The sequence below is a fragment of the Streptomyces sp. NPDC047061 genome (genome assembly GCF_040643955.1).
Classification (GTDB): domain Bacteria; phylum Actinomycetota; class Actinomycetes; order Streptomycetales; family Streptomycetaceae; genus Streptomyces.
Genome location: NZ_JBEYVI010000058.1, coordinates 1 through 51,022, shown reverse-complemented (window position 1 = coordinate 51,022; position 51,022 = coordinate 1). Strand labels below are relative to the sequence as shown.

Genomic DNA, 51,022 nt, shown 5'->3' with positions numbered 1-51,022 from the left:
GCCGAGCGGGGCCCGGGCACGGTGCCGGACGCGAGCGCCTCGGCGTAGGTGTCCGGCCGGTAGAGCGGAAGCTCCCCCGTCGCGTCCGTCGTGTCGAAGCACTGGGCACCGGCGCGGCGGCCACCCTCGGCTCGGCCGTCGCCCGCGGGCTCGCCTGCACCTCTCCCGGTGGCGCGACCCCCGATGTCGTGGACGGCGTTCGGCTGGCGCAACTCGTGGGCAGCGGCCCCGCGGACAGGAGGCAGGCATCATGATGCACCCCGTTGACCCCGCGGTGGCCCGTGCGCACGCGGACGTCCTGGACCTGTTCCGCCGTGATCCCGCCGGACTGGACGAGGTGTGCCGTGCGGCACGGGACCGGCTCGCGGCGATGCCGGTCCTCGACCCGCACGATCCGCGCACCTGGAACTCGTACGCGTTGATCACCGCGGACGTCCAGACTCTCCTCGTCTACCTGCGCGAGGCCGAAGTCCCGAGCAGCGAGCCGACACACTTCCGGTCTCTGCTCATCCGTGTCCTGTACTACCTCTACGAATCCGAGAAGGCGAAGGCCGGGGTCCTCCTCGCGGAACTCGTCCACCGCGAGTGGGAGGCGCGGCTCGGGGAGGCACACGCCGACACACTCAACGCCACCGTTCGGCTTGCCGCGTGCCTTTATGCGCAGGGTGAGGCGAAACGGGCGCGGCCGCTGTTCGAGCGGGTTCACCGGCAGCAGACAAGCCAGTTCGGCGCCGATGATCCCGCGACCCTTCTCGCGGCCTGCAACCTGGGTGCGTGCCTCACCGAACTCGAGGACTACGGCGCGTCGTTCCTCCTCAACGAGGACACCAGACGGCGCTGTGAGCGACGGCTCGGAAAGGACCAGGACACGACGCTCCTGGCCACCGAGAACCTCGCGGGCAGCCTGTTCGGCCTGGAGCGGCATGACAGGGCACTGGCCCTGTACCGAGACATCCACCAGCGGCGCAGACGAACGTCGGGCGAGAACTCCCTGCTCACCCTGAACGCGCAGGCGAGCATCGCCATCACCCTCCACACGCTCGGGGAGTACGAGGCGGCCCGTGCCGTCAACGCGGACCTATTGCCGCGATACGAGCGCGTGGCGGGAAAGGACCACTCGGGCACCAAAAAAGCGCACAAGCGTCTGGTGAGGAACCTTCGGGCGCTCGGCCGTTATGAGGAGGCTGAGGAAGTCCACGGCGGAATCCCGCGATACGGATCACCGACGCCCGACGGAGGACACAGGGCCCTGGCGCCTCGTCATCGGGAAGTCTGAACGCGTCGTCATGCGTTCCGCCACGCCCGCGGGACGTCTGGCGGAGCGCGGGAGCCGCAGCAGACGGGTGCGGCGCGGAGTGCGGCTGCGGACGGTCCTTTCGACCGCGTCGCAGTCCGCCGCGTACCGGCAGGCGGCGGGCCATCTGGCCGCCGATCCGTTCACTCGGGCGCGGGCCGGTCTCGCGTGGGCCGAGACCGCGGCGGATCAGGCCGATCCCGCACAGGCACGACAGGCAGTCACTGCGACCCTGGAACAGTTGCCGGCCCTCGTCGATCACGGCCTGACCGACGCCGACCGGATCCACCACCTGAGCCACCTGCGGGCGCTGGGGGCGCTGAGAGCCTGGGCATGCCTGCACGATGCCGACATCCCCGGGCCCAGGCGCGCCACCGAGGCCTGGGCCATGCTGGAGGCCGGACGCGGTGTCATGTTCGGCCAGGCGCTGTCCACCTGGGGGAACGACCTCACCGATCTCGTGTTTCGGGTCCGAGCCCCAGCAGCTGGGCGGTCATCCGCAGCTGTGCGTACGGACGTTGCCCGTGCTCGGTGACCTCCTGGACGCCGAGCACGGCCGGCGGGCCGATGCGGGCGCCGGCTTCATCGGCGGCCTCTCGGGCCAGCGTCCGGTCCGGGCTCTCGCCGGGCTCGGGCCAGCCGCCCGGCAGGCTGGGCATCCCGAAGCGGTCCAGGAGGCCCAGTACGCGGCCGTCCGGGTCGGTCAGCCACCCCCACACCTGACGCACCGGGCGCTGCTCGGGTGTCCGGGGGCCCGGGTGCCAGGTGAAGCGGGCGCGGGTGCGTTCGGCCTTGGACGGCCGTACGCCGGGGCGGCGGACACCGGTGGGGCGGACGGTGTCGCCGAGGAGCCCGGCGCGGCAGGCTACCCGGAGCCGGGCCGCTGCCGGGGTCGGGAGCGCGGCCAGGGCCTGGCCGACCGGCACCGCCCGGTACGGTGCCGGAATCTCCCACGAGGCGGGCAGTGGCCCGTGCCACGCGATCACGTGGCGCCCGGCCGCGTGGTCGTCCCCTTCTGCGGTGTCGGTCACGGCCGGGCACGGCGCTGCCCCGTACGGGGTCAGGCCGAGCCGGTCGGCCAGGCGCCGCACCAGGGCGGACGGCGTCTGGCCGGGTCGCAGCGCGGCGGCGGGGAGTGATCCGTCTGCGTCGACGACGATCCGGCCGTCGTCCAGGGCGGTCAGCAGGGCGACTGTGTCCTGTGTACAGGCCGTGGGGTGGGGGCTCATGCGATCGGGGCGGGTTCGGCGCCGAGGGCGCGGACGGGCCTGGTCGTGCAGGGCGGAGAAGGTCTCCAGGCTGGCGTCGTACCCGGCGGTGGCGACCAGCACGGGCCCGGCTCGTCGGCCACCAGCTCGCTGAGGAAGAGCCGCACCCAATAGTTTTCCGCACGGGCCATGTTCTTGTCTCCCGCTCCTTCGCCCGGCCCAAAACCAGCGACGCACCCCCGAGGGTAGCCGCGAGACCACTACGCTCCAACAACCGGACAACAGCTCGGAAACTCTCTACAGTTGATGCACTGTCGCGCACCGGGGGACGAGAGGCTTTCTATGCACACGACAGAATCATCATCTGCTGAGGCAGCACTCGACTTCTGGGTCTCAAGTGAGGAACACGGAGAGGATCCCGGAGATTCGATGGGGCTGTTCAACGGCAACGGGGACACAGTCCTCAGGCGCATACCACTGGGGCCATTGCGCAAGAACCTCGCCGACGCAGTTGATGCGCTCCAGCAGATCTTCGCGGATGTTGCTGCCCGAGGGGGCCAGCTGCCGCTCCGGGAAGCGCACTTGTCGTTCCAGGTAACAGCTAACGGCGGTGTTCAGTTCATCGGCACGACTCAGATGCAGAGCAGCCGCGGCATCGTCCTGGTGTTCAAGGAGTGACGGACGGCACGCCATGGGGAGACACAGAGCACTGCTGATCGGCGCCAGCGACTACGAGATGCGAGGCATACAACCCCTGCCGTTCATCCCCAGGGATCTCGAACGGCTCGGACACGCACTGGAAAGCCACGGATTCGACGAGGTCCAGGTTCTGGCAAGGCGCCCAGATGGTAAGCAGATCTCAGCCAATTACATAAATGCCCGCGTCATAGGATTTCTGCGGCATTCTCGGCGCGGTGACACCGTCGTCATTGCGCTCAGCGGCCACGGCATACATGCGAAAGGCTGGGATTATCTGGTACCGGAGGACATCGACGAGGATGTCCACCCGTTCGAGTCCGGATGCGTTCCGATCGACTGGCGGGAACACCTTGACGAGACCCTCGCTGAGCACGTCATATTTCTCATCGACGCCTGCCGAGAGGGCATTGATCAGGATTCCATGGGTGTAGCTGGCGTCAAAGAATGGGGCCGCCAGAAGGTCGGAGCAGCGCTTCGACGCAAAGTCGCCTACCTCTACGCCTGTTCACCCGCACAGCTTTCACTCTTCGTGCGCCCTGGCGAACGAGTCGAAGACGGAGGCCACCATGGCACTCGGACCGGGGAGTCGTTCAGCATCTTCTCGCGCTCAGTTTCGGATGTAATCGCTGCGCATCCGAAACAGAGGCCGCTTTCCCTGAATGCATTCAATTACGCTGCACAGGACAGGGTGACGGAATTACACAACGCTTACCGAAAGCGAGGTGCCTCTCAACGCCTGCGCTTAGTTACGGACATTCCAGCGGATCAGTTCTTCTTCCTGCCGAGCACCGAGACGAGTCAGCGGCGGAACCAGGGCTTCGATGCGGCCTCGCAGACCCCTATTCCGTCCGACGGTGCAGTGATGGGACTGGGTATGGACTCCGGTCTCGCCACTAAGGCACCTGAACCAACAAACACGGAAGAACCCAATCACTCTCAGGAGCACAAAGAGCCTCTAGAGACAAAATTCGCTTCGCGACCGAGTGGAGCCAAGCAGTCTTCGAAGAAGCCGATTCGATCGAAATTCACCCGGGCTGCGAAGCGCCCTTGGCTCTGGTGGGTTCTCCTGGCGGTCGTAGTCACCAGCAGTATCGGTATGTATTTCGGATACCAGTGGACACAGACGCGGTACTATGTCGGCACTAAAGGCGAACATGTCGCTTTATATCAGGGAGTCAGCCAGGACGTTGCTTGGATCTCCCTCTCGAAGCTGTACACAGATCACCCCGAGGTCGAACTCAAATATCTTCCGTCCCTCGATGTGGATGAGCTTGAGTATACGATCGGAGAGAATAACCTGGAGGACGCCCAGAGGAAGGTCGAAGAGTTGGCCGTGCAGGCATCCGCGTGCAAGAAGGATGCGGAACGGAAAGCGAGCGGCTCCCGAGGACCCACCCTGTCGGAGGACGAACAGAAGGTTGTTACGAGCTGCGACACATAGCAGATACGAGCATCAGAAGGTTTGTCAGAGAGCGTTGCCGCGACGCTCAGCGGCCCAGGCGAAGGGCCCTCGCCATCAAGTTGTTCGGCCGCGTGCCGGGATGTCTGGCGTACGCGGAGAACACAACCTGCCCGTCGACCACGAACCGCAGCACCTTCGCCCGGCGCCGCCGGATCAGGTGCGGCCGGGTGCCATCCAGGACGTAGCGGAGAGGCACCGACGGAATTCGATGAGCAGTTGTGATGTCTGAGGTTGCGGTGGGTATTCCCGCGCTCGCTGTGATCATTTCCCGGTGTCTGGCCAGCTGTGGCCCCCTCGAATTACTGCGCAGCCTCGTCGTCGAGCTCGTCCAGGTCGTCGTAGAAGAGAGGATCACGCTTGCCGATGCCCGCCCGGCCCAGCTCCGCAGCTGACCGGTCGGACGCCTCAGCGGATGTTGCCGCGCCACCGGTAGAAGAACGTCTCGCCGGGTCCCGCACCGAGGTGAACGAGAACGCCGGCGAGCAGGGTGCCGTCGTCGATCGTCTGCCCGGGACTCCAGCACGGTGAAGCCCTGCCACGTGTACTACGGCCCGAGCTTGCACGCGGTGGCGAACTCGCCGAACAACAACCTGCCAAGGCGATCTCACTGCAGGAGAGCTACACCCATCCAGCTTTCGAACAGGCCGCGCTCTGTTTCCCATCCGCGGCCGGGGTGAAGTGGTAGAGGGATGCCGTTGGTCAACGGCGTACTGCCGTGGTTCGTCAGCCTGGGTTTCTCCGTGCATGAGCCGCCTCTGTGCGCTCGCCGCTGCTCTTCTGTCAGTTCTGGTGTGTGGGGCGAGGCTTGCCCTGAGCCCGCGGTTGCGTCCAGGGAAGTGGTGTACGGGTTCGACCTGATCCGGGGGTTTGCTCCGGCATCGGGATGAGGCCCGCATAGATGAACGGCCACCGGCTGATCTTCGAGGTGTCGAAGCCCGAAGGAGATCAGCACGATGACCGCACCCGACAGTCTGCCCCTGCACGTCCTCGCCGAGGACAACCTCGCCGCGGCGAGTCCCGATCTGCTGCGTGCGATGGTCAAGACGTTCGCCGACGCACTCATGTCCGCGGAGGCCGACGCCCTCTGCAACGCCGAATACGGGCAGGTCAGCGACGAGAGAGTCAACCACCGCAACGGATATCGCCCTCGCGAGTGGGACACCCGTGCGGGCACCGTCGAACTCGCTGTTCCCAAGCTGCGCCAGGGCAGTTACTTCCCGCACTGGCTCCTCGAACGCCGCCGGCGGGCCGAGCAGGCCCTGATCTCGGTGGTCGCCACCGCCTACCTCCTCGGCGTCTCCACCCGCAGGGTCGAGAAGCTCGCCGAGTCCCTCGGCGTCACCCAGCTGTCGAAATCCCAGGTCAGCGCGATGGCCAAGCACCTGGACGAACAGGTCGCCGCGTTTCGCAACCGGCCTCTGGACGCGGGCCCGTATGCGTTCGTCTGGGTGGATGCGCTGACCCAGAAGGTCCGCGAGGGCGGCCGCATCATCAACGTCCACGCGCTGATCGCCGTCGGTGTCAACGCGGACGGGCACCGCGAGATCCTCGGCCTGGACGTGGCCACCGCCGAGGACGGCGCCGGCTGGCTCGCCTTCCTGCGCTCCTTGACCGCCCGCGGCCTGTCCGGCGTCCAACTGGTCACCTCCGACGCCCACACCGGCCTGGTGAACGCGATCGGCGCGGTTCTGCCGGGCGCCTCCTGGCAGCGATGCCGCACGCATTGAAGCCGTAAGGAATCAAGGTGCTGCTTTACAGGTGCGGGCTCGTTGTCAGGGTATGGCGGTTCCGGAGGATATCTGTTCCCAACTTCAGTGCAGGTTCTCGGTGTTGTTGCCGCATCTCAACGAGCGGCAGCGGCGTCTGGCCTTGGCCACCGAGGCCCGGCTGATCGGGCATGGCGGCGTACGGGCGGTGGCGAGGATCGCGCAGGTCAGCGAGACGACCGTGCGTCGTGGAGTGTTGGAGCTGGAAGCGGGGGCCGGGCCGCTGCCGGGCGGCCGGGTGCGTGCGCCAGGCGGGGGCCGCAAGCGGACCGAAGCCAACGATCCCGCCCTGCTCAAAGCCTTGTTGGGCCTGGTCGAGCCGGACGAGCGGGGTGATCCGATGTCGCCGCTGCGGTGGACGACGAAGTCGCTGCGGAACCTGGCCGAGGAGCTGACCCGGCAGGGGCACCCGGTGTCCGCGCCGACGGTGGGGCGGCTGCTCAAGCAGGAGGGCTTCAGTCTGCAGGCGAATGTGAAGACCCTTGAGGGCTCCCAACATCCCGACCGGGATGCCCAGTTCCGCTACATCAACGAGCAGGTGAAACTGCACCAGGGCGACGGCGAGCCGGTGATCAGCGTGGACACGAAGAAGCGGGAGCAGATCGGACGGCTGCCGATGGCCGGCCGGGAGTGGCGGCCCAGGGGCGAGCCGGTCGAGGTGGAGGACCACCACTTCTTCTTCAGCGGCCCGGACGTTCAGCAGGCGATCCCGTACGGGATCTACGACATCGCCCGCAACACCGGCTGGGTCAACGTGGGTGTCGATCACGACACTTCAGTCTTCGCGGTCGAGTCCATCCGCCGCTGGTGGCGCTGTCGCGGGAGTCTCGACTACCCGAAGGCGTCACGGCTGCTGATCACCTCGGACGCGGGCGGCTCCAACGGCTACCGCTACCGGGTCTGGAAGAGCGAACTGGCTGCCCTGGCAGCCGAGACCGGACTGACGATCACGGTGTGTCACTTTCCTCCAGGCACAAGTAAATGGAACAAAATCGAGCACCGGCTGTTCTCCCACATCACCCACAGCTGGCGCGGCAGGCCGTTGACCAGCCATGAAGTCGTCATTGAGACGATCGCCGCCACTCGCACCCGAGCCGGTCTGCGCGTCGAGGCCCATCTGGATCCCGGCGACTACCCCACCGGCATCGCGATCAGCAAGGACCGCTTCGCGGCGCTGCCGCTGGTCCGGCACGAAGTCCACGGTCAATGGAACTATGCCCTGCTGCCCGAGTCCTCCACGCCGCAGACTTTGCCCACCAGCGAGGCGCACGGCGTTTCCGGCCGACGCTGCGAACTTCTGAACCGACTGATGGACCCCCGTCTGACCGGGCTGAGTAGCGCGGAACTCGGGGATCTATGCGCCGAGTTGGCCCCGCTGCAGGCCGCCCGGTCCCAGGAACGCTACAGCGAGCAGCGCGGTGGCCGGGCCCGGCGCGCCACCGGCAATCAGCGGGCCAAGCCGCTGTTCGACGATGGCGCCCGTGTGATGCTCACGCTCCTCTACCAGCGGCAAGTGTGCTCGATGAAGCTGCTGGCCGACATGCTGGAGGTCACCCCCGAATGCATCGGCCACCTCGTCGCCGAGACCCGCCGGGTCCTGGAGGACCACGGCCATCAGCCCGGATACGCCCCCAGCCGGTTCACCACGGCGGACGCGCTGATGTCCTTCCTCGACACCGACAAGGCCCCACCCCGCACCCGGATCATGGAGAGCCTGTCCCACCCACGGCTTACCGGCATGTCCCGCACGGACCTGGATGTACTCACTCGCCGCCTCGCCCCACGCCAGCTCGCGCAGGTCGAACGGGCCTCCTACCAGCGCCGGGGCGCCGATCGCCAGCCGGGCAGCCGCAGCGGCGTCTTCCCCCAGAAGCTCGGCGACAGAGAGCGCGTCGTGGTCGCCCTCCTCTACCTGCGGAAACTGTGCACCCTGGACGTCCTCGCCGACGCACTGGGGGACGTGAGCAGGTCCTCGATCGGGAACGTCGTCCGCGAGATCCGGCCCCTGCTTGCGGAAGGCGGACTCCTCCCGCCCCCGGCTACCACCCGCTACCGCACCGCCCCCGATCTCCTCGCTGCCACGGACGAGCAAACCAACACACCGACAAGTTGATTCTTTACGGCTTCAGTGGGTGCGGCAGCGCTGCCAGCTCGCCCCGGGCAGCGTGGCGCCGATCGCGTTGATCAAGCCCATATGCGCGTCGGAGATGACCAGCTGGACGCCGGACAGGCCGCGGGCGACGAGCGAGCGCAGGAAGGCCAGCCAGCCCGCGCCGTCCTCGGCTGTGGCGACGTCCAGACCGAGGATCTCGCGGTGGCCGTCGTCGTTGACGCCGACCGCGATCAGTGAGCCCTTTCCAACCTCACATGCCAGCCGGGCAGTTGGGCTGACAGATAGCTGAAGCCCCTGGTAGATGGGTTTTCGACCAAGAGAACCGTCCCCACCAGAGGCTTCGCATGCTTGTCTACCCGTCCGGCGTCGACGTGTCCAGCTCTGCCCTGCGCTTCCTCGCCGCCCGGCTGAGGGAACACCGCCGTGTTCTGGCGCGGGCCGGGCACGGCCCGCGCACACGGCCCGCGCCGCGCGAGGCAGGCGGCCAGGCCTGCATCGCGGTGTGCGACGTCTCCGAGCCGACCGCGGTGGATGCCGAGGGCGGAATTCATGGACCACACGGACAACTGCAAGTCGGTGCCGGCCGGGGCGCGGGGCGCGCTCGCCGCGGCAGGTTCGCCGACCGCGACGAGCCCGACTCCGACGACGAATCCCATCGTGGCAGTCGGCGGCATGGGCATCCTCGGCGGCGTGGAACGGCGTGCGCGACCAGCGGCGGCCGAGCGGCGCGCACCGGACCGGCATACCACCCGTCCCCAGGCTCGATGACTGAGGACCTTGTACGTCGTTTCGGGCACTTCTTACGCTGCCATGCAATTTAGTCGGGCCGTTTCCCTCCGTGTCCCGGCACCGACGCGCACCGGCTCAAAGGAGAGTCCCCACGATGACCGCAAGACCAGCGACCGCGGCCACCGCCACGACGCACCGCAACCGCACCGTCCGAATCTCGGGCGCTCTCTGTGCCGCGGCCCTGCTCACCCTCACCGCGGCGGGCTGCAGCAAGAAGAGCTCCGACAGCACGAGTGCCGGCGCCGATTCATCGTCCTCGTCCTGCGGTACCGTCCCGGCGGCGAAGTTCAACGACACGGCCGGCCTGGTCAAGGCCCTGGGCTCGGACTACGCCGCGGCGTACAGCGGCTACTCCGGCACCGTGCAGAAGAGCGCGTGGGCGAACTGGGCGGGCAAGAAGTCCGGGACGATCACCGTCGGCATCTCCGAGTCCCAGCTGGTGAACCCCTACCAGACGCTGATCAACAACGCGCTGCAGAAGTACCTCAAGGCGCAGGGCTACAAGGTCGTCGACCTGGTGTCCACCAACGAGGTCACCAACCAGATCTCGCAGTTCAACCAGTTGATCACCGACAAGGTCGACTTGATCATCTACCAGCCGCTGGCCGCGGGCTTCGAGTCGGTCGTCGACAAGGCCGCCAAGGCCGGCATCCCGTCCATCTCGGTGCTGAACAACGTGGCCGACGCCAACACCGTCAACGTCGTGCCGAACGCCTTCGCGGCGGGCGAGGCGCAGGCCGCCGCCCTGGCGAAGTCGATGGGCGGAAAGGGCACGCTCCTCGGCGTGCACGGGATCAAGGGCGTGCCGATCGACACGGACACCTTCAAGGGTGCCAAGGCCGCGCTGGCGAAGTGCTCCGGCATCACGCTGGACGACTCGATCTACACCGACTTCTCGCCCACCACCGCGCAGACCAAGGTCCAGCAGTACCTGGCGGCGAACCCGACCAAGACCATCGGCGGCGTCCTGGAGGGCGGCCCGATGACCACGGGCATCATCTCGGCCTTCCAGAAGTCCAGCGTCACCGTGCCGCCGGTCGCCGACAACGGCCTGACCAAGGGCGGAGTGGCGTACTGGGCGGCCAACGAGAGCAGCTACAAGGGTGTCGGCCTGTTCAACCCGGCCGACGGACTGGCCCAGGCCGTCGTCCAGGTGGCCAAGCACATGCTCGACGGTGACGGGGTCGAGGCCTCGGACATCGTCATCAATCCGCCGCTCGTGACGAGCGACAACCTGTCGAAGTTCTCGAAGTCGAGTTTCAAGACCGGCGACGCCTCCACCATCACGGTGGGCGATGTCGGCCAGACATTCGCGGAGACGAGCTACATCGACGGCTTCTTCGGCTCGTAGGGAGCAAGTACGTTGAGCGAGCAGAGCCAGGTGGCCCTCGAAGTCACCGGTCTCGCCAAGTCGTTCGGGGCGACCAGGGCCTTGCGGTCCTGTTCGCTCCGGCTTCTGGCAGGCGAGGTCCACGCCCTGATGGGCGAGAACGGGTCCGGCAAGAGCACCCTGGTCAAGATACTCACCGGGGTGCACGCCCCGGACTCCGGCGGCTACCAGGTCGGTTGCCGTGCGGTCCGCCTCGGCGGCCCCGCGGCGGCGATCGCGGCCGGGGTGATGGCCGTCTACCAGGAGGTCCTGGTGGTCGGCCCCCGCTCGGTGCTGGAGAACATCTGGCTCGGCGCCGACGGGGTCTTCCGGCGGAAGATCTCCGAGGCGGACAAGCGGGCCAAGGCCGCGGCCGTGCTGGACGAACTGCTCGGTGAGGCACCCGACCTGGACACCCCGGTCGAACAGCTCTCGCTGAGCGACCGGCAGGCCTGCGGCATCGCCCGCGCGCTGGTCCGCGAGCCCAGGGTGCTGATCCTGGACGAGGCCACCAGCGCGCTCGACGTGGCCACCCGGGACCGGCTCTTCGACGCCATCGCCCGGCGCAAGGCGGCCGGTATGGCCGTGCTGTTCGTCTCCCACCGCATGGACGAGGTCGACGCGATCTCCGACCGGGTGTCCGTCCTGCGCTCGGGCGAGTCGGTGGCCACCCTGGAGGCCGACGACGCCACCACGGCCGAGCTGGTGCGCCTCATGACCGGCGCCGAACACCTCACCGACATCCCCGAGGGCGGCGCGCTGGCGCACCGCAGCGGCCCCGCCGCCGACGCGCCGGTACTGCTGCGGGTTCGCGGGCTCAGGCTCCGGCCGGACGCCGACCCGGTCGACTTCGAGCTGCGGGCCGGGGAGATGGTCGGCCTGGCCGGCCTTGAGGGACACGGCCAGGACGCCTTCATCAAGGCGCTGTGGCACGGTCCCGCGGGCGAGGGGTCCGTCGCGCGCCTGGAGGTGGGCGGCGAGACCGAGATCCGCTCGGAGCAGCGGGCGGCGGCGGCCGGCATCGGGTACGTACCGCGCGACCGGCGCGGCGAGGCCCTGTTCGGAACGCTCTCCATCCGGGAGAACTTCTCGGCAGCGACCCAGGACAAGGACACCCGCTTCGGGCTGCTGTCACGGGCGTCCGCGCTGGGCCGCTTCGCGGAGTACCGGTCCGGCCTCAAGGTCCGGATGGGCCGCGAGTCCGACCCCATCACCACCTTGTCCGGCGGCAACCAGCAGAAGATCGTCATCGCCCGCTGGCTCGCCCGCCGCCCGGACGTGCTCCTGCTCAACGACCCCACCCGCGGCGTGGACATCGGCGCCAAGCGCGACATCTACGCCCTCCTCGACGAGCTGACCGCGCGCGGTGTCGCGGTCGTCATGCTCTCGACGGAGGTCGACGAGCACATCGAGCTCATGGACCGCGTCCTCGTCTTCCGCGAGGGCTCGCACTCCACGACCCTCGACCGCCGGTCCCTGACCCGCCAGTCCCTGGTCGCCGCGTTCTTCGGCCGCACGGTCACCTCATCGGTCGCCGGCTCCGCCTCCCCGGATGGTGACTCATGAATGCCCTCGATTTCCTGCGGGGTCTGCTCGGCAGGCGCCCGTACGCGTTCGCCGGGCTGCTCGCACTGCTCCTGCTGGTGGTCAACACCGCCCTCCAGCCGGCGTTCCTGGCCTACGACAACTGGGCGGCGGTGCTCGCGTCCTTCGCACCGCTGGCCGTCGCGGCGATGGCCAGCACCCCGGCGATCCTCTCGGGCGGTGGCGGCATCGACATCTCGATCGGCCCGCTGCTGACCCTGATCGACATCGTCATCGTGGCGAACCTGCTGCCCAACGGCCTGACGTCACCCTTCGTGGTGATCCCGGTCTGCCTGACGATCGGCGCGGCGATCGGCGCGGTCAACGGCATCCTCGTGGCCGTACTGCGCTTCCAGCCGGTCGTGGCCACGCTCTGCGCCAACATCGTCATCGGCGGCCTGGCCACCCAGGTGCAGGGCGATACCGTCCCCTCCGGCAGCACCTCGTGGACCAAGGACCTGGCCGGTTCCTTCGGCCCGGTCCCCGGCGCGCTGCTGACCATCGGCGCCCCGCTGCTGATCTGGTGGGGCCTGTCCCGTACGCCGTTCGTCAAGGCGCTGTACGCGGTCGGCGGCGACGACGCCACCGCCTTCTCCGCCGGAGTGAACGTGCCGAAGGTCCGGATCGCCGCGTACGCCCTCGGCGGGCTCTACGCGGGCATCGCCGGAATCGCCCTGATGTCCCTCATCAGCGAGGGTGCGGCCAGCATGTCCGCGCAGTACACGCTGCTCGCCATCGCCGCGGTGGCCCTGGGCGGCACCTCGCTGGCCGGCGGCCGGGGCTCCCTGCTCGGCTCGCTGCTCGGCGCGGCGAGCATCTACCTGATCAACAACCTGCTCAACGTGGTAAAGGTGTCCACCCTGTGGTCCACCGCGATCTACGGCGCGATGCTGCTCTTCGCCGTGGTCGTCGGCGCCGTGTTGACCAACGCCCGCAGGAGGGCCGTCGCATGACCACAGACACCGCGGTCGCGGACCCGACGACGGGAACGGGCGGGGTTCCCCTGCTCCACACGCTCAACGAGTGGCAGCGCCGGGTCCCCCTGCTCCAACTGCTCGCCCTGGCCTCGCTGTACATCTACGGCCTGAGCACCATCGACGGCTTCGGCTCGCAGCGCGTGCTCTACGCGATCCTCGTCAACGCCTCGCTGCTGGGCCTCGCGGGCGCCGGACAGACCATCGTCGTCCTGGTCGGCGGGATCGACTTCTCCATCGCGGCGTTCATCTCCGCCGGCAATGTCATCATCGCCGAACTCTGCGGCACCGACCACTGGTCCACCGGGGCCGCGATGGCGGTCGCGCTGGCCGTCGGCGTGGTGGGCGGACTCGTCAACGGACTGCTGTCGTACCGCTTCAAGGTCGAGCCGCTCATCGTCACGCTGGGCGTCAGCGCGCTGCTGTCCGGTCTGATCCTGAAGTGGATCAACGGCTCCGCCACCGGCGTCGCCCCGGCCTGGCTGGGAAAGCTGACGGCCGCCAACGGCACCACCTTCGGTGTCGGCGTTCCGCCGGTGATCGTCATCTGGGCGGTGGTGGCGATCGTCATCGGACTGGTGCTCACCCGCACCCGCGCCGGCCGGAACCTGTATCTGACCGGCGTCAACCAGCCCGCCGCACGGCTCGCCCTGGTGCGGGTCAGCCGCACCTGGATCTACGCCTACGTCGCCAGCGCGGTGCTGGCCACCTGCGTGGGCATCCTGCTGGCGGGCTACTCGGGCTCGGGCAACGTCACGATCGGCGACCCCTATCTCTTCCAGTCCCTGGCAGCGGTCATCGTCGGCGGCACCATGTTCGGCGGGCGCGGCGACTACTGGCGTACGGTGCTCGGCGCGCTGGTGCTGTCGGTGGTCGCCCTGCTGCTCAGTGCCAACCAGCTGTCGTCGGCCGCCCAGGACATGATCACCGGTGGGCTGATCCTGGTCGTCGTCGGCCTCTACGGCCGGGAAAGGCGGCTGCGCGACCGCATCTGAAACACCCAGGGCCCGTACGCGCGAGCCGGCCGGCAGTGCGGTGCCGCCGCCGGCTCCGTCGCGTGCCTTCGCCGTGGATGCCGGTGTCACGGGCCTTGGGTACGAGGAACTCCAAGCCGCGTACGAAGAGAGCGCCGCTGTTCGTGGGCACGAACCAGGCGGCCTGGAGCACGCCGTATGGCGGTTCAAGTCGCAGCCTGGCACGTAGATTTTGTGGCACCGATGTCATTCTGTCCGAGGCGGCGGCCAGCAGGACGCCAACGGTGGCGTCATCTGTCCCCGCGCCGTCTCGGCCTGGATCGATAATCGCCTGCAGCCCTCACCGCGGGCATGAGACGGCGCCCGTAGGCCTCAGCTCACGGGGGTGAGACGGGAATCGCCGGGCTTCGGGCCTCAGGCCGTCGCTTGGCCTGGACCGGCTCAGCCGACGATCGAACCTGCCGCCGACGGTCTTGTGCCTGAACGCGCCAGGGCCTGCAGTTCCGCACGCAGTGCAGCGTTCTCAGCTGCCAGTTCGGCTTTGCTGCGTCGATCAGCGGGCGATTCTTGTAGAGAGGGAGTGGGCCTTTGAGAACGCTTCTTCGGCGGGGGATCTGAGAGGGGGCCCAGGGGCTCGAAGGCGACGATCACGGATGGGTCCAGACCGCACTCTGGGCAGCTCTCCTTGTCGCAGACTCCTCTGTCGGGTCGTGGGCTCTTCCGGCTACGGACAGCTTCGACGACGTGTCCGCAGTACAAACGCAGCCGCCACCGCTGGAACTCCCACGGAGATGGTGGAGACCCCAGGAGTTCGAGCAGGTGCTTCCGTCTTTCTTCTGACCAGGGAGGTGCCTTGGCAAGCTGGCGTTCTACCCACTCATGAACCGCTCCGGGTCTGATGGAGGCTCGATTCCCTGAGAGGATCGAGTCATGGCACGTCCGTCCGCCTACCCGCCCGAGCTTCGTGAGCGCGCGGTGCGCATGGTCGCGGAGATCCGTCCCAACTGTCCAACCGAGTGGGCTGCGATGAAGGCGGTCGCGGCGAAGCTGGGCATCGGTGCGGCGGAGACGGTGCGGACCTGGGTCCGCAAGGCTGAAGTCGACGCCGGCCAGCGACCCGGCGTCACGTCCGAAAAGGCCGCGGAGATCAAGCGGCTGCGGGCCGAGAACGCCGAACTATGGCGGGCCACGAGATTGTGAAAGCAGCGTCGGCTTTCTTCGCGGCCGAGCTCGACCGGCCGTCGAAACGCTCGTAGCGTTCATCGACGCACACCGCCAGGTGTGCGGAGTCGAGCCGATCTGCCGTGTCCTGACCAGCCACGGACTGAAGATCGCAACGAGCACCTACTACGCGGCGAAGAACCGAGCCCCCAGCACCCGGACAGTCCGCGACGCCGAGCTGAAGACGCAGATCAGCCGCGTCCACACGGACACGTCCGGGCCGGCCGTGACGCCCTGTGCGCGTAGTAGGTGGAACGGGGCACTCCCAGCACACGGCACAGAAACGCAACGCTGTGACCTGCAGGATTACCCTTCGATGCCTTCTCCGCATCGATGAAACGACACCGTGCCACGGTGTCTACCCCATCTTGTCCTGAGCGAAGAAGGCGGTCGCTTTTCCCAGAACCTCGATCGTGGCCTCCTGCTCGCGAACCTTCCGCCGGAGCCGGACCAACTCCTCACGCTCCGCAGTGGTCAAAGCCCCGGCGGGTCCCTCACCGCGGTCGACCTTCGCCTGCTTCACCCACCCGCGCGGCCCTTCCGGACTCACGCCCAGATCCCTCGCGACCTCGGTGACCGTCTTCTCCGAGGACAACGCCAAGGCGACCGCGTCCCGCTTGAACTCGGCCGTGTACCGCTTACTCATGTTGCTCTTGCTACTCACTACCTGTGACTGCTTCCTCCGGGACCATCCGTCCCAGTATCAAGCTGTCCGGCCGGCAGGGGGAACCTCAGATCGACTGTCGCCTGAAGTTGGAATGGGCTCAGTGTGCAGGCGTGTCCGTGGAGCAGGGGGTGTGCCGGTGATGCGAAGCCCACTGCCGGTGCACTTCGTCGGTGTCCCGCTGTTGGTGCCAGGCCGACAGGGTGCGGCTGGACACCAGCCGGTCGAGGAGCTGTCCGGTCTGCTGGGGTCAGTGTCCGCACAGGCGGGCGACGACGGTCATGTCCGCGACGGGTGCAGTTCCTTTCCAGGGAAGCTCCTGATCAAGCGGTGAGCTGGTAGCGGTGCTGGTCATTGCTGAGGTAGAGGCGTAGGTGCTCACGTTCGAGGTGAAACGCCCAGTACGAATCGAGGTCGCCGTTGTCGACGAGGGCGCGGAGTTTGAGGACGGCTTCGGCACCGTCCAGGCCCCAGTGGGCACCGGTGATCTCGAGTCGGTCGCGATCAGGTGGCGGCACGCTCCTTCGATGGCGTCGGTGGCGATTGGCCAGCCGTTTTCGAGGGCGGTGTCGTAGCGGAGCTGGTCGAGGTGGCCGGTGAGATAGTGGACGCAGGCGTCCACCCCTTCGCGCTCGCCCGGGGCGAGCCGGGTGCGCGGGGTGTTCTTCTTGGCAAGGTGGGCCTTCAGCGTCTCGGGACGCAGTGCTTCGGGCTGTATGACCACGTCCCTGCCGTCGGCCTGGAGGACCAGCAGCATCTCCGCGGTGGACGGCAGCGGGATCTTCTTCTCGCAGAATGAGGATCAGCGGAATTCGGTACGGTCGACGCGAGCCACCCACGTGGGATTCGCCGTCGGCGGATACCGCGTCATCGGCCTGCGCGAACTCGTAGGTGTGGTGGGCCTGTTTGCCAGCTGGGCGGTCACCGGCCTGGGCGTTGCCGCCGCGTGCCTCCTGCTCCTGCTGAGCGGTGCGGCTCTGGCTCACCTGCGGGCCGGTGACCGTCCGCCCGCGCTGCTGCCGGCGATCGTCTGGGTCGTTCCGGTGGCCGCCTACCTGATCGTTCTCTTCCAGAAATGATCGGTACTGGTGGGGGTGTCGGACAGGTCGGCCTGACCCTGGCTCTGGAACTGGAGCACCACGGGGTGGAAACCCTCCTCGTCGAGCGGAACACCTCCACCACGCGCCATCCGAAGATGGGCGTCACCAACGGCCGCAGCATGGAGTTGTACCGTCGCCTCGGCGTCGCGGACGACCTGAGCGATGTCGCCACCCCCACGACCGCCGAACCAGGGTGACATGGGCGACGAACGCGGTGGGGTGGGAGCTGGCCATGTTCGAGTACCCCAGCGTGGACGAGATGAGAGAGTCCGCTCGCGACCGCAACGACGGCACACAGCCGCTCGAACCCCGGATGCGGGTCTCCCAGGTCATCCTCGAACCGGCTCTGCGTGATCTGCTGGAGACCTGGGCCAAGCACGTCACCGTGCAGTACGGCTGGGCACTGGAGAGCTTCGAGGAGGCTGCCGACGGCGTCACCGCCCGTCTGGTCTACGCCGACGGCAGCCGTCGACGGACGGTCCGTGCCCGCTACCTCGCCTGATGCGACGGCGCCGGCAGCCGCACCCATGTCGGCGGTCGTGCGGAGCCGAGCAGACGGCGGTCTTGGTCGACGGACTGGCGCCTGCCCACGACACTGGTGAAGGCCAACGGAAGGTTTCCCACTCCCGGGACCGGGCCGCTCACGTCGCCGTTACCCGGGGTGGGAGTTAGCCCCGGTGCTCGCGAGAGCGCGGTGCTCGGCGCCCAGGCGGGCGAAGTAGCCGATGAGGTCCGGATCGTCCTGCCCACACACCGACCACACGGCGCCGAGGCTTGCGGCGGCGAGGAACGCGACGATCGCGTGCGGGGTGTTGGGCAGGTAGCCGACGACCCGGTCGCCCTGGCCGACGCCGAGGTCGCGCAGGGTGGCGGCGACGGAGGCGACCTGGTCGCGCAGTCGCTGCCCGGTCATCTCGTACCCGCCGCCGGTCTCATCCAGGGCGACGATCGCCGTCTTTTCGGCGGAAAGGTGGCGCAGAGCGTGGTGGGCGTAATTGAGGGTGGCGCCGGTGAACCAGCGGGCGCCAGGCACCCGCTCTTCAGCCAACACCCGCTCGTACGGCTCGGAGGCGTCGATGTCGAAGTACTCCCAGACGGCGGCCCAGAAGCCCTCCAGGTCGGTGACCGACCAGCGGTGCAGGGTGGCGTAGTCACCGCTGTCCATGCCCTGCCGCCGGGCGAACTCCGCGATACGGCTGTCGGCCGTCGTGTGCGGATCGGGTGTGAAGAAGGGGGGCGGGTACGGCGAGTTCATCGGGTGTTGCTCCTCAACAGGCTTGACTCAACGGTCCGTTGGGAAGAAGAAGGGATTCGCGTGGTGTGCAGCAGGGACGCCCACTCGGCCCTGCCGTCGAAGTCGCGGCCACCGGCCGGCACCAGGTCCATCGTGATGCGGTCGGGCCGCAACAGCGCGGCGTCGGCGCGGGCCTCGCGCAGCCAGGCGGCGAGACTTCCGCCGTCGCCGAGACCTGTCACGAGGACGGTGCGGGCCCCCAGGCTGTCGGCGATCGTCCGCAACCAGGGGGAGAGCGGTACGGCGGTCAGGACGGCGAAGGAGTCACCGAGCAGTTCGTCGAGGCGGGCGCGCCGCCCTTCCGCGCTCACCCACGGCTGTGGGCAGAACCGGCCCACGGGATCACGGCCGCCGACCCGGAACCGGCGCCGCACCAGCGGGCCGGCCGTCAGTGCCGGGCTGATGTCGCGGGCCGCCAGGTCGGTCAGGCCAGGGATGCGCACCGCCGCGTTGAGAGCGCCTCGGCGCAGCGCGGCGGCGCCGTCCTGGCCGCCGGTCATGGCCCAGCCCATGGCGACCGCGAGGCGGATCACATGGCGGGCATGGGGTTTGCGTTCGCTCTGGTACGTATCCAGCAGCCGCTCGTCGGCGCCCCGTCCGAGGACCCGGGCGAGCTTCCAGGTGAGGTTGTAGGCGTCCCGCAGGCCCGCGCACAGTCCCTGCCCGATGAACGGGGGAGTGAGGTGGGCGGCGTCGCCGAGGAGGAAGACCCGGCCCCGGCGCCAGCGGTTGGCGATCCGGGCCCGAAAGGTGTACGGCGCCTTTCGCACCACCTCGAAGTCGGTGCCGGGCGCGAGATCCACCCATGGCGCGACCAGATGCCGTAGCCGCTGCTGGTCGAACTCTGCGCCGTCCGGGAGCCGGAACTCCCAGCGGTAGCGGTCCTCACCGACGCGCATGAAGGTGCCCGGCCGGTGCGGATCACAGATCTGCTCGACGCCCTCCCAGCTGCGGACCGGGAGGCTGGTGCGCACGTCGATGACCGTCCAGCTCTCCTCGAAGTGCAGGTCCTCCCAGGCGGCGCCGATGGCGTCGCGGGTGAGGCTGTTGGCGCCGTCGCAGCCGAGGACGGCGGCCGCGCGCACCACGTGCTCCTCACCCCGGTCGTCGCGGTAGCTCACCTCGACCGGCCCGGCACCGTCCGGTGCGATACCGGTGACCTCGGCCCCGCCGCGCAGTTCGCACTCCGGCGTGCGGGCCAGCGCCTCGCGCAGCACCCTCTCCAGCTCGGGCTGGTCGAACATGCTGGTCTGCGGGAAACCGTGCGCTCCCTGCTCGGCACGTGGGAACTCGGCCAGCACCCGGTGCCGGGCGTCCAGCAGCCGGAGTCCCCGCGCGGTGCGGGCGATCGCGGCGAACTCCTCGTGGACTCCCACCGCCTGAAGGATGCGGCGGACCTCGTCGTCGGTCGCGACGGCGCGCGGCAGCGGGTAGAGGCCGTGGTGGCGTTCGAGGACGAGGCTCCTCACCCCGCGCCGGGCGAGCAGGAGGGCGGCGGTCACGCCCACCGGTCCGGCTCCGACGATCACCACGGGTGCGTCTGCCGGGTTGTGCTCGACGGTCATCTGCGGCTCGTTTCGGGTCTTAGTCTGCTGAGGTCACGGGGTTGCGCTGCTCGCCGAGGTCGATCCGCCCGTCCGGGGTGGCGATGGTGGCGGTCACGAGGTCACCCGCGTGCAGGTAGTTCGGGTTCTTCGCCTGGCTCTTGAAGAACGCCTTCCACTTCACGACGGGCGGCAGCAGCGCGCCGATCTTCTCGACCGGCTTCGGCGGGGCCTTGAGAGCCGTGCCGCCGGGGGTGCCGGTCAGCAACAGGTCACCGGGGTCGAGGGTCTGGAAGCGGGCGAGCAGCGTCAGCGCCCGCGCCGGGTTGACGATCATGTCGGCGAGGGTGCGGTCCTGGCGCAGCTCGCCGTTCACGCTCAGTTGCAGCCGCAGGTCCAGGAGACGGGCGAAGTCCTCGGGCTCCAGCAGGGCGAGGTACGGCCCGGTGGGCGTGAAGGTGGGGTACGACTTGCTCTCGTAGAACTGTGTCTTGGTGAGCTGGACGTCCCGCGCGCTGACGTCGTTGGTGATCACGAGGCCGGCGACGTACGACGGCAGGTCCCGCTCCTCGACGACCGTGCCCACGGGCACCGGCGCGCCCATGACCAGACCCAGCTCGACCTCGTAGTCGAGGAACCTGACGTGCGAGGGGCGGACGATGGCCTGGTCGGGGCCGCTGACCGAGCCGGACGCCTTGCGGAAGAAGGCGGGCGGGACGTCGCCGGTGAAGCCCGAGTCGCGGGCGTGGCTGCGGTAGTTGACCATCTGGGCGACCACCCGGCAGGGAGTGGTGACCGGCGAGAGGGCGACAAGGTCGGCGACGGGCGTGCCCGCCTCGCCGGACGTCGCCGCTTCCCGTACGGCGGCCCGGTCTGCCAGCAACTCGGCGGTGGTGACGGCCTTGGTGTCGATACGGACGGCTCGTGTATCGCGGACGGCCCACCAGCCGTCAGCCGTGCGCAGGATGTTGGTGCTCATGTCGATGCTTTCGTCAGAGGATCAGGAGTTGGCGGCTTTGAGAAGGCCGAGCAGGCGGGCGGGGTCCATCTCGTTGTCGCCGCGAAGCGCCTCGATGACATCGCGGACCCGCTGCGGGGAGGGGCTCGCGCCGAGGAAGTCGCGCGTGGCGGGCGGGCCCCACTGGGCCAGGCCGCTGGTCGACATGGGTGCCCAGCCGGGTTCGACGTCGCAGGAGAACAGGTCGCCGTCGGCGAAGTGCTCCATCATGAAGTGGTCGGGGTCACGCCAGTAGTCGAAGAGCTGGCTGCCCTGGATGTGCCGGCCGATGCCCCAACTGCGCTTGTATCCGCGCTCCTTGAGGTACTCGCCGCCGGCCGCGATCGAGTCCAGGTCGGTGACCTGGTAGGCGGAGTGGACATAGCCGTTGCCGGGGCCCAGGTGCATGGCCAGGGTGTGGTGGTCGACGGCCAGGCTGCCCTGGTCGCAGTGGATGAACGCCATCGTCGGACCGCGGCCGCGCTGCCCGTCCAGGAAGAGGAAGTCGGAGACGATCAGGCCGAGGGTGTCCAGGTACCAGTCGAGGGCGCGGGCGAACACCCGGGTTTCGAGGACCACGTGTCCGAGCCGCTGGATCCGGGACGGTTCGCGGGGCGGACGCTGGGTGGTGTTCGTACGACGATGATCGGTGCCGAAGTTGAGGAGCAGCGGTTGCTGCTCGGGCAGTGCAGGCGGTTCCTCGCCGCAGTGCACCACGCGCACCGGGAAGCCCGACGGATCGAGCAGGTGCACGGCCTTTCCGCCGCCCGGGACGTCCGCCTCGCGCACGTCCGTCCCCGTCGCCCGGGCGAGCCGGTCCAGGTCGGACCGCTCGGCCGCCCGGAAGGCCGGGCCGATGAAGCGGCTGGTGCGGCCCTTGCGGATCACCATGCAGGGTGAGCCGGCGAAGGTGCCGCGCAGCCACAGCTCGCCGTCGGTCCGGGCGGCGATGCCGAACCCGAAGTCACGGGCGAAGACCTCGGCCCGGTCCAGGTCCGGCTTCTCGAACTCCAGCCAGGCCAGGTCCGCCACCTTGATCACGGGGTTCCGGGACCGGCCTGGATGCTCGCGGCGAAGGGCGCCCTGCGTGCTGTGGAGGTCTTGGTGGGCCGTCTTGACGTCGCTCGAGGCGACCGCGTTGACGTGGGTTTCGGACATGGTGTCCTCCAAGCAACATTGCCGTAATGAGGAAATCATCAACTTTGAGGTATCGATCGTCAATAGCTGGCTCGGGTGTGATGGCGAATCGGGCGTCGCCGTGCTGGTCGATTCGTCGGAAATGAGGCTCTTCGGGGCTCTGGCCTGGCCCGGTGGCCGCGTTACTCGAAGTTGATCCTGATGTGACGGGCGGCCGGTGAGGTGGCTCACCTGGCGCTCGCGGGAGTCGAAGGTGTCACCAGTGGTGCCGAGGTGATAGCGGAGTGTGTGAGGCCTGGCGTCGGCTTCCCTCGGCGACTGCATCCGACCGGCATCGTGGGGACCGTGGGGGCGAGGGTGACAGCGGGTGCGGCGTCCGCACCGCGTTGATCAGGCCGACTTCCGTGAAGCGCCCGCCGGGCTGGCGGGGGGCGGCTCTCGTTCATGACCTGGTGCTTCAGGAGCGCTTCCGTCGCGAGGCCCAGTCGACGGCCTCGCTCAACCATCCGTCCATCGCCGCTGCGTACGACGCGGGTGAGGACACCTGCATGTCGTACGGCGGCGGATGGGAGTACGTCGGCTATCTGCTGCCGTACCTCGTGATGGAGTACGTGGACGGCACGACTCCGCGCGAGGCTCCGTACGTTGCACTGAGCGTGGCAGCTGTCGGGGTCGTCATCCTGGGCCTCGTCCTGGGGTGGTACATGTTCGGGCGTGGTGCGGCCGACGGCGGCAAGGCCGCCGTACTCGACCTGGTCGGTCAGAACCTGGAGGGGGTCGGGCACATGGCGGGGAACGTCGACCTGGGGATCACGGTCGACAAGCGGGAGTCCTGCGCGGACCAGCCGAAGGGGCGCATCTGCACCCAGAGTCCGACGGACGGTGAACTCGCCAAGGGCGAGGCGGTCGAAGTCATCGTGTCCACCGGTGCGCCGAAGGTGGTGTAAGCGACTCCGTATGAACCGAACAGCGCTTACGGCCCATCATGCGGTTCCTACGATCGCTGGAACCGGCGACGACCGGTCATCGCTGCCACTCTGCTCGCCACGGTTCTGACGCCGATCGAGGCCGACCGCGTGACGGCCACACGCACGGCCAGGCCCTTCCAGGGCGCCACGGGCGCGCCCCTGCCGCCCGAGGTCCGTGTCCGCGGCTTTCCCGTGCTCACCCGGTCGGCAGCAGGCAACCCTGCGGCACGTCGACCTCACCGCGCACGGCATACCCGCGTACGGCGGCCCGGGGCTTCCGGTATCGCATTGAGGACCTCCGGTTGCGACGACGAGCGCAAGGCCGAAGTCGGCCGTGCCGAGGCGAACGCCTTCCTGTCCTGCACGGATGTGTCGAACGCGTTCGGGCTGAAGGTCTCACAAAGCCCCCGGACCGGGCAGATCATCGTGAGTGCCCTCACGCCTCTGGACGGCGAGGCCACCGTGACGGCGACCGTCTCGGCGGTCACCGGCAACCGCGTCGGATTCCAGGGCGTCCAGGTCACGGGCGGCCCGCGGCCCGCCGTCGGGCAGGCGGCGCTCGACCTGATCTTCAAGGAGTCGATCCAGCTGGAGAACATCCCCCACGGTCTGTACCTGCGCTCGGTCGCGGTGACGACGGAGGGACTCAGTACCAGGTTCTCGGGCCAGTCGGTCACCTTCCGCCCCGGCTGCGCGTCGTGGCACGACATGGCGGCGGATGGCGGGCCGCCGCCTCGGCGGATCGGTCGCGGCGCCTCTCGTCGGAGGTGTCGGGGCACACCCGAGTTTTCGAGCGGGCCGGGTGGTGTGCCCGGCGGCCCGTATGCGAATCTTGGCCCGGTGACACGAGGAGAAAGCCATGGCTGAGAGCGCGATGGCGACGCCGTTGCGGCGGCACGCTCAGGCGAACCGTCGACGCATCCTGGAAGCGGCACGCGAAACCCTGAGCATGGACCCCGACACCACCATCGACGACATCGCCCGGGTGGCGGGAGTCGCGCGCCGCACGCTCTACGGCCATTTCGCCAGCCGCGAGATCCTCCTCCACGCGCTGGCCGACGACGCCGTGGACACCCTCCGCCAGGCCTTCGTCCAGGAGGAGAGTCAGGGCGCGCCCCCGGCCCTGGAACTGGCCCGCTTCGTCATGGCCGTCTGGGGCATCGGTGACCGCTATCGCATGCTGATCGCGCTCGCCCGGCGTGACCTTGACGGTGACATCCGCAGAGTGCTGGCGCCGGTGCGTGAACTGGCTGTGGAACTGCTGGCGCGCGGGCAGCGGGAGGGAGCGTTCGCCGACCATCTGCCGGCGGCGGTGCTCGCACAGGTGCAGGAGGCGACCATCGTCTCGATGCTGGAGGCGGTCAACAGCGAGGAGTGGGAAGGATCCGCCACGGCGGCGGCCACCGCGGTCCTGCTGGCCGCGGGCAAGGGCCAGGCCGAAGCGGAAGCCCTGGTACGGCAGTTGCGCGAGGACGGCTGAACCGTCGCCCGGAGTCCCTTCAGCGAGGCTGAGGGAGCTCACTCACAAGACAGTGGTGAGGGTCAGTTCGACGAGGTCGCGGCCGGCTCCTCGGCGCCCGTGACATTCAGCCATCCCAGGCCTTGCTGACCGCGGCGTACTCCCTGCTGTCCTTCGCGTACAGGTCCGCGGCGGCTTCGAGGGCGCGAAGCGTGCTGCGTGGTAGTCGGTGACGGAGGCCATGCACTCCGTCAGCGCCCGGTACCAGAACCGCTGCGCCGCATCGTGACCGATACCGGTCACGGTGGCGTCGTTGCAGGTGGGCTAGCCGTAGTCGACTCCGTTGACGGTCTCCTTCCCCGAGCAACGGCCCGCTCCGACCAGCCCTTGCACCGAACCCCGAGGCGCGACATCCGGCCCCGAGTACACCGGCACGCACCCGATTCGTGCCTATTTGAAGATTCCTGACCGTGGACGCGCAGGCGGCCTCCCATGTTGCGATCCGGCCACCACCCGAGAAACCTGCCCTTCGATGTGCAATTATCCTCCCGTAGTTCATGGCCCCGTGAGGTGGCGCATGTGCCGAGCCCTGCCCTGCTCGATCCGGCGAACCGCACGGGCGGCGACAGCCGAGATCGCCTTGGACTTCCGACTGTTTGTGGAGAAAACACAGTGAACCTTGGCGGACCGGACAACTCGGCTCTCTCCCACCCGGGCCACACACCCGACCAGTACGCCGCCGGACACGGCTACGGCGGCTCCGGCAACCTGTCCTGGGACCCGGCACCGTCAGCACAGCCGAGTCCCATGGCCCTGGTCGGCGGCCGGTACGAGTTGCGTCTCCTCCTCGGCTCCGGCGGCATGGCCGAGGTGCACCTGGCTCATGACACCCGGCTGGACCGCAGTGTCGCCCTGAAGACCCTGCGTGCCGATCTCGCCCACGATCCTGGCTTCCAGGCGAGATTCCGCAAGGAGGCCCAGTCGACGGCGTCGCTCAACGACCCGTCCATCGTCGCGGTGTACGACACCGGCGAGGACGCGTACCTCCCGTACGGCGGCGGGTGGGACGGCGCCGGCCTCGTGCTGCCCTACCTGGTAATGGAGTACGTCGACGGGATGACCCTGCGCGATGTCCTCTACTCCTCCGGGACGGAGTTGACCGTCGAACGCGCCCTGCAGGCGACCGCCGGGGTGCTGCGGGCCCTCGCCCATTCCCACCACCACGGCATCGTCCACCGCGACATCAAACCGGCCAACGTCATGATGACCCAGTCCGGCCAGGTCAAGGTCATGGACTTCGGGATCGCGCGCGACACGAACGACATCGGCCTGACCCAGACGGCCGCCGTCCTGGGCACCGCGCAGTACCTCTCACCGGAGCAGGCGCTGGGCGAGGAGATCGACGCCCGGTCCGACCTGTACTCGGTGGGGTGCCTGCTGTACGAACTGCTCACTCGCAGGCCGCCGTTCTACGGTGACTCGCCGATGTCGGTGATGTACCAGCACCTGCAGGAGCCGCCACAGCCTCCGAGCCTGTACAACCCGGAGGTCGACGCCCGGGTGGACGCGGTCGTCCTGCGCGCGCTGGAGAAGGACCGCACCCACCGGTACCAGTCCGCCACTGAGATGCTCGCCGACATCGAGGCGTGCCTCGGCACGGGAGCGCCGGCAGGGATTGAGCCGCTTCCCGACGAGGAGGGGAACGGCGGCGGACGCAAGGGCACGACCGTGCTGATCGTGGCCGGAGTCGTCGTCGCCATCGCCGCGGTGCTGTGCGGCCGGCTGCTCTTCGGCCGCGGCCATGCCGACGACGGGAAGTCCGACGTACCGAATCTGGTCGGCAAGACCGTCGAGGACGCGCGGAGCAGCGCGGAGAACGTCGGCCTCACGGTCACCGTCACGGCCCGCAAACCATGTGCCGACCAGCCGAAGGGCCGCGTCTGCACGCAGAGTCCGACAGACGGCAGGATTGCCAAGGGCGAGGCTGTGTCGGTCACCGTCTCCAACGGGGCGCCGAAGGTAGAGGTACCGGACGTCACCGACAAGAACGAGGACGACGCGTCCCGCATCCTCGAGGACAAGGGCTTCAAGGTCAAAGCCACGCACGTCGAGTCCACGGAGGATCCCGGGACCGTACTCAAGCAGGATCCGGACGGTGGCGAAGAGGCGGAGAAGGGCACCGAGATCACCCTCACGGTGGCCAAAGCGGCCGCGAAGTCCGAGGTTCCGGACCTCACCGGCAGCACACTCAGCGAGGCTCGGAAGCTGCTGTCCGAGCAGAACCTGAAGCTGGGCGACACGACCGAGGTCGAAAGCAGCGCCGAGCCCGGAACCGTGGTGGGTCAGGGCATCCAGGCCGGCGAGGAGGTCGAGCCCGGCACGGCGATCGACGTCAAGCTCGCCAAGGCGGAGCAGACCGTCCAGATCCCGACGGACATCGTGGGAGAGACGCTCGGCGAGGTCCAGAGCGAGCTGAACGGACTCGGTCTCCAGGTCACCGTCGCTTCCGGATACCCCCAGTCCTCCGACGCCGTGGTCACGTCCAGCACTCCGGAAGCCGGGAGCGATGTCGAGGTCGGCAGTACCGTGGTCGTGGTGACCGAGACCACCGGCGACACATCGTCAGGTGACGGGACGACGAGCGGAACGACGACGAGCCCCTCCCCGACTTCCACAGACAGCTTCTGAGGCCACCCGGACGAGTCGCCGACGTACGCCTGTCACCGACAGCCGGGGAGCACCTGGCCGGCACCCGTCCCCGCAGAGCGGGCGAAGTGCGCCGGTCGGTCCCGGCATCGAGGCGCCCGAGGACCGTTTCCCGTGGGCGCCCCTGCGCTACGGCGCCCACCCTTGCAGGCCGGCGTTCACCACCACGTCCACCGTCTCGTGCCTCCCTCACATGCCGACCGGTGGTCCGTCGCCTCCTTAGGGAACCAGAATGAGACGGATCGGGTCGCCGATCTTGTTCTCCAGGCGGTGGACCGCGTCGGCGGCTTCGGCCAGCGGGATGTGGTCGGTGATCGAGGGGGCCAGGTCGAGACGCCCGTTGGAGGCCAGCCGCACCAGTTCGGAGACGGACTCGGGGAAACCGCCGTAGTGCCCGCGCACCTGCTTGCCCAGGTAGTTGAAGGTCAGACCTTCGCTGATGGTGAGCGGCTGGGGCGTGATGCCCACCAGGACCAGGACGCCGTTCAGACCGAGTACCGAGGCGGCCTGCTCGCGGACCGCAGGCACGCCGGCGCAGTCGAAGGCGAAGTCCAGGCCCCGTCCGCCGGTGGCCGAACGGACCTGGTCGGCGAAGTCGCCGGCGGACGGGTCCAGGGCGAAATCCGCACCGAAGGCCAGGGCGCGCTCCCGGGCACCGGGCAGCGGGTCGACGGCGATGACCGGCGCGGCGCCGGCCAGGCGGGCGACGCGGACGTTGTGCGCGCCGACTCCGCCCGCGCCCCACACACCGACGGACTGGGCGGGGCGTACTCCGGCGGTGGAGACGACGGCGGCGTAGGGGGTGGAGACCGCGTCGGGGATGATCGCGGCCTGGTCGAAGGGGAGGCTGTCGGGAATGGGGATGAGGGTGTCCTCGCGCGCGACGGTGTACTGGGCCCAGCCGCCGTCGTAGTCGATGCCGGCGGTACGGACCTGGGTGCAGGGGCGGCGGCGTGCGCAACCGGCGCACTGGCCGCAGCTCCTGCCGGCCTCCAGGGCCACGCGAGTGCCGACGGTCAGGTCACACTTGAGGTCGGGGCCGAGTGTGTGGATCACACCGGAGACCTCGTGTCCGACGGTGACCGTGTCGGAGGTGGCGAACAGCGGGACGAGGGAGCCGTCGATCAGGTGAACGTCGGAGAGGCAGACGCCGGCGGCCTTGACCTCGACGAGCACCTCGCCCGGGCCGGGCACGGGGACGGGGACCTCCTCCACGCCGAATTTCCCGGTGTCCAGGTGAAAACGTCCGGCAAGCATGGTGTCCATGGTGATCTGCTTTCTGTGAGCGGTGCTCCCGGCGGTTCAGGCCGGTGGGCGCCGTGTGTGGTGTCCTGCGGTCTTGGAGGGACCGGGAGGCCTGCGACGGGCGCGCACGCCTCCCGGGAGCTGCGGGATCAGGCGAAGACGTCCTGCTGGTAGCGGCCGTCGGCCTCCAGCCGGGCGAGCCACTGCTGGGCGGCCTCGTCGTCGGCGCCGGTGTGCTCGCGGTGGAGGGCGGCGAGAGCCTCACGGACCGCGGGTGCCATGCGGCGACCGTCACCGCAGACGTAGACGTACGCGCCGTCCTGCAGGGCCTGCCACACCATGTCCGCGGCGTTGGCGATGGCGTTCTGCACGTAGCGGGCGGGGTGGCCGGGTACCGCGGAGAAGGCGGTGTGCACCTGGGCGATCCCGGCCTGCTCCCAGGCCTGCATCTCCTGCCGGTAGAAGTAGTCGTGCTCCGGGTGGCGGCAGCCGACGAAGACCTGTGACAGGCCCACCCGGGTGCCGTCGGCGTGCTGCCGCGCCCGCTCCTCCAGGAAGCCGCGCAGCGGAGCGATGCCGGTGCCGGGGCCGATGAGGATCAGTGGTGTCGCCGGGTCGGCGGGCGGGGCGAAGGTGGGGGAGGGGACGCGCACGTAGCCGTAGACGACAGCACCGGGTTCGAGGTGGGCGAGGTAGGAGGAGCAGGTGCCGCGGTACCGGCCGTCGCCGGACAGTGCGGGGCCTTCGAGGAGGCCGACGGTCAGGCGTACATGACGCGGGTCGGCCAGCGGGGAGGAGGAGATGGAGTAGAAACGGGGGCGGATCGGGCCCGTCATCTCCAGGAAGACGGCCAACGGCAGCTCGATGGCGGGGAAGCGCTCCAGCAGGGTGAGCACCGAGACGCGTTTGCCGAGGATCTCCGTCCGGTAGCGCTCTTCGGCTTCCCCGGTCTCGGCCGTGTAGGCCTGGAGCTGCGGACGGGTCCACGGGCACTGGGTGTGCTCGGCCAGAGTCTGGATCTGGGCGCGGGTGGCCACGTCCTGCAGTTCCAGGAACTCGGTGAACAGGAGTCCGGCGGTGACGGGCGTGCCGACCGGCAGGTGTGTCCTGCCGCCGTCGGGCTGGTCGAGCCGGAGCACCTGGTCGTGATCGACGCCGAGCCGGGCCAGGGCGCGCTCGACCAGGGCCGGCTCGTTCTTGGCGAAGACGGCCAGGTGGTTGCCGGTGTCGTAGGTGACGTCCTCGGGCAGTTCGATGGTGAGGGACTTCGCGGACGGGCGCGGCGGCTCGACGCTGAAGTCCCACAACCCGGTGGCGTCGCTGACGAGTTCCTCGTTGGCCACCACGGTCAGCGGGTAGGCCTGCTCGGAGACGATCGCGGGGCGCACGTCCGCCTCGGTGAGCAGCTGTACGTGGTAGCGCGGTGCGCCGTCGTCGGAGGTGTCGGCGGCGTACTCCTCGGCCAGGGTGGCCCACAGGGTGTCCGTCCAGCGGGTGGCCATGCCGTCGAAGTCCCCGGCCGCGTCCGCGATGCCGCGCTCGACGACCGGGGTGGCGCCGGCCGCCAGCAGGCCTTCCTCGATCCGCTTGGGGAAGGCCTGGTAGGTGGCCACCCACTGGGTGTTGCCGGCGCCCAGCAGCGCGAACCGCACCCCGGACAGCGAACCGGCGGGCAGGCCGGTGGCGAGCAGGTCGTCGAAACGCTGGGCGTTGTCGGGCGCCTTGCCGTTGTAGCTGGCGGCGACGACGACGAGCAGCCCCTCGGTGGGCAGGCGGTCGCCCAGTTCGTCGAGGCTCAGCAGGGTGGTGCCGAACCCGGAGCGCTCGCCGCGGTCGGCGATGGTGCGCGCCAGGTCCTCGCACGAACCCAGGCTGGATCCGTACGCGACGGTCAGGTTCACCCCGACACCGCTGACCGCGGCCTGCTGCGACGCGTCGTCGCTGTGCGGGTCGACGGCCCCGAACACGGTCCGCTCGTGTTCCTGGCGGGCACGCACGACCAGCTGGAAGTCGCCGGGCTTGCGGGTCAGTGCCTCTCGCACGTCCATGGCGTAGTCGTCGACGTCGGTGAACTTGAACTTCTGGAGCATCATCGCGAGGGCCAGGCGGGCCTCGGTGAGCGCGAACTGCCGTCCGATGCAGGCGCGCACACCGTTGCCGAACGGCTTGTAGGCATGCGGGTGGTGCTTCGCCCGGTTCTCCGGCAGCCACCGGTCGATGTCGAACTCCTGTGGCCGCTCCCATGCCTTGGGGTGGGTGTGCAGCGGGCCTTCGAGGATGATGACCTGCGTCCCCTTCCTCAGCTGGTAGCGGCCGCCGATGACGGTGTCCTCCAGCGGGGCCTTGCCGAACGCCGGGATGGGGGCCCACAGGCGCAGGGTCTCCTCCAGGATCCGCGGGATGACGTCCAGCTGCATGATCGTGTCGTAGTCCGGGACGGTGTCGCCAGGCAGCAGGCGGTCCACCTCGGCGTAGGCCTGGGCCAGCACCTGCGGGTTGCGCATCAGCGAGTAGGTGGCGAACGACAGCAGTCCGCTGGTGGTCTCGTGACCGGCGATCAGGAACGTCAGCACCTGGTCGCGGACGTTGTCGTCGTCCAGCAGTCTGCCGGTCTCCGGGTCGACGGCCTCCAGCATCAGGCCGAGCAGGTCTTCCGCGCCGCCGGCCCTCCCCTGGCGGCGCTCCCTGATCACGCTCTCGACCAGTTCGCGCATCAGCTCGATGTTCTCGCGGTACTTCCTGGCATCGGCCTTGCGGAACTTGGTCATCACCGGGAGTTCCTGGGAACGCCGCAGCGACTCCGTCAGCGCGCCCAGCAGCGCGTTGAGGAAGGGGTGCAGCTCTTCCTCGGCGAAGGAGCCGAACCGGTAGCCGAACCCCGACAGGGCGATGGTGTCCAGTGTCAGCCGGGTGTAGTCGTCGGTGATGTTGACCGGCTGCCCCTGCCTGCGCTCCCACTTGCCCGCCAGGTCCTGGGCGATCTCCAGCATCTGCCCGAAGTAGTTCCTCATGGCCCGCTGGCTGAAGGCCGGCATGAGGATCCGGTGCGCCATGCCCCATTCCTCTTCGTGCTGGTGGGCCGTGAACAGGGCCGCCCCCGCGAAGTCCCGGACGTGGTGCAGCGGCGTCTTGTCTATCTGCTTGAAGAACCGCGTCTCGTCGCAGACCTCGGCGACCAGGTCCGGGTCGTAGACGAGGACCTGCTCCCGGCCTGCGATCTCCATGCGGTAGATGCCCTCGGGGAACTGCTCGGACAACTCGCCGAAGTACGCGATGGGGTTCTTGTCCGGGATCTGCAGCGTGTTCCCCACGAGCGGGGCGCCGCGCGGTGATCGGACGGGGTGCAGGTCGGTCTGGCTCTGCGTGGTCATGGGTGTTTGCTCCCTCGTGCGGAGAAGAGGTGCGGCAGCGCGGGCCGAGCACGGGCCGCCACAGCCAGCCATACGCTGTATGGAAAGTAAGTGGTACCATACGGCGTATGGAAACTTCCAAGCCCTCGCCCCCTCGGACGAGGAAAAGAGACATACCTCTCACCGAGGCCGGTATCTACGCCGCCGCTCTGCGCCTCATCGACACCGACGGGGTGGAGGCCCTGAGCATGCGCAAACTCGCCGCCGAGCTCAGCGCGAACCCCATGTCGCTGTACCACCACGTGCCGAGCAAGGACGCCCTGCTGCGGGGTGTGGCGAGAACGGTCGCCGTACAGTTCCGCACCATGACGCCGGAGGGGGCTCCCTGGCAGGAGCGCATCCGCCTGCTCGCCACGGATTTCCGCGCGCTGGCGCACCGTCATCCCAAGCTCATGGTCCACTCGTTCGCCCAGCCGGACTTCGTCCAGCCCGATGAGCCCTTCTGGGCCGCGCTGACCGCGGCACTGAACGCCGCCGGGGTGCCGCAACCGCAGATCCCGCGGACCGCTGCACTGCTGTGCGCCGCCGTCATCGGAATCCTCACCGCCGAACTCAATGGCGCGCTTCACCGGTGGTCGACCCTCGAACCCGGCGCCCCCGCCTCCGGCGAGGAAGGACCCGCGGACGCGGGTGCCGACGAGGACCTGGCGTTCCGGCTGGCGCTGGACATGCTCGTCGCGGGCCTGGAAAGCCGACTCACGGCCACTCCCGACCGGTCCACACCGCGCACGGACACCTCCGGACGCGGGACCTTGACGGCACCCCCGTGACGCTGCACGCCATGAGTGCGACGACGCCAGGTGCCGCCGGACCTGATCCGAATCCGAGTTCAGGTTCAGGTTCAGCTAAGGTGGGCTGTGCGAGCCCGGCACAGGAACGAGGTCCCCGATGACACAGGCAGGACAGCGGCCGACGCAGCAGGAACGCAGCCGGCGCACACAGCGGAAGATCCTTGTGGCGGCCCGGGAGGCACTTGCGGGAGCCGGGTGGGAAGGGGTGACCGTCGCACGGGTGGCCGCGGCGGCCGGAGTGTCGGTCGGCTCGGTGTACGAGCGGTTCACCGACAAGGACGGCCTGGTGCATGCCGTGCAGCACGACGTGCTGGACGAGGTGGACGCCGACCTCCGCGCCGCCTATGACCGCCTCGCCGAACGCGACGATCTCATCGCGGCGGACCTCATAGCCGAGGTGGTGCGAGCCCAGGCCGAGCAGGTGGCCCGGTACGGGGCGGTGATGGGTCCGCTGACACTGCGCGCCGCGGCCGATCCGTCCCTGCGGGCCCGCGGGAACGCCTCCAGCGAACTGGCGGAGGAACTGTTCACCACCCTGCTGCTGTCCCGCACGGCCGAACTGGGCTGTGCCTCGCCGGACATACAGGTGCCGATGGCCTTCCGGGCGGTCTTCAGCACGGTGATGTGGCAGGTCATGTTCGGCCCGGACGCCGGCCTGCGGCACGAGATTCCGCAGGGGGAGTTGCTGGCCGAGCTGATCGCACTCTGCCGGTCCTACCTGCTGCACCCCGAGCGACCGTTCGCGGGTGAGCCCCCGGCGGGGGAGAGGCGGGACACCGCATGAGCGCCTGTATCCAGTCGCTGCTCGCCGGGGTGGTCGTCGGCGCGGTGTACGGCCTGCTGCGGGTGAGGTCACCCGCGCCACCGCCGTACGCGCTGGTCGGGCTCGCGGGCATGCTCATCGGCTACGCGCTGCTGGGCCAGCTCGGATGAGCCGCGTACTCCGGCGTCACCTCGCATCCGCGGCGACCGGTCTGCTCGCCGGCGCCCTCTACCACCTGCTGGGGACCGCCTCGCCCGCCCCGCCCTGGGCCGCCCTGGCCGGTCTGGCCGGAATCCTGCTGGGCGAACGCGCCTCCCGATCTCTCCTCGACCGACTGCGCCGCTACGACGGCGACAGCAGCCTGAACCGAGCGCGGCCGGCCCCGACCGCGTCCGCCGCCGAGACAGGAACAGATTCATGATCACCTACGAGCCCACCCCGGCCGACCGGGCCCCGATGCCGAGGCACTACGCCGCCGAGTCCCGCTACCTGGGCTACCAGGACCCCGATGCCGCCAAGCCGTACGTCAAGTACTTCCGCTCCGTGACACTGCCCGTCCAAGAGCACATCCACGAGGCCCTGCTGTCCGGCATGGCCCCCGGCGAGTACGCCTACGACCTGCGGGACGCCGCCTGCCGGATGTCCCGCCCCGGCTACCACGCGATGGAGACCGGATGGACCCGTGTCGGCGGCGGCTACATGATCTGCTGCCTGACGGACATGCCGGGCGTCACCGCCGAGATGTGGGACTGGTGGTTCGGCTGGCACTCCACCGACAGCGCCCGCTACAAGCTCTGGTACCCCGACGCCCACCAGTTCGCGGCCATAGGCGTGGACCGCAGCACCGACCGCACCCTCACCGACCGTCAGAGGTACGTCGGCAACGTCTCTTACGTCGACGAATACATCGGCGGCGAACTCAACCGCCTCGCCATCCGCTTCACCGACCCCACCCGCCTCGGCTTCGACGACCCCGCCCCCGGCCACACGGTCATCTGCGCCCGCGTCGGCCTCAGCCAGTACCCGATCGCGATGGGCTGGCTCATCCACCAGATCAGGCCCACCTCGCACGGGTGCGAGATGCGCAGCCGCTTCTTCCTCGGCCACGCCCGGTTCCTCGACCTGCCCGCCCACTCCAGCCCGGGCCGGGGCGCCGCCCTGCTCACCACCAAGCCGGTCCGCGGCCTCGGCGGCGCCGCGCTCCCGCACCTGGCGGGCCGGGCCATGGGCCCCGGCTTCGGCCATGGCCTGCTCTTCCACTGCGCCGCCGAGATGAACCACCTCGCCTCGTTCCTGCCCGCCCTGCACGAGGAGTTCAAGGGCACCCCCTGAATGGGCCCGGTCCTCCCTGGGGCCCGTCCGGCCATTCCCGCCTGCCTCGCGACGCCGTGCACGCACTCTCGCCGCACCGGGCGCAGACCCGAGTACGTCCGGTACCAGGGCCTGCGCCCGGCACTCTCCGGCCTCCGACCGGGACCCCAGAGCACGCACCTGACGCCGCGCGGCCGCCCTCCGGGCGACGACGGGAATCGCCGGACAGGCCCTGGGCGACGCGTGGTCCGCAGCGGCGGGTGGCCGGGGTCAGCGGGGAAGCCGGATCTCCCGCTTGAGGATCTTTCCGGTGGGGCCCTTGGGCAGGGTCGGGAGGAGCCAGACGTCGCGGGGATACTTGTAGGGGGCGACGCGTGTCTTCACGAAGGACCGCAGGTCCTCGGCGGTGACCCCGGCATCCGGGGTGAGGACGACGGCCGCGGCGACCTCCTCGCCGAGGGAATCGTGGGGAACGCCGACGACGGCCGCCTCGACGACCTCCGGGTGTTCGTAGAGCACCTCCTCGATCTCCCTCGGGTAGACGTTGTAGCCGCCCCGGATGATCAGGTCCTTCTTGCGGTCGACGACGAACAGGTAGCCGTCGGCGTCCATGCGGGCGAGGTCGCCGGTGCGGAACCAGCCGTCGGGGATCGCCTCGGCCGTCGCGTCCGGCAGGTTCCAGTAGCCCGCCATGACGTTGTGACCCCGGATGGCGATCTCGCCGACCTCGCCCACCGGGACCTCCCGGCCCGCGCCGTCGACCAGACGCACCTCGACACCCTCGATCGGGGTGCCGATGGAGCCGGCCTTGCGGGGGCGGTCGAGGTGGTTGAAGGTCGCCACCGGTGAGGTCTCCGACAGTCCGTAGCCCTCCGCGACCGCGCAGCCGAACCGCTCCTCGAACGCGTGCAGCACCTCCGTCGGCAGCGCGGCCCCCCCGGAGACGCACACGCGCAGGGCACCGGCCTCGGGGCCGGTGCCGGACGGGGGCTGGTGCAGCAGCGCGTTGTACATCGTGGGCACGCCCTCGAAGACGGTCACCCGCAACTCGTCGAGCAGGGGCAGCACCCCGACCGGGGTGAAGCGCGGCACCAGCACCAGGCAGGCGCCCCGGCGGATCGCCGCGTTCATGCCGCAGGTCTGGCCGAAGGCGTGGAAGAGCGGGAGGCAGCCCATCACCACGTCCTGCGGCCCCAGGTGGACCACCCGATCGGCCACGACCTCGGTGTTGCGGCCGAGGTTGCCATGGGTCAGCACGGCGCCCTTCGGCCGGCCGGTGGTGCCCGAGGTGTAGAGGAGTACGGCGATGTCGTCGACACCGCGCGCCGTCTCCGTACCGGCCGGCTCGTGGTCGTCCGCCCGAGACAGGAACGGGTCGACGGCCGTCACCTCCGTCCCGGTGACAGCGGCTCCCACCGCCGCCTCCCGGGCCGCGCCCTCGTGCACGAACAGGCGGCCGGCGCCCGAGTCGACCAGGTAGTGCTCGATCTCGCGCGCCTTGAGCAGCGGGTTCATCGGTACGACGACTCCACCGGCGCGCAGGACGCCGTAGTAGAGCGCCACGAAGGCGGGCACGTTGGGCAGCATCACGCCCACCCGGTCACCGGCCGCCATCCCTTCCGCGCGCAGCATCCCCGCGACGCGCGACGCGGCCGTGTCCAGCTCCGCGTACGTCAGCACGGCGGTGCCGAACCGGAGGGCGGGGCGATCGGGGTGACGCAGTGCCGTCTCCGCCAGATTTCCCGCGATGTTCGACATGCATCCTCCTGTTAACGGCCCGGTAACCCGGGAATGCCGGGTAACAGACTGACGCCGGCACCGGCCGTCACCAATGGACCGGCGAACAAGAAGACCCGGGAAGTCTCGTTCCCGGGAACAATCCGGCAGGGGACGTGCGGACGCCTCAGGCCGACGGCTTGTCGCCGGGGACAATCGCACCCCGTACCCTGGGATCGTGCAGCGTCGCCCGCCCATACCCGGGATCGCAGTGGTGGCACAGTCCCTGCGCCCACGGGTACCCGAACTCGTCGAGCGCTCCGCCCGCCGTATCCGCGACGAGATCGACATCTACGGTCCCTCCGGCACCGTGCCGGAGACGGAGCTGCGGGCGTCGCTGTGGCGCAACATCGACAGCATGCTCGCCCAGTTCGCCCGCGGCGGCGAACCGGACCTGACCGAACCCGGCGAGACCGGCCGGCTGCGCGCGGTCCAGGGCGGCCCGCTGCCCGACGTCCTGCGCGCCTACCGGCTCGGGTTCGCCGAGGTGTGGGCCGCGCTGGCCGAGGAGGCCTCGCGCCGCGGTGTGGACCCGTCCGAGATGGTGCGGGCGGCGGCCGACGCATGGCAGTTCGCGGACGAGTACAGCGACGCGCTGACCTCCGCCTACCGGCGCGCTGCCGCCGAACTCGTCCGTGTCCAGGAGCGCGAGCGCTCAGCCCTCACGGAGGCCCTGCTCAGCGGCCGGATCACCGACCGAGGGACGTTGTGGGAGGTGGCCCAGACCCTCGGCCTGCCCAGGAAGGGCCCGTTCGTCGCCGTGGCCGCCGAAGCCACCGCGCTGGGCCAGGAGCCGCTCGCCGACGTCGAGGCCCAGCTGACCGCGCACGGCATCCCCTCCGCCTGGGCGCTGCGGCCCGACCTTCACATCGGCATTGCGTCCCTGCTCCGCCCCGGCAGCGACGACCTCGCCGTCACGCTTCTCCGGCGCCTCGCCACCTCCCGGGTGGGAGTGAGCCCGGCCTTCGCCTCCCTGGACGGCACCGGCCAGGCCCTGCGGTACGCCCGGCTCGCCATGAACAGCCGGCCGGCCGGGACGACCGAGGTCGTCCGTTTCCAGGACGACCCGCTCACCGTGGTCATGGCCGCCGCCCCCGAGGCCGCCCTCGGCATCGCCCACCGGGTCATGGGCCCGGTCCTGGCCCTCGGCTCCGACGCGCGTGCCCAGCTGCTCGACACCTTCCGGTGCTGGATCGACGCCGACGGGAACGCCGCGGCGACGGCACGCGCCCTCCACTGCCACCCCAACACCGTCCGGTACCGGCTGCGCAAGCTCCAGGACCTGACCGGCCGTTCGCTCCAGACACCCGGCGACACCGCCGAACTCGTCGCGGCCCTGCGGGCCGTCCGGTTCCTTCCGGCGACGGCGACGGACTCCACCGGACCTTCATGAGCCCGCCCCCTCCCGGTCCGTCACTCCGCAGACGTCGCGGGCACGACGGTGACCCGGCGGCCGGTCCGGCAGCGGCTCCTCACGCCCTCGGGACGACGCCCCTGCCGGCCGCCGGAAGCGGGTGCGCGACCAGGGCTTCGGCCTCCTCGTACGGCATGCCGAACATGCACAGGAGCTTCACCGCGAGCTGGTCGGCGGCCCTGCCCGCGTCCATGTGCGGCTCGGCGTCCAGGAGTTGCATCAGTCCCAGCAGCGCGCCCCCGGCCGCGGCCAGCGCCACGTCGACGTCCCCCGTCCGCAGGCGCCCGGTGACCATGCCCATCCTCAGCACCCGCCTGGCCCGCGGAGCCAGGCCGACCGACGAGAGCAGACGCTGCAGGCCGACCTGGAGCAGGATGCGGGCGACCTGAGGGCGGCTCCTTTGCAGGCGGCCGGTGAGCCGCACCCCCACCGCCAACATCTCCGCCGGGTCCTGCAGCCCGCCCATCACCGACTCCAGCCAGACGCTGTGCTGTTCGAGAGTCAGCGACATCGCCGCTTCGAACAGCTCCTCCTTGCTGGTGAAGTGGCCGTAGAACGTGCCGAATCCCACGTCCGCGGCCTCCGTGACCTCCTTGACGCTCATGTCCGCCCGGTTCCGCTCGGCCAGCAGGCGCTGCGCCGCCTCGATCAGCGCGGTCCGGGTGCGTGTCTTCCGCCGGAGCGCGCGGTGGGGCCTGGCGGGCTGTGGGTCCAGTGCATCGGTCACAGAGGCATGTTACCGATCAATGATGACCAGATCATCAGAACCGATCCGCTTTGACGCCGTCGATCGCGGCCGAGGAAGATCTTGTACGGGTGGCCACCCCCTCCACAATCCCCCCTTCTACCGAGGAGTTGTCGTGGCCCAAGAGCCCCAGGAACGTCGCGCACCCGGTCACCGTCTCGACCGGCGGGGCATGCTGAAGGCCGCCGGTGCGGTCGGTGCCGTCGCCGTCGGTGGCGGCGCCGTCCTCGCGACGCGCGACACGGCCAGCGCCGCAGTCGCCACGTCACTGCCCGCCGGCAACTACCGCATCGACGTGCACTGCCACATCATCCCGGACTTCTATCTCGACACCCTGAAGTCCGCCGGCGTCACCGACATCGGAGGCGTCGCCATACCGGACTGGAGCCCGGACCTGGCGGTGGACTTCATGAACCGCTACGGCATCCAGACCCAGGTCGTCTCCGTCTCCGAGCCGGGCGTCGAGCACATGACGACGTCCGACGCGCGCATGGAGCTGGCGCAGAAGCTCAACGACTACATGAGCAACGACCTCGTGTACTCGAACACCGCCAAGCGGGTCGGACGCTTCGGTGCCTTCGCGATGCTGCCGCTGAGCGACATCAAGACCTCCGACGACGTCCAGAACGCCATCACCGAGGTCAAGCGGGCCATCAACGACCTGAAGCTGGACGGCATCGGCATCTTCAGCAGCTACCACGGCGTCTACCTCGGCGACCCGCTGCTCGACCCACTGATGGAGACCCTCGACGACCTCGGCGCGATGGTCTTCATCCACCCGGTCACCCCGCAGAGCTACCCCGGCCTGGGCCTGCCGCCCTTCCTCTACGAGTTCACCTTCGACACCACGCGCGCGCTGGTGAACATGCTCTACAAGAAGACGTACACGACCTACCCGCACATCCGCTGGATCGGCGCCCACGCCGGCGGCACCCTGCCGTTCCTCTCCTACCGGACCAGCCTGCTCTACTCCAAGACCGTGGGTGTCGCGCAGATCCTGGGCGTGGACGGCCTGGACGACGCCAACGTGCTCTACAAGAAGCTGTTCTTCGACACGGCCCTGTCGCCCGTCCCCGCCTCGATGAAGTCGGTCAAGGAACTCACCAGCGTAAGCCACATCATGTTCGCCACCGACTGGCCGTTCACAGCCGAGCTGTTCCCCGCCGCCGGCGACCCGGCCCCCCAGCTGGACGACTCCTTCACCACCGCCGAGCGGCTGATGGTGGAGCGCAGCAACGCGCTGGAGCAGCTCCCGCGAGTGGCCGCCCGGCTGTAGGGCCGAGCGGCCCAGCCGACTTCATCGGCTGAATGTGATTTATCTGACCATATTCGTCCACTAGCGCAATTGTCCGCTTCGCGTTCTAGAGTGAGCGCTACATCATTTACTGGAGTGAACGCTACAGGTAGCGCCACTCCGCTCCCCGCCGGGCCACCCTTTGCCCGGCGAAGATCCCCAGGAGGGCATCGTGACCACCACAGCGAGCACCAAGTCGGGACTGGGACTGGCCAGCGGCGTCGTGTCCGAGCTGAGCGCCGTGCTGACGGTCCGGGAAGGCTGTGAGCAGCAGGTTCGGGAGGCTCTGGGGCGGTTCCACGCCCGGGTCGCGAACGCGCCGCGGCCCGCCATCCAGCGGATCGGTATCCGCACCATGCGCTACGTGGTCTTCGACGGCGGGCACCGGCTGATGTGGCTGACGTCGTTCGAGACGGACTGGGACCCCTACATCGACGACGCGCTGGAGCTGATCGGCCTGCGCAGCTGGGTGGACTGGCTGGTGCAGACCGAGGAGTTCCACCAGGCGTTCGGCGGCAAGGACGTGGACTCGGTGACGAACGCCGAGGTCAAGGCGTTCCTGCAGTCCGCGCAGGTGACGGCGGCGGCGTTCTTCGACTGCTTCGGGGACGCGACGATGCCGCAGGTCTTCAAGGACCAGGAAGTGTCGGCCGCCTTCGAGAGCGTGCTGGAGGACCCGAAGGCCGAGGAGGCCCTGTCCCACCCGACGCTGGCCCCGCTGCTGGAGCAGGCGTCGGCCTGATCCACCCCGTGAGGCCGGGGGCGTCCGGTCTCCCGGGCGGCCCCGGCCTCCGCTCCCCACCCCCCCACGAAGCCCGAGGCGCGGCCTCGTTCCCAGCCCGGGCGAGAGGAACTCCCTGCCATGTCCGACCACTTCTCCGGCCCCCGTGCCATCGCCGGACCCGCCGGTGACATCTGCGACTTCTACGCGTTCCCGAGCCCGCAGCGGCCCGAGCGGCTGGTGCTGGTGCTGACGGTGCACCCGTTCGCCCAGCAGGACACGCCGTTCTCCCCAAACGTGGAGTGCGGCTTCCGGCTCCGCCCCACCTGGCCCGCCGAGGACGCGACGGTCTTCGAGTTCGGCCCGGAGTCCGAGGACACGTCCTTCACGGTCACCTTCGACGCCCCCGTCCCGGGAGCCGCCCAGACCGGGCGGTGCGTGTCGGGTTTCGGCGAGGACGTCGCCCTCACCGTCGGCGACGAGGACGGCGCCCACGCCAAGTCCTTCAGCGTCTACGCGGGCTTGCGGTCCGACCCGTTCTTCATCGACCTCGCGGCCTTCCAGAAGTCGTGGCAGAGCGGCACGCTCGCGCTCGACGGCAAGGGCACCAACTCGCTCCAGGGCGCGAACGTGCTCACGGTCGTGGTGGAGGTGGACACCGCCGTCCTCGCCGGCCGGGAGCGCGGCTCGCTGTTCGCCGCGGTGGGCGAGACCCGGGTGGCCGGCGGGCTTCCGGTCCGCCTGGAGCGCACCGGCCGTCCGGAGCTCAAGAACGTCATGCTCCAGTGGAAGAACCACGACCCCGTCAACCGGGACATCGAACTGCGCGACCTGTACAACCTCGAAGACGCGTTCCACATGAGCGGCGACTACCGGCCCGCCTACCGGACCCGCCTGAACGCCAACCTCGCGGCCCTGGACCGGATCGACGGCACCGACGGCTGGCGCCTCGCGGACGGCGAGGCCCACCCGCTGACCGAGATCCTGCTGCTCGACCACCTCGTGATCGACGTGGACCGGCCCTACGCCGAGGACAGCTACTTCGAGATCGAGAAGGCCGTGCTCGCCGGACGCCCGCACCGGACCTGCGGCGGGCGCTCCCTCAACGACCCCGTGATGGACACCATCTACTCGACGTTCATCGGCGGCCCGGAGGGCTTCCGCATCAGCGACGGAGTGAGTGCCGCCACCGCCCCCGCGGGCCTGTCGTTCCCCTATCTCGCGCCGGCCAACGCGCCCCAGCCGCCCGCGTGACGCACCCCACCGATCTCTGATCCGAAGGAGAGACCCATGGGCACCGAAACGGAAACCGCCCCGTTGGAACTCGACGACATCCAGGCGGGCGCGCTGCGGGGCCGCCCGAACCCGTACGCCGGTGCCTTCCTCTTTCTGCGCATCGACGACCCCCAGGACGGCCGGACCCTGGTGCGCCGGCTGGCCAAGGTGGTGCACCCGGCGGACGACGTCACCGATCCCCTGACGCAGACGTCGTTCAGCGCCGCGTTCACCCACGCCGGGCTGTGCGCCCTGGGTGTTCCCGAGGAGTCACTGGCCAGCTTCGCCCCCGAGTTCGTGCAGGGCATGGCCGCCCGCGCCGGGCTGCTCGGCGACGTCGGCCCCAACGCGCCCGAGCGGTGGGAGAGTCCGCTCGGCTCGGACGACGTCCACATGGTCCTGGTCATGCTCGCGCCGAACCGGCCGCAGTTCGAGCAGACCCTCGAACTGGCGCGCGTGACCATCGACGACCTCGACGGCATCACCGGGGTCTACCGCCAGGACGTCTTCAGCCCCGCGGACGGCCGCAACTCCTTCGGCTTCAACGACGGCATCTCCCAGCCCTGCGTGGAGGGAGCCGGCATCCCGCCCACCAACCCCGGCGAACGCCCCGTCAAACCGGGCGAGTTCATCCTCGGCTACGAGGACGAGACGGGCTCGGTCGCGCCGGTTCCGCAGCCCGAGGTGCTGGGCCGCAACGGCAGCTACCTGGTGATCCGCAAGCTGTACACCGATGTCGCGGCATGGCGCCGGTACCTGCGCGAGAACGCGTCGGGCACCGACGAGGAGACCCTGCTGGCCGCCAAGATCGTCGGGCGCTGGCCCAGCGGTGCCCCGCTGGCGCTCTCCCCCGACGAGGACGACCCCGAGCTGGGCTCCGACCCGAGCCGCAACAACGTTTTCCTGTACGGCGACGACGACAAGGGCCTCAAGTGCCCCGTCGGGTCACATGCCCGCCGTATGAACCCACGTGACGCCCAGGTCGTGGGCGAGATCCGGCTGCACCGGCTGATCCGGCGGGCGGCGACCTTCGGTCCCGCCCTTCCCGAGGGCGTCCTGGAGGACGACGGTGCGGACCGGGGCCTGATGTTCGCCGCGATCAACGCCCACCTCGGCCGTCAGTTCGAGTTCGTCCAGGCCCAGTGGATCGGTGACGGCAAGTTCGTCGGCGCGCCCGACGAGGTCGACCCGCTCGCCGGGGCGCACGAGGACCACGGCACGTTCACCGTGCCCCGCAGGCCGATCCGCCGCCGGCTGCGGGACCTGCCGACCTTCGTGGTGAACCGCGGCGGCCACTACTTCTTCGTGCCGGGGCTCAGCGCCCTGCGGTGGATCGCGGACCTGGCCGACTGACATCGGCCGACGACCAACCACCGGAGAGAAGATGAGCGAGCACCCCCCGGTCGAGACCCGGCCACGCGAGGCAGCGCTGGAACCCGAGCTTCCGATCATCGACACACATCACCACCTCGGCGAATGGCGGCTGCCCAACGCCGGCCAGATACTCGGTCTGGGCCGCACCCGCTATCTGCTGCCCGAGTTCCTCGACGACGTCGACACCGGCCACAACATCGTCGCCACCGTCATGGTCGACTCCGACGCCATGTACCGCGCGGACGGCCCGCCCGAGATGCGCTACGTCGGCGAGACGGAGTTCGCCCTCGGCCAGGCCGCCATGAGCGCCAGTGGGCTCTACGGCCCCACCCGCGTCGCCCATCGCATCGTCGGGCGCATCGACTTCCGCCGCGGCGACCGCAGCCGTGACGTGCTCGAAGCCCATGCCGCGGCGGGCAACGGCCGGTTCCGCGGCGTCCGCCAGACCGCGGCCTGGGACGCCGATTCCACGGTCGTCGGCTGGATGTTCGACAACAGCGAGGGCCTGTACCGCGACGAGGAGTTCCGCCGCGGCTTCGCCCACCTCAAAGCCCTGGACCTGTCCTTCGAGGCCTTCGTGCTCGCCCCCCAGCTGGGCGACGTCGTCGAGCTGGCCCAGGCCTTCCCCGACACCCGCATCGTTCTCAACCACACCGGCCAGCCGGTCGGTGTCGGCGGCTACCAGGGACGCCGCGACGAGCTCTTCGACCAGTGGCGACGCGGCATCGAAGCGGTCGCGCGCTGCGAGAACACCGTGGTCAAGCTCGGCGGCATCGGCACCTTCATCGCCGGCTTCGCCAGCTACTGGTCCCGGCCGCCGGCGACCTCCGCCCAGCTCGCCGAGGAATACCGCCCCTACATCAGGGCGTGCATCGAGGCGTTCGGACCCGACCGGGCCATGTTCGAGTCGAACTACCCGCTCGACGCCGGCGCCGCGACCTACCCGGCCGTCTGGAACGCCTTCAAGATCATCACCGCCGAGGACAGCCCCGCGGAGCGTGCCGACCTGTTCGCCGGGACCGCGGCCCGCTTCTACCGCATCGACCTGCCCGGCACGCCGGCCGGAACAGGCGCCTGAGACAACCCCGCTCACTGCAGTACGTCGAACCCGCCGGGGGCCGCCGTGAGGGACTGCTCGGTCCAGATGGTCTTCCCCTCCCTCGCGTACCGGCTGCCCCAGCGGGTGGCGAGCTGGGCCACGAGGAACAGGCCACGGCCTCCCTCGTCGGCCCAGCGGGCCCGGCGCAGGCGCGGCTGGGTGTTGCTGGGGTCGCTGACCTCGCAGACCAGGGTGTGCTCCCGGATCAGGCGCAGCCCGACCGGACCACCGGCGTAGCGCATGGCGTTGGTGACCAGTTCGCTGACGATCAGTTCGGTGGTGAAGGACAGCTCCTCCAGTCCCCATGCGGCCAGCTGCTCGGCGACCGCCTTGCGGGCGTCGGCGACCAGGGAGAGGTCCACGGGGAACTCCCAGGCCGTGGTGTTCTCGGGTGCGGTGGCACGGGTGCGGGCCAGCAGCAGGGCCATGTCCTCGCGGGACGGAGCGTCACCGAGGCTTCGGAGCAGATCGGCTCCCACGGCCCGCACGTCCCGACCGGGACCCGCGGATGCCGCGAGGGAGTCGGTCAGCCGCCGCAGACCCGCGTCGAAGTCATGGCCGTCGCGGTGGACGACCCCCTTCGTGTACACGGCCAGGAGACTGCCGGGCTCCAGGTCGATCGTGGTGGCCTCGAACGGCATGCCGCCCACGCCGAGGAGCGGCCCTGGGGACATCCGGACGGAGTCGACGGTGCCGTCGGACCGCACCACGAGCGGCGCGGGATGCCCCGCGGTGGCCAGGACGCACTGGCAGGTGACGGGGTCGTAGACGGCGTACAGGCAGCTGGCGCCGACGGTGTCGCCCTGGTTCGGGGCCTCTTTCTGGAGCCGCTGGACGAGGCCGTCCAGGTGGGTGAGGAGTTCGTCGGGTTCCAGTTCCAGGTCGGCCAGAGTGCCGACGGCGGTGCGCAGCCGGCCCATGGTGGCGGTGGCGGCCAGGCCATGACCTGCGACGTCACCGGCGACCAGGGCGACCCGGAAGGAGGGGAGGGGAATCACGTCGTACCAGTCGCCGCCGATCTCGGCTCCGCCTCCGGCGGGCACATAGAGACCGGCGGTCTCGGCCGCGGGGGTGTCGGTGGTGGCCGGGGGGAGCAGGCGTTCCTGGAGGGCGACGGCCGCGCGGTGCTCGCGCGTGTACCGGCGGGCGTTGTCCACGCCGAGAGCGGCCCGGGACGCGATCTCCGTCACCAGGTCGGCGTCCTCCTGGTCGAAGGGGTCGGGCCGCGAGGTGCGCCAGACGACCAGCGTGCCGAGCACGAGGCCGCGGGCGAACAGCGGGGCCGCGATCGAGGTGTGGCCGTGTTCGGGGATGAACAGCGACGCCAGTTCCTCGTGGCCCTCCATGCTGGCGATCACGGTCTCCCGGTCGCGCGCCAGGATGGTCTCGCCGTGCCCGAGGGCCCGCAGAAAGGCCAGGTTCGGCAGTGACGGCAGCGTCTGGCCCTGGGCCGGGAGTGCGGCGGGCCACCTGCCGTCCACCGCGGCCACCCCGATCCGGCGCAGGTGCCACCGGCCCGGCCCGAACATCTTCGAGGGTTCGTCCCCCTGGAGCGTGGCGTCGGACAGGGCCACCCAGGCCAGATCCCCGAGGGCCGGTACGAGGGTGTCCGCCAGCTCCTGCGCGGTGCGGGCCACGTCCAGCGACGCTCCGATGCGCTCCGCAGCCTCGCTCAGCAGCGCCAGCCGCCGCTGGGCCCGGTCCCCCTCGGTGACGTCGACGTATGTCTGGCACACGCCGAGGAGCCGGTCGGCCGGGTCGGTCAGCCGGAACGTGGACAGCGACCACACGTGCTCCCGGTCCGGGTCGTCCTCCGGACGACCGCGCACCGTGAGGTCGAGCACCGGCTCACCGGTGTCCCGGACCCGTCGCAGCACCTGCTCCATCGTGCGGAGGCCGGCGTCGGCGGGGTCCGCGTCGAGCCGCAGGCCGGCCGGCGGCGGCTCGTCCGTGCGGGCGAAGGTGCGGGCCGCCGCCGCGTTCACCAGGCGGTACCGCAGGTCGCCGTCGACGACGGTGACCGGGATCGGGGCCTGTCCGACCGAGGCGCGCAGGATCGCCCGGTCGGTCTCCTCCCGCTCCGTGCGTCGCGCGTCCGCGGCGGTGACCGACCACCCCGCCCGGCCCTCCCCGTTCACCAGCGGGCGCACCCGCACCGCGACGCTCACCTCGTGCCCGCCGCGGTGCCGCAGGGCGACCACCCCGTCCCAGCCCCGGCCGCCTTCTTCCCGGTCGCGTGCGGCCAGCGCCGCTTCCCGGTCCGCACGTCTGGTCAGCAGCGCCACCACCGGTGTGCCGCAGACGTCCGCCGCCCGGTGTCCGAGCAGGGCCTCGGCCTCTTCGCTCCACAGCAGGACCGTGCCGGCCTGGTCCACGCAGGCGCAGACCGGGTACGGGTTCGGTCCGGGCGGTACGGCTTCCTCACCCCCGCCGAACCCCTGACCGTGCACAGGCCCGTTCATCGGCATCAGCCCATTTCCTGGACTCGCCCCTGCGCCCATCATAAGGAGAGGGGACATTCCGTACGCATCGGATGTTCCGCCGGTAGTCGGACCACGGACCACCTGTCCGAGGGGGGCCCGCGTCCGGAGCCTGCCGATCCCCATAACCGGCCTGGCGCCGGACGCGGTACGCGGACCGTCCCGGCCGCTGAGCGGGAGAGGCCGGTGTGCGAGGCGGTCCGCGCGGGACCGAACGGGGAGCAGCCGTCCACCCTCGACGCGGCTGTCCTCGCCCGACCCGGTCCGGCCGTCTCCCCATCCCGACGACCGGGGTACTCCGTACGGAGTACCGGCATCATAATTGCACATTTGAGAGTAATTAATCGGTGTCGCTGCTCACAGCCTGCGGGGACACGGCCATGGTCTCCCGGCGGCCGTGGCGCCGGATGACCAGCCACATGATCCAGCCGGCGCTGATGACGACGCCGAAGCTGATCACCCGGTAGAGCACGACGATGGCGACGGCGGTGCTCGTGGCGACCCCGCCGGTGACCAGGCCGAGGATCAGAGCGCTGTCGATGAGGCCGAGGCCGCCCGGGACGATGGTGAGCGTGTCGGCGGCCATGCCGGCGCAGAAGGCGAGCAGGAGCTGCGCGCCGCCGATACCGCTGTCGCCGACGGCACGGAAGCAGAGCCACAGACAGCCGGCGTCGAGCAGCCAGTTGAGGACGGCGTAGGTGGCGGCCGCGACCGCGTGGCCCGGTTCGAGACGGGCCGCGCTGAGCTGGTCGACGAAGCCCCGGACCCGGTCCAACCCCTCGGCGTCGGGGCGGTGCCGCAGCCGGTTGACCTTGGCCAGCGCCGCACGGGTGGCCGGTTCGGCCTTCTCGGGGTGGCGGGCGATCCGCTGGACGCCGACGGTCAGCAGCAGGGCCGCCAGGGCGAGGGTGAGCAGCTCGCGCCACTGCGGTGTCCCGCCGGAAGCGAGGGCGGAGGCCGCGGTGACCACCGCCAGGGCGGCGGCGGAGAGCATGCCGGACAGCGCGATGCACCAGGAGGCGACGGCGGGCGTGGCCCCGAAGCGGCGCATCTGCTGGTAGTTGAAGTGGGTGGAGAAGGCGGGGCCGCCGGGCAGGGTGGCGCTGAGGGAGTGGGCGGCGTAGGCGAGGGCCACATGCCGGTGGACCGGCACGCGCACCCCGGCGGAGCGCAGCAGCCGACGCTGCATGCGCCCGTAGCAGCTCATCGCGGCCAGCTCGGCCGCCAGGGCGAGGCCGAACCACTCCGGCCGCGGCGCGCGCAGCTGCGAGACCGCCGCGGCCAGCGACGGCCACCCCAGCACCAGCTCGGTGGTGAACAGAGCGACGAGGGCCGCGACCGCGACAGGCCGCAGTCGGCGGGGACCACGGCGCGGCACCGCGGCGGCGGTGTCGGTGATGGCGGGCGAGCGGTTCCCCTCGGCGGGGGCGTCGGTGTCAGGAAGGTTCACAGGCGGGACCGTCGGTTTCCGTCAGACGGGCGAGGTATGCGGGAGGAGCGCCGGTTGAGGAGGTCAGGTCACTGCGCCCCCGCGCCCAGGACGACCCGCTCCCTCCAGGCCACCGGGTCCGCCTCCGGCGCGGCCGGGTTCCCCCGCCGCCCGAGAACCGTGCCCGCCCAGCCCAGGACGAAGCCCGCCGGAATCGCGATCAGTCCCGTGGACTGCAGGGCGATCCAGTGGACGTCGAGGGACGGCAGGAGCGAGGTGGGCGTGCCGGAGAAGGCGGCGGAGGAGAGGTACAGGGCGAAGGTGCACAGCAGGCCGCCGTGGACCGTCCACAGCAGGCCGGTGCGGTTGTACCGGCTCCAGAACAGGGTGTAGAGGCAGGCGGGAAGCACCGCGGCACCGGCCGCGGTGAGCGACAGATGGATGAGGGACTGCAGGTCACGGCCCTGGACCGCCACGGCGAGGACGACACCGAGGCCGCCGACGGCGCCCGAGGCCCACCGGGCCGTACGGATCTCCTGGTCACCGGAGAGCACGCCCCGGCGCACCACGTGCGTGTGCACGTCGTGGGCCAACGCGGCCGCCGCCGCCAGGGTGATCCCGGACACGACCGCGAGCACGGTCACGAAGACGGCGCACGCGGCCGCCGTGAACAGCACGCTGCCGCCCAGCCCCGAGGTGTCGCCCTCCAGCACGCCGGCCAGCAGCATCAGGGCGGTCTGGCCGTTGCTGTCGGCCGCGCGGATGGTGCCGCCGCCGACGACCCCCGCCGCGCCGAGTCCGGCGACGACCACGAGGAGGCTGTAGACGGCGATGACGGTGACGGCGTGCCGGGTGACACGCCGGGCGGCGGCTCCGTCGGTGACCGTGTTGATCCGCATCACGATGTGCGGCATGCAGGCGCCCCCCAGGACGACGCTGAGCTGCAGGCCGAGGAAGTCCAGCCTGCCCGTGAGCGAGGAGCCCATGGCCTGGCCGGCCTGGAAGTAGCCGCCCGGACGCCCGCTTCCCTCGGCGGCCGCGTCCAGCAGCGCCCCGGCACTCCAGTGGTAGTGGCCGAGGACGACCACCGCGAGCACGGCCATGGTGGCGAGGACCACGGCGACCTTGACGATCTGCACCAGGCTGGTGCCCTTCATGCCCCCGAGCACGGCGAAGCAGATCATCACCACACCGATGAAGACCGTGCAGACCTGCTGCGCTCCGAGGTCGGCCATGCCGAGCAGCAGGGCGGTGGCCCGGCCGGCGCCGGCCAGCTGCACCACCAGGAAGGGGACGCAGAAGGCCAGGGTGGCCGCCGCCGCGGCGATCCGGGAGGCGTTTCCCGGTGAGCGCAGGGCGAGGATGTCACCGAGGGTGTAGCGGCCCGCGTTGCGCAGCGGGCGGGCCAGTAGCAGGAACCCTCCGACGGCCAGACACCCGCTGACGGCCGAGGCGATGCCGTCGTACCCCGCCAGCGCCACCAGTCCGCAGGTGCCCAGCAGGGTCGCGGCCGAGATGTAGTCCCCGGCGAGCGCGAGGGCGTTCTGCAGCGGTGACAGCGAGCGGTTGCCGACGTAGAAGTCGTCCGTCTCGTCCGCCTCGGGTCCCGCCACCACGCACAGCAGCAGGGACAGGCCGACGAAGGCGAGGAAGGCGGTCAGGGTGATCGTCCGGTCGTGCGCTCCGGTGGTTCCCGGGACCAGTGACGCTGCCGACAAGGCGTTCACGCGTGCCTCCCCCGGCCGGTCCGGACGTCCGCCGCGGAGCCGGGCGGCACCGGAAACGGGGAGTGCGGCGGACGGGTGGCCTGAGCCCGCGCCCGGTCCACGCGCGCGTCGACCCGGAGGCGGGCGGCGCGGTCGTACATCCAGGCCGTGATCACCAGGAGCGTCAGCTGGAGCAGACACAGCAGCGAGCCGACGGTCAGCCGGCCCAGCACATGGGCGGCGAGCAGGTGACCGGCCCCGCCCGTCAGCAGTGCGCTGAGTGCGAAGCCACCGCCGTTGACCACGACGAACCTGCGGCGGATACCCGTGATGAGGCTCTCGATGGCGCCGAGTTCAGCGGAGTCACGAGGTGGGGCGAACGGGAGTGACATGCCTGGGCTTTCTTTGCGTGAACATGACATTCAGGTTACGTCGCGGGTCCGTGCCGCGGCCGGGCGGACCGCAGCCGAGCGGGCCGGACCGGTGGGAGACCGGTCCGGCCCGGGGCCGTCAGTCGTCGGGGATGCCGGCGCCGCTGAGCGCGGGGACGGTCTGCTCCGGGTGGAGCAGGGAGCGGGTGCCGTAGCGGAACTGGTCGAGCTTGTCGACGATGGTCTGGCCGACCGGGGTGTGGCCCCAGATGCTGATGCCCTGGTGGGTGCTCGGTTCCCAGGTCGACTCGTCGACGACGATCGGGTTCCAGCCGACCTCCCACTCGAAGCCCGAGGGGGTGCGCGCGTAGTAGGAGAGTTCCTTGTCGTTGGTGTGCTGACCGACGGACAGGGCCATGTCGAAGCCGAGTTCGTGGACGCGCTCGTAGCTGCGGGCCAGGTCGTCCAGGCTCGCGCACTGGATGTTGAGGTGCTG

Annotated in this window: 40 protein-coding genes and 8 pseudogenes; 29 read left to right on the top strand and 19 right to left on the bottom strand. The window is 69.9% G+C overall.

The window, feature by feature from the left end; all coding sequences use genetic code 11:
* Nucleotides 1-212 (bottom strand): annotated as a pseudogene (locus tag ABZ887_RS46285) (hypothetical protein); the annotation flags it as partial.
* 38 nt (nucleotides 213-250) lie between these two features.
* Between ABZ887_RS46285 and ABZ887_RS46280 the strand changes: the two are divergent.
* Nucleotides 251-1,276 carry a tetratricopeptide repeat protein gene (locus ABZ887_RS46280; protein ID WP_361304838.1) on the top strand — a complete coding sequence of 342 codons (1,026 nt, stop codon included), beginning with the start codon at nucleotides 251-253 and terminating at the stop codon, nucleotides 1,274-1,276.
* A gap of 467 nt (nucleotides 1,277-1,743) precedes the next feature.
* On the opposite strand, the gene ABZ887_RS46275 is transcribed toward ABZ887_RS46280, so the two are convergent.
* A complete protein-coding gene (locus ABZ887_RS46275) occupies nucleotides 1,744-2,625 on the bottom strand; it encodes an NUDIX hydrolase (protein ID WP_361304836.1) in 882 nt (293 codons plus the stop codon).
* Nucleotides 2,626-2,844: 219 nt separating this feature from the next.
* On the opposite strand from ABZ887_RS46275, the gene ABZ887_RS46270 reads away from it, so the two are divergent.
* From ABZ887_RS46270 to ABZ887_RS46255, 4 genes and pseudogenes are all read left to right on the top strand, one after another.
* Nucleotides 2,845-3,180 (top strand): hypothetical protein, encoded by a 336-nt coding sequence (locus ABZ887_RS46270; protein ID WP_361304834.1) that lies wholly within the window; start codon nucleotides 2,845-2,847, stop codon nucleotides 3,178-3,180.
* 13 nt (nucleotides 3,181-3,193) lie between these two features.
* The gene (locus tag ABZ887_RS46265) at nucleotides 3,194-4,642 is read left to right on the top strand and encodes a caspase family protein (protein ID WP_361304832.1); all 1,449 of its coding nucleotides are present in this window, start codon (nucleotides 3,194-3,196) and stop codon (nucleotides 4,640-4,642) included.
* A gap of 974 nt (nucleotides 4,643-5,616) precedes the next feature.
* Nucleotides 5,617-6,387: pseudogene (locus ABZ887_RS46260) on the top strand (IS256 family transposase); the annotation flags it as partial.
* 55 nt (nucleotides 6,388-6,442) lie between these two features.
* Nucleotides 6,443-8,542, top strand: coding sequence for an ISAzo13 family transposase (locus ABZ887_RS46255; RefSeq protein ID WP_361304830.1), 2,100 nt, complete (start codon nucleotides 6,443-6,445; stop codon nucleotides 8,540-8,542).
* 15 nt (nucleotides 8,543-8,557) lie between these two features.
* Here ABZ887_RS46255 and ABZ887_RS46250 read toward each other — a convergent pair.
* A pseudogene (locus tag ABZ887_RS46250) lies at nucleotides 8,558-8,779 on the bottom strand (transposase); the annotation flags it as partial.
* Between the two features lie 107 nt (nucleotides 8,780-8,886).
* On the opposite strand from ABZ887_RS46250, the pseudogene ABZ887_RS46245 reads away from it, so the two are divergent.
* The 6 genes and pseudogenes from ABZ887_RS46245 to ABZ887_RS46220 all read left to right on the top strand — a co-directional run.
* Nucleotides 8,887-8,973: pseudogene (locus tag ABZ887_RS46245) on the top strand (IS5/IS1182 family transposase); the annotation flags it as partial.
* A gap of 452 nt (nucleotides 8,974-9,425) precedes the next feature.
* Nucleotides 9,426-10,682 (top strand): substrate-binding domain-containing protein, encoded by a 1,257-nt coding sequence (locus tag ABZ887_RS46240; protein WP_361304828.1) that lies wholly within the window; start codon nucleotides 9,426-9,428, stop codon nucleotides 10,680-10,682.
* A 12-nt stretch (nucleotides 10,683-10,694) separates the two neighbouring features.
* Entirely contained in the window at nucleotides 10,695-12,266 is a 1,572-nt protein-coding gene (locus ABZ887_RS46235; RefSeq protein ID WP_361304826.1) for a sugar ABC transporter ATP-binding protein, read from the top strand.
* A complete protein-coding gene (locus tag ABZ887_RS46230; RefSeq protein WP_361304825.1) occupies nucleotides 12,263-13,237 on the top strand; it encodes an ABC transporter permease in 975 nt (324 codons plus the stop codon). Before ABZ887_RS46235 ends, ABZ887_RS46230 begins: the two co-directional genes overlap by 4 nt.
* The gene (locus tag ABZ887_RS46225) at nucleotides 13,234-14,253 is read left to right on the top strand and encodes an ABC transporter permease (RefSeq protein WP_361304823.1); all 1,020 of its coding nucleotides are present in this window, start codon (nucleotides 13,234-13,236) and stop codon (nucleotides 14,251-14,253) included. Before ABZ887_RS46230 ends, ABZ887_RS46225 begins: the two co-directional genes overlap by 4 nt.
* Nucleotides 14,254-15,162: 909 nt before the next feature.
* Nucleotides 15,163-15,625: pseudogene (locus tag ABZ887_RS46220) on the top strand (IS3 family transposase); the annotation flags it as partial.
* A gap of 186 nt (nucleotides 15,626-15,811) precedes the next feature.
* Here ABZ887_RS46220 and ABZ887_RS46215 read toward each other — a convergent pair.
* Both ABZ887_RS46215 and ABZ887_RS46210 read right to left on the bottom strand, forming a co-directional pair.
* A complete protein-coding gene (locus ABZ887_RS46215) occupies nucleotides 15,812-16,099 on the bottom strand; it encodes a transposase (RefSeq protein WP_361304821.1) in 288 nt (95 codons plus the stop codon).
* 341 nt (nucleotides 16,100-16,440) lie between these two features.
* Nucleotides 16,441-16,697: pseudogene (locus ABZ887_RS46210) on the bottom strand (ISKra4 family transposase); the annotation flags it as partial.
* 184 nt (nucleotides 16,698-16,881) lie between these two features.
* On the opposite strand from ABZ887_RS46210, the gene ABZ887_RS46205 reads away from it, so the two are divergent.
* From ABZ887_RS46205 to ABZ887_RS46195, 3 genes are read left to right on the top strand one after another with little or no spacing between them, the layout of a single operon-like run.
* Nucleotides 16,882-17,196, top strand: coding sequence for a DoxX family protein (locus ABZ887_RS46205; RefSeq protein WP_361304819.1), 315 nt, complete (start codon nucleotides 16,882-16,884; stop codon nucleotides 17,194-17,196).
* On the top strand, nucleotides 17,193-17,414 hold the full coding sequence (locus ABZ887_RS46200) for an FAD-dependent monooxygenase (RefSeq protein WP_361304818.1): 222 nt from the start codon (nucleotides 17,193-17,195) through the stop codon (nucleotides 17,412-17,414). Before ABZ887_RS46205 ends, ABZ887_RS46200 begins: the two co-directional genes overlap by 4 nt.
* A gap of 35 nt (nucleotides 17,415-17,449) precedes the next feature.
* Entirely contained in the window at nucleotides 17,450-17,719 is a 270-nt protein-coding gene (locus ABZ887_RS46195; protein WP_361304816.1) for an FAD-dependent monooxygenase, read from the top strand.
* A 237-nt stretch (nucleotides 17,720-17,956) separates the two neighbouring features.
* Here the strand turns inward: ABZ887_RS46195 and ABZ887_RS46190 are convergent.
* From ABZ887_RS46190 to ABZ887_RS46175, 4 genes and pseudogenes are all read right to left on the bottom strand, one after another.
* Nucleotides 17,957-18,472: pseudogene (locus tag ABZ887_RS46190) on the bottom strand (acetyl-coenzyme A synthetase N-terminal domain-containing protein); the annotation flags it as partial.
* The gene (locus tag ABZ887_RS46185) at nucleotides 18,469-20,076 is read right to left on the bottom strand and encodes a bifunctional 3-(3-hydroxy-phenyl)propionate/3-hydroxycinnamic acid hydroxylase (RefSeq protein ID WP_361304814.1); all 1,608 of its coding nucleotides are present in this window, start codon (nucleotides 20,074-20,076) and stop codon (nucleotides 18,469-18,471) included. The pseudogene ABZ887_RS46190 and the gene ABZ887_RS46185, both read right to left, overlap by 4 nt.
* Nucleotides 20,077-20,095: 19 nt before the next feature.
* A complete protein-coding gene (locus tag ABZ887_RS46180; RefSeq protein WP_361304812.1) occupies nucleotides 20,096-21,034 on the bottom strand; it encodes a fumarylacetoacetate hydrolase family protein in 939 nt (312 codons plus the stop codon).
* Between the two features lie 21 nt (nucleotides 21,035-21,055).
* Entirely contained in the window at nucleotides 21,056-22,210 is a 1,155-nt protein-coding gene (locus ABZ887_RS46175; protein ID WP_361304810.1) for a VOC family protein, read from the bottom strand.
* A 683-nt stretch (nucleotides 22,211-22,893) separates the two neighbouring features.
* Here ABZ887_RS46175 and ABZ887_RS46170 point away from each other — a divergent pair.
* The 3 genes from ABZ887_RS46170 (at nucleotide 22,894) to ABZ887_RS46160 (ending at nucleotide 24,637) form a co-directional block, all read left to right on the top strand.
* Nucleotides 22,894-23,136: a PASTA domain-containing protein gene (locus ABZ887_RS46170; RefSeq protein WP_361304840.1), complete on the top strand. Its 243-nt coding sequence runs from the start codon at nucleotides 22,894-22,896 to the stop codon at nucleotides 23,134-23,136.
* Nucleotides 23,137-23,445: 309 nt separating this feature from the next.
* Nucleotides 23,446-24,024, top strand: coding sequence for an LmeA family phospholipid-binding protein (locus ABZ887_RS46165; RefSeq protein ID WP_361304808.1), 579 nt, complete (start codon nucleotides 23,446-23,448; stop codon nucleotides 24,022-24,024).
* On the top strand, nucleotides 24,017-24,637 hold the full coding sequence (locus ABZ887_RS46160; protein WP_361304806.1) for a TetR/AcrR family transcriptional regulator: 621 nt from the start codon (nucleotides 24,017-24,019) through the stop codon (nucleotides 24,635-24,637). The genes ABZ887_RS46165 and ABZ887_RS46160 overlap by 8 nt, the downstream gene beginning before the upstream one ends.
* Before the next feature lie 42 nt (nucleotides 24,638-24,679).
* On the opposite strand, the gene ABZ887_RS46155 is transcribed toward ABZ887_RS46160, so the two are convergent.
* The gene (locus tag ABZ887_RS46155; RefSeq protein WP_361304804.1) at nucleotides 24,680-24,919 is read right to left on the bottom strand and encodes a hypothetical protein; all 240 of its coding nucleotides are present in this window, start codon (nucleotides 24,917-24,919) and stop codon (nucleotides 24,680-24,682) included.
* 369 nt (nucleotides 24,920-25,288) lie between these two features.
* On the opposite strand from ABZ887_RS46155, the gene ABZ887_RS46150 reads away from it, so the two are divergent.
* The gene (locus ABZ887_RS46150) at nucleotides 25,289-27,304 is read left to right on the top strand and encodes a PASTA domain-containing protein (RefSeq protein WP_361304802.1); all 2,016 of its coding nucleotides are present in this window, start codon (nucleotides 25,289-25,291) and stop codon (nucleotides 27,302-27,304) included.
* Nucleotides 27,305-27,541: 237 nt separating this feature from the next.
* Here the strand turns inward: ABZ887_RS46150 and ABZ887_RS46145 are convergent, their stop codons facing one another.
* Nucleotides 27,542-28,588: a zinc-binding dehydrogenase gene (locus tag ABZ887_RS46145; RefSeq protein ID WP_361304801.1), complete on the bottom strand. Its 1,047-nt coding sequence runs from the start codon at nucleotides 28,586-28,588 to the stop codon at nucleotides 27,542-27,544.
* Between the two features lie 128 nt (nucleotides 28,589-28,716).
* Nucleotides 28,717-31,938 carry a cytochrome P450 gene (locus tag ABZ887_RS46140; protein WP_361304799.1) on the bottom strand — a complete coding sequence of 1,074 codons (3,222 nt, stop codon included), beginning with the start codon at nucleotides 31,936-31,938 and terminating at the stop codon, nucleotides 28,717-28,719.
* Nucleotides 31,939-32,045: 107 nt separating this feature from the next.
* Here ABZ887_RS46140 and ABZ887_RS46135 point away from each other — a divergent pair, with 107 nt between their 5' ends.
* The 5 genes from ABZ887_RS46135 to ABZ887_RS46115 all read left to right on the top strand — a co-directional run bounded on the left by ABZ887_RS46135 (nucleotide 32,046) and on the right by ABZ887_RS46115 (nucleotide 34,863).
* Nucleotides 32,046-32,747: a TetR/AcrR family transcriptional regulator gene (locus ABZ887_RS46135; protein ID WP_361304797.1), complete on the top strand. Its 702-nt coding sequence runs from the start codon at nucleotides 32,046-32,048 to the stop codon at nucleotides 32,745-32,747.
* A 118-nt stretch (nucleotides 32,748-32,865) separates the two neighbouring features.
* On the top strand, nucleotides 32,866-33,552 hold the full coding sequence (locus tag ABZ887_RS46130) for a TetR/AcrR family transcriptional regulator (RefSeq protein WP_361304795.1): 687 nt from the start codon (nucleotides 32,866-32,868) through the stop codon (nucleotides 33,550-33,552).
* Nucleotides 33,549-33,701: a DUF1427 family protein gene (locus ABZ887_RS46125; RefSeq protein WP_361304794.1), complete on the top strand. Its 153-nt coding sequence runs from the start codon at nucleotides 33,549-33,551 to the stop codon at nucleotides 33,699-33,701. Before ABZ887_RS46130 ends, ABZ887_RS46125 begins: the two co-directional genes overlap by 4 nt.
* Complete coding sequence (locus ABZ887_RS46120) at nucleotides 33,698-33,952, top strand: DUF1427 family protein (RefSeq protein WP_361304792.1); 255 nt, start codon at nucleotides 33,698-33,700, stop codon at nucleotides 33,950-33,952. Before ABZ887_RS46125 ends, ABZ887_RS46120 begins: the two co-directional genes overlap by 4 nt.
* Entirely contained in the window at nucleotides 33,949-34,863 is a 915-nt protein-coding gene (locus tag ABZ887_RS46115; protein WP_361304790.1) for a hypothetical protein, read from the top strand. The genes ABZ887_RS46120 and ABZ887_RS46115 overlap by 4 nt, the downstream gene beginning before the upstream one ends.
* 249 nt (nucleotides 34,864-35,112) lie before the next feature.
* Here the strand turns inward: ABZ887_RS46115 and ABZ887_RS46110 are convergent, their stop codons facing one another.
* Nucleotides 35,113-36,600 (bottom strand): long-chain fatty acid--CoA ligase, encoded by a 1,488-nt coding sequence (locus ABZ887_RS46110; RefSeq protein ID WP_361304788.1) that lies wholly within the window; start codon nucleotides 36,598-36,600, stop codon nucleotides 35,113-35,115.
* Between the two features lie 196 nt (nucleotides 36,601-36,796).
* Here ABZ887_RS46110 and ABZ887_RS46105 point away from each other — a divergent pair, with 196 nt between their 5' ends.
* Entirely contained in the window at nucleotides 36,797-38,011 is a 1,215-nt protein-coding gene (locus ABZ887_RS46105; protein ID WP_361304786.1) for a helix-turn-helix domain-containing protein, read from the top strand.
* Nucleotides 38,012-38,090: 79 nt separating this feature from the next.
* On the opposite strand, the gene ABZ887_RS46100 is transcribed toward ABZ887_RS46105, so the two are convergent.
* Nucleotides 38,091-38,759 (bottom strand): helix-turn-helix domain-containing protein, encoded by a 669-nt coding sequence (locus tag ABZ887_RS46100; RefSeq protein ID WP_361304784.1) that lies wholly within the window; start codon nucleotides 38,757-38,759, stop codon nucleotides 38,091-38,093.
* Nucleotides 38,760-38,892: 133 nt separating this feature from the next.
* On the opposite strand from ABZ887_RS46100, the gene ABZ887_RS46095 reads away from it, so the two are divergent.
* The 5 genes from ABZ887_RS46095 (at nucleotide 38,893) to ABZ887_RS46075 (ending at nucleotide 44,519) form a co-directional block, all read left to right on the top strand.
* A complete protein-coding gene (locus tag ABZ887_RS46095; RefSeq protein WP_361304782.1) occupies nucleotides 38,893-40,053 on the top strand; it encodes an amidohydrolase family protein in 1,161 nt (386 codons plus the stop codon).
* 190 nt (nucleotides 40,054-40,243) lie between these two features.
* Nucleotides 40,244-40,813: a hypothetical protein gene (locus ABZ887_RS46090; protein ID WP_361304780.1), complete on the top strand. Its 570-nt coding sequence runs from the start codon at nucleotides 40,244-40,246 to the stop codon at nucleotides 40,811-40,813.
* A 120-nt stretch (nucleotides 40,814-40,933) separates the two neighbouring features.
* Entirely contained in the window at nucleotides 40,934-42,046 is a 1,113-nt protein-coding gene (locus ABZ887_RS46085) for a DUF4331 family protein (RefSeq protein WP_361304778.1), read from the top strand.
* Nucleotides 42,047-42,082: 36 nt separating this feature from the next.
* A complete protein-coding gene (locus tag ABZ887_RS46080) occupies nucleotides 42,083-43,420 on the top strand; it encodes a Dyp-type peroxidase (protein ID WP_361304776.1) in 1,338 nt (445 codons plus the stop codon).
* A gap of 31 nt (nucleotides 43,421-43,451) precedes the next feature.
* A complete protein-coding gene (locus tag ABZ887_RS46075) occupies nucleotides 43,452-44,519 on the top strand; it encodes an amidohydrolase family protein (protein ID WP_361304774.1) in 1,068 nt (355 codons plus the stop codon).
* Between the two features lie 11 nt (nucleotides 44,520-44,530).
* Here ABZ887_RS46075 and ABZ887_RS46070 read toward each other — a convergent pair whose 3' ends face one another.
* From ABZ887_RS46070 to ABZ887_RS46050, 5 genes and pseudogenes are all read right to left on the bottom strand, one after another.
* Nucleotides 44,531-47,008 (bottom strand): SpoIIE family protein phosphatase, encoded by a 2,478-nt coding sequence (locus ABZ887_RS46070; RefSeq protein WP_361304772.1) that lies wholly within the window; start codon nucleotides 47,006-47,008, stop codon nucleotides 44,531-44,533.
* 352 nt (nucleotides 47,009-47,360) lie between these two features.
* On the bottom strand, nucleotides 47,361-48,470 hold the full coding sequence (locus tag ABZ887_RS46065; RefSeq protein WP_361304770.1) for a YbhN family protein: 1,110 nt from the start codon (nucleotides 48,468-48,470) through the stop codon (nucleotides 47,361-47,363).
* A 68-nt stretch (nucleotides 48,471-48,538) separates the two neighbouring features.
* On the bottom strand, nucleotides 48,539-50,176 hold the full coding sequence (locus ABZ887_RS46060; RefSeq protein ID WP_361304768.1) for a cation acetate symporter: 1,638 nt from the start codon (nucleotides 50,174-50,176) through the stop codon (nucleotides 48,539-48,541).
* Nucleotides 50,173-50,547, bottom strand: a complete 375-nt coding sequence (locus tag ABZ887_RS46055) for a hypothetical protein (RefSeq protein WP_361304766.1) — start codon at nucleotides 50,545-50,547, stop codon at nucleotides 50,173-50,175. The genes ABZ887_RS46060 and ABZ887_RS46055 overlap by 4 nt, the downstream gene beginning before the upstream one ends.
* 118 nt (nucleotides 50,548-50,665) lie before the next feature.
* Nucleotides 50,666-51,022: pseudogene (locus ABZ887_RS46050) on the bottom strand (extradiol ring-cleavage dioxygenase); the annotation flags it as partial.

What these genes read in the sequence shown, in the direction of transcription:
- ABZ887_RS46160 (WP_361304806.1), top strand. Translation starts at nt 24,017, where the DNA reads ATGGCTGAGAGCGCGATGGCGACGCCGTTGCGGCGGCACGCTCAGGCG.
- ABZ887_RS46140 (WP_361304799.1), bottom strand. Translation starts at nt 31,938, where the DNA reads ATGACCACGCAGAGCCAGACCGACCTGCACCCCGTCCGATCACCGCGC.
- ABZ887_RS46075 (WP_361304774.1), top strand. Translation starts at nt 43,452, where the DNA reads ATGAGCGAGCACCCCCCGGTCGAGACCCGGCCACGCGAGGCAGCGCTG.
- ABZ887_RS46270 (WP_361304834.1), top strand. Translation starts at nt 2,845, where the DNA reads ATGCACACGACAGAATCATCATCTGCTGAGGCAGCACTCGACTTCTGG.
- ABZ887_RS46135 (WP_361304797.1), top strand. Translation starts at nt 32,046, where the DNA reads ATGGAAACTTCCAAGCCCTCGCCCCCTCGGACGAGGAAAAGAGACATA.
- ABZ887_RS46255 (WP_361304830.1), top strand. Translation starts at nt 6,443, where the DNA reads ATGGCGGTTCCGGAGGATATCTGTTCCCAACTTCAGTGCAGGTTCTCG.
- ABZ887_RS46280 (WP_361304838.1), top strand. Translation starts at nt 251, where the DNA reads ATGATGCACCCCGTTGACCCCGCGGTGGCCCGTGCGCACGCGGACGTC.
- ABZ887_RS46080 (WP_361304776.1), top strand. Translation starts at nt 42,083, where the DNA reads ATGGGCACCGAAACGGAAACCGCCCCGTTGGAACTCGACGACATCCAG.
- ABZ887_RS46055 (WP_361304766.1), bottom strand. Translation starts at nt 50,547, where the DNA reads ATGTCACTCCCGTTCGCCCCACCTCGTGACTCCGCTGAACTCGGCGCC.
- ABZ887_RS46175 (WP_361304810.1), bottom strand. Translation starts at nt 22,210, where the DNA reads ATGTCCGAAACCCACGTCAACGCGGTCGCCTCGAGCGACGTCAAGACG.
- ABZ887_RS46180 (WP_361304812.1), bottom strand. Translation starts at nt 21,034, where the DNA reads ATGAGCACCAACATCCTGCGCACGGCTGACGGCTGGTGGGCCGTCCGC.
- ABZ887_RS46070 (WP_361304772.1), bottom strand. Translation starts at nt 47,008, where the DNA reads ATGCCGATGAACGGGCCTGTGCACGGTCAGGGGTTCGGCGGGGGTGAG.
- ABZ887_RS46130 (WP_361304795.1), top strand. Translation starts at nt 32,866, where the DNA reads ATGACACAGGCAGGACAGCGGCCGACGCAGCAGGAACGCAGCCGGCGC.
- ABZ887_RS46110 (WP_361304788.1), bottom strand. Translation starts at nt 36,600, where the DNA reads ATGTCGAACATCGCGGGAAATCTGGCGGAGACGGCACTGCGTCACCCC.
- ABZ887_RS46085 (WP_361304778.1), top strand. Translation starts at nt 40,934, where the DNA reads ATGTCCGACCACTTCTCCGGCCCCCGTGCCATCGCCGGACCCGCCGGT.
- ABZ887_RS46125 (WP_361304794.1), top strand. Translation starts at nt 33,549, where the DNA reads ATGAGCGCCTGTATCCAGTCGCTGCTCGCCGGGGTGGTCGTCGGCGCG.
- ABZ887_RS46115 (WP_361304790.1), top strand. Translation starts at nt 33,949, where the DNA reads ATGATCACCTACGAGCCCACCCCGGCCGACCGGGCCCCGATGCCGAGG.
- ABZ887_RS46185 (WP_361304814.1), bottom strand. Translation starts at nt 20,076, where the DNA reads ATGACCGTCGAGCACAACCCGGCAGACGCACCCGTGGTGATCGTCGGA.
- ABZ887_RS46215 (WP_361304821.1), bottom strand. Translation starts at nt 16,099, where the DNA reads ATGAGTAAGCGGTACACGGCCGAGTTCAAGCGGGACGCGGTCGCCTTG.
- ABZ887_RS46195 (WP_361304816.1), top strand. Translation starts at nt 17,450, where the DNA reads ATGTTCGAGTACCCCAGCGTGGACGAGATGAGAGAGTCCGCTCGCGAC.
- ABZ887_RS46225 (WP_361304823.1), top strand. Translation starts at nt 13,234, where the DNA reads ATGACCACAGACACCGCGGTCGCGGACCCGACGACGGGAACGGGCGGG.
- ABZ887_RS46145 (WP_361304801.1), bottom strand. Translation starts at nt 28,588, where the DNA reads ATGGACACCATGCTTGCCGGACGTTTTCACCTGGACACCGGGAAATTC.
- ABZ887_RS46120 (WP_361304792.1), top strand. Translation starts at nt 33,698, where the DNA reads ATGAGCCGCGTACTCCGGCGTCACCTCGCATCCGCGGCGACCGGTCTG.
- ABZ887_RS46170 (WP_361304840.1), top strand. Translation starts at nt 22,894, where the DNA reads ATGTTCGGGCGTGGTGCGGCCGACGGCGGCAAGGCCGCCGTACTCGAC.
- ABZ887_RS46240 (WP_361304828.1), top strand. Translation starts at nt 9,426, where the DNA reads ATGACCGCAAGACCAGCGACCGCGGCCACCGCCACGACGCACCGCAAC.
- ABZ887_RS46230 (WP_361304825.1), top strand. Translation starts at nt 12,263, where the DNA reads ATGAATGCCCTCGATTTCCTGCGGGGTCTGCTCGGCAGGCGCCCGTAC.
- ABZ887_RS46265 (WP_361304832.1), top strand. Translation starts at nt 3,194, where the DNA reads ATGGGGAGACACAGAGCACTGCTGATCGGCGCCAGCGACTACGAGATG.
- ABZ887_RS46200 (WP_361304818.1), top strand. Translation starts at nt 17,193, where the DNA reads ATGATCGGTACTGGTGGGGGTGTCGGACAGGTCGGCCTGACCCTGGCT.